General features: G+C 70.9%; 48 protein-coding genes and 1 tRNA gene (1 of these 49 running past the window's edge). 33 read left to right on the top strand and 16 right to left on the bottom strand.

The features are described from left to right. The first annotated feature begins 167 nt into the window (after positions 1–167). The 3 genes from ACHFIV_RS06975 to ACHFIV_RS06985 all read left to right on the top strand — a co-directional run bounded on the left by ACHFIV_RS06975 (position 168) and on the right by ACHFIV_RS06985 (position 1,130). Positions 168–240: transfer RNA gene (locus ACHFIV_RS06975), tRNA-Thr, on the top strand. Positions 241–453: 213 nt separating this feature from the next. Then, positions 454–747, top strand: coding sequence for an ArsR/SmtB family transcription factor (locus ACHFIV_RS06980; protein WP_398964728.1), 294 nt, complete (start codon positions 454–456; stop codon positions 745–747). Then, the gene (locus ACHFIV_RS06985) at positions 744–1,130 is read left to right on the top strand and encodes a VOC family protein (protein WP_398964730.1); all 387 of its coding nucleotides are present in this window, start codon (positions 744–746) and stop codon (positions 1,128–1,130) included. Before ACHFIV_RS06980 ends, ACHFIV_RS06985 begins: the two co-directional genes overlap by 4 nt. Before the next feature lie 113 nt (positions 1,131–1,243). Here ACHFIV_RS06985 and ACHFIV_RS06990 read toward each other — a convergent pair whose 3' ends face one another. Then, complete coding sequence (locus ACHFIV_RS06990) at positions 1,244–3,871, bottom strand: SpoIIE family protein phosphatase (protein ID WP_398964732.1); 2,628 nt, start codon at positions 3,869–3,871, stop codon at positions 1,244–1,246. A gap of 402 nt (positions 3,872–4,273) precedes the next feature. On the opposite strand from ACHFIV_RS06990, the gene ACHFIV_RS06995 reads away from it, so the two are divergent. The 11 genes from ACHFIV_RS06995 (at position 4,274) to ACHFIV_RS07045 (ending at position 19,404) form a co-directional block, all read left to right on the top strand. Further along, positions 4,274–9,703, top strand: a complete 5,430-nt coding sequence (locus ACHFIV_RS06995) for a HAMP domain-containing protein (RefSeq protein WP_398964734.1) — start codon at positions 4,274–4,276, stop codon at positions 9,701–9,703. 244 nt (positions 9,704–9,947) lie between these two features. Next, positions 9,948–10,628, top strand: coding sequence for a two-component system response regulator (locus ACHFIV_RS07000; RefSeq protein ID WP_398964736.1), 681 nt, complete (start codon positions 9,948–9,950; stop codon positions 10,626–10,628). A gap of 110 nt (positions 10,629–10,738) precedes the next feature. Next, positions 10,739–13,513, top strand: a complete 2,775-nt coding sequence (locus tag ACHFIV_RS07005; protein ID WP_398964738.1) for a DNA translocase FtsK — start codon at positions 10,739–10,741, stop codon at positions 13,511–13,513. A gap of 213 nt (positions 13,514–13,726) precedes the next feature. Beyond that, positions 13,727–14,527 (top strand): helix-turn-helix domain-containing protein, encoded by an 801-nt coding sequence (locus ACHFIV_RS07010; RefSeq protein WP_398964740.1) that lies wholly within the window; start codon positions 13,727–13,729, stop codon positions 14,525–14,527. Positions 14,528–14,699: 172 nt separating this feature from the next. Continuing rightward, on the top strand, positions 14,700–16,178 hold the full coding sequence (rimO, locus tag ACHFIV_RS07015; RefSeq protein ID WP_398964742.1) for a 30S ribosomal protein S12 methylthiotransferase RimO: 1,479 nt from the start codon (positions 14,700–14,702) through the stop codon (positions 16,176–16,178). Beyond that, positions 16,175–16,996, top strand: coding sequence for a CDP-diacylglycerol--glycerol-3-phosphate 3-phosphatidyltransferase (gene pgsA, locus ACHFIV_RS07020; RefSeq protein ID WP_398964744.1), 822 nt, complete (start codon positions 16,175–16,177; stop codon positions 16,994–16,996). Before rimO ends, pgsA begins: the two co-directional genes overlap by 4 nt. Then, positions 16,993–17,505: a CinA family protein gene (locus ACHFIV_RS07025; RefSeq protein ID WP_398964746.1), complete on the top strand. Its 513-nt coding sequence runs from the start codon at positions 16,993–16,995 to the stop codon at positions 17,503–17,505. The genes pgsA and ACHFIV_RS07025 overlap by 4 nt, the downstream gene beginning before the upstream one ends. 109 nt (positions 17,506–17,614) lie before the next feature. Next, the gene (locus ACHFIV_RS07030; RefSeq protein ID WP_398964748.1) at positions 17,615–17,998 is read left to right on the top strand and encodes a helix-turn-helix domain-containing protein; all 384 of its coding nucleotides are present in this window, start codon (positions 17,615–17,617) and stop codon (positions 17,996–17,998) included. A 216-nt stretch (positions 17,999–18,214) separates the two neighbouring features. Then, on the top strand, positions 18,215–18,685 hold the full coding sequence (locus ACHFIV_RS07035) for a Dps family protein (RefSeq protein WP_398964749.1): 471 nt from the start codon (positions 18,215–18,217) through the stop codon (positions 18,683–18,685). A 37-nt stretch (positions 18,686–18,722) separates the two neighbouring features. After that, positions 18,723–18,911 carry a CsbD family protein gene (locus tag ACHFIV_RS07040; protein ID WP_398964751.1) on the top strand — a complete coding sequence of 63 codons (189 nt, stop codon included), beginning with the start codon at positions 18,723–18,725 and terminating at the stop codon, positions 18,909–18,911. Between the two features lie 253 nt (positions 18,912–19,164). Then, the gene (locus tag ACHFIV_RS07045; RefSeq protein ID WP_398964752.1) at positions 19,165–19,404 is read left to right on the top strand and encodes a hypothetical protein; all 240 of its coding nucleotides are present in this window, start codon (positions 19,165–19,167) and stop codon (positions 19,402–19,404) included. Between the two features lie 137 nt (positions 19,405–19,541). On the opposite strand, the gene ACHFIV_RS07050 is transcribed toward ACHFIV_RS07045, so the two are convergent. Further along, the gene (locus tag ACHFIV_RS07050) at positions 19,542–20,348 is read right to left on the bottom strand and encodes an Fpg/Nei family DNA glycosylase (RefSeq protein WP_398964754.1); all 807 of its coding nucleotides are present in this window, start codon (positions 20,346–20,348) and stop codon (positions 19,542–19,544) included. Between the two features lie 57 nt (positions 20,349–20,405). After that, entirely contained in the window at positions 20,406–25,109 is a 4,704-nt protein-coding gene (locus ACHFIV_RS07055; protein ID WP_398964756.1) for an Lhr family ATP-dependent helicase, read from the bottom strand. A gap of 102 nt (positions 25,110–25,211) precedes the next feature. Between ACHFIV_RS07055 and ACHFIV_RS07060 the strand changes: the two genes are divergently transcribed. From ACHFIV_RS07060 to ACHFIV_RS07070, 3 genes are read left to right on the top strand one after another with little or no spacing between them, the layout of a single operon-like run. Next, the gene (locus ACHFIV_RS07060; protein ID WP_398964757.1) at positions 25,212–26,075 is read left to right on the top strand and encodes an AraC family transcriptional regulator; all 864 of its coding nucleotides are present in this window, start codon (positions 25,212–25,214) and stop codon (positions 26,073–26,075) included. Between the two features lie 10 nt (positions 26,076–26,085). Continuing rightward, positions 26,086–26,865, top strand: coding sequence for an AzlC family ABC transporter permease (locus ACHFIV_RS07065; protein WP_398964759.1), 780 nt, complete (start codon positions 26,086–26,088; stop codon positions 26,863–26,865). Continuing rightward, the gene (locus ACHFIV_RS07070; protein ID WP_398964761.1) at positions 26,862–27,167 is read left to right on the top strand and encodes an AzlD domain-containing protein; all 306 of its coding nucleotides are present in this window, start codon (positions 26,862–26,864) and stop codon (positions 27,165–27,167) included. The genes ACHFIV_RS07065 and ACHFIV_RS07070 overlap by 4 nt, the downstream gene beginning before the upstream one ends. 12 nt (positions 27,168–27,179) lie before the next feature. Here ACHFIV_RS07070 and ACHFIV_RS07075 read toward each other — a convergent pair whose 3' ends face one another. Continuing rightward, positions 27,180–28,094, bottom strand: a complete 915-nt coding sequence (locus ACHFIV_RS07075) for a hypothetical protein (RefSeq protein ID WP_398964762.1) — start codon at positions 28,092–28,094, stop codon at positions 27,180–27,182. Positions 28,095–28,174: 80 nt separating this feature from the next. Here ACHFIV_RS07075 and ACHFIV_RS07080 point away from each other — a divergent pair, with 80 nt between their 5' ends. The 4 genes from ACHFIV_RS07080 to recX all read left to right on the top strand — a co-directional run bounded on the left by ACHFIV_RS07080 (position 28,175) and on the right by recX (position 32,297). After that, positions 28,175–28,369, top strand: a complete 195-nt coding sequence (locus tag ACHFIV_RS07080; RefSeq protein ID WP_398964763.1) for a DUF3046 domain-containing protein — start codon at positions 28,175–28,177, stop codon at positions 28,367–28,369. 204 nt (positions 28,370–28,573) lie between these two features. After that, entirely contained in the window at positions 28,574–29,719 is a 1,146-nt protein-coding gene (locus ACHFIV_RS07085) for an AI-2E family transporter (RefSeq protein ID WP_398965927.1), read from the top strand. A gap of 751 nt (positions 29,720–30,470) precedes the next feature. Next, the gene (gene recA / locus ACHFIV_RS07090; protein ID WP_398964765.1) at positions 30,471–31,604 is read left to right on the top strand and encodes a recombinase RecA; all 1,134 of its coding nucleotides are present in this window, start codon (positions 30,471–30,473) and stop codon (positions 31,602–31,604) included. 3 nt (positions 31,605–31,607) lie between these two features. Continuing rightward, a complete protein-coding gene (recX, locus tag ACHFIV_RS07095) occupies positions 31,608–32,297 on the top strand; it encodes a recombination regulator RecX (RefSeq protein WP_398964767.1) in 690 nt (229 codons plus the stop codon). 438 nt (positions 32,298–32,735) lie between these two features. Here the strand turns inward: recX and ACHFIV_RS07100 are convergent, their stop codons facing one another. The 9 genes from ACHFIV_RS07100 to ACHFIV_RS07140 form a co-directional block, all read right to left on the bottom strand. After that, positions 32,736–33,476 (bottom strand): DUF6197 family protein, encoded by a 741-nt coding sequence (locus ACHFIV_RS07100; RefSeq protein ID WP_398964769.1) that lies wholly within the window; start codon positions 33,474–33,476, stop codon positions 32,736–32,738. Positions 33,477–33,707: 231 nt separating this feature from the next. After that, positions 33,708–34,109, bottom strand: coding sequence for a rhodanese-like domain-containing protein (locus ACHFIV_RS07105; protein WP_398964771.1), 402 nt, complete (start codon positions 34,107–34,109; stop codon positions 33,708–33,710). Continuing rightward, positions 34,106–34,711 carry a cysteine dioxygenase gene (locus ACHFIV_RS07110; protein ID WP_398964772.1) on the bottom strand — a complete coding sequence of 202 codons (606 nt, stop codon included), beginning with the start codon at positions 34,709–34,711 and terminating at the stop codon, positions 34,106–34,108. The genes ACHFIV_RS07105 and ACHFIV_RS07110 overlap by 4 nt, the downstream gene beginning before the upstream one ends. A 76-nt stretch (positions 34,712–34,787) precedes the next feature. Continuing rightward, a complete protein-coding gene (locus tag ACHFIV_RS07115) occupies positions 34,788–34,874 on the bottom strand; it encodes a putative leader peptide (protein WP_311605579.1) in 87 nt (28 codons plus the stop codon). A gap of 32 nt (positions 34,875–34,906) precedes the next feature. Then, positions 34,907–36,541, bottom strand: a complete 1,635-nt coding sequence (locus ACHFIV_RS07120; RefSeq protein WP_398964773.1) for an FAD-dependent monooxygenase — start codon at positions 36,539–36,541, stop codon at positions 34,907–34,909. 195 nt (positions 36,542–36,736) lie between these two features. Next, complete coding sequence (locus ACHFIV_RS07125) at positions 36,737–37,651, bottom strand: amino acid ABC transporter permease (protein WP_398964775.1); 915 nt, start codon at positions 37,649–37,651, stop codon at positions 36,737–36,739. Beyond that, positions 37,648–38,316, bottom strand: a complete 669-nt coding sequence (locus ACHFIV_RS07130; RefSeq protein WP_398964777.1) for an amino acid ABC transporter permease — start codon at positions 38,314–38,316, stop codon at positions 37,648–37,650. The genes ACHFIV_RS07125 and ACHFIV_RS07130 overlap by 4 nt, the downstream gene beginning before the upstream one ends. Before the next feature lie 98 nt (positions 38,317–38,414). Beyond that, positions 38,415–39,257 (bottom strand): glutamate ABC transporter substrate-binding protein, encoded by an 843-nt coding sequence (locus tag ACHFIV_RS07135; protein WP_398964779.1) that lies wholly within the window; start codon positions 39,255–39,257, stop codon positions 38,415–38,417. Between the two features lie 65 nt (positions 39,258–39,322). Continuing rightward, positions 39,323–40,108, bottom strand: coding sequence for an amino acid ABC transporter ATP-binding protein (locus tag ACHFIV_RS07140; RefSeq protein WP_398964781.1), 786 nt, complete (start codon positions 40,106–40,108; stop codon positions 39,323–39,325). A 355-nt stretch (positions 40,109–40,463) separates the two neighbouring features. Here ACHFIV_RS07140 and ACHFIV_RS07145 point away from each other — a divergent pair, with 355 nt between their 5' ends. Both ACHFIV_RS07145 and ACHFIV_RS07150 read left to right on the top strand, forming a co-directional pair. After that, complete coding sequence (locus ACHFIV_RS07145) at positions 40,464–41,156, top strand: response regulator transcription factor (RefSeq protein WP_398964783.1); 693 nt, start codon at positions 40,464–40,466, stop codon at positions 41,154–41,156. Between the two features lie 9 nt (positions 41,157–41,165). Further along, positions 41,166–42,560, top strand: coding sequence for a sensor histidine kinase (locus tag ACHFIV_RS07150; RefSeq protein WP_398965930.1), 1,395 nt, complete (start codon positions 41,166–41,168; stop codon positions 42,558–42,560). Between the two features lie 16 nt (positions 42,561–42,576). Here ACHFIV_RS07150 and ACHFIV_RS07155 read toward each other — a convergent pair whose 3' ends face one another. Beyond that, the gene (locus tag ACHFIV_RS07155; RefSeq protein WP_398964785.1) at positions 42,577–43,575 is read right to left on the bottom strand and encodes a TAXI family TRAP transporter solute-binding subunit; all 999 of its coding nucleotides are present in this window, start codon (positions 43,573–43,575) and stop codon (positions 42,577–42,579) included. A gap of 99 nt (positions 43,576–43,674) precedes the next feature. Here ACHFIV_RS07155 and miaB point away from each other — a divergent pair, with 99 nt between their 5' ends. Next, a complete protein-coding gene (miaB, locus tag ACHFIV_RS07160) occupies positions 43,675–45,195 on the top strand; it encodes a tRNA (N6-isopentenyl adenosine(37)-C2)-methylthiotransferase MiaB (protein WP_398964787.1) in 1,521 nt (506 codons plus the stop codon). Between the two features lie 14 nt (positions 45,196–45,209). Then, positions 45,210–45,929: a class III extradiol dioxygenase subunit B-like domain-containing protein gene (locus ACHFIV_RS07165; RefSeq protein WP_398964789.1), complete on the top strand. Its 720-nt coding sequence runs from the start codon at positions 45,210–45,212 to the stop codon at positions 45,927–45,929. Between the two features lie 81 nt (positions 45,930–46,010). Here ACHFIV_RS07165 and ACHFIV_RS07170 read toward each other — a convergent pair whose 3' ends face one another. Next, complete coding sequence (locus tag ACHFIV_RS07170) at positions 46,011–46,256, bottom strand: antitoxin (protein WP_398964791.1); 246 nt, start codon at positions 46,254–46,256, stop codon at positions 46,011–46,013. A gap of 172 nt (positions 46,257–46,428) precedes the next feature. Between ACHFIV_RS07170 and miaA the strand changes: the two genes are divergently transcribed. From miaA to hflX, 6 genes are all read left to right on the top strand, one after another. Continuing rightward, complete coding sequence (gene miaA / locus ACHFIV_RS07175; RefSeq protein WP_398964793.1) at positions 46,429–47,367, top strand: tRNA (adenosine(37)-N6)-dimethylallyltransferase MiaA; 939 nt, start codon at positions 46,429–46,431, stop codon at positions 47,365–47,367. A 107-nt stretch (positions 47,368–47,474) separates the two neighbouring features. Further along, positions 47,475–47,912: a hypothetical protein gene (locus ACHFIV_RS07180; RefSeq protein WP_398965932.1), complete on the top strand. Its 438-nt coding sequence runs from the start codon at positions 47,475–47,477 to the stop codon at positions 47,910–47,912. A 73-nt stretch (positions 47,913–47,985) separates the two neighbouring features. Continuing rightward, positions 47,986–48,858: a diaminopimelate epimerase gene (gene dapF, locus ACHFIV_RS07185; RefSeq protein WP_398964795.1), complete on the top strand. Its 873-nt coding sequence runs from the start codon at positions 47,986–47,988 to the stop codon at positions 48,856–48,858. A 140-nt stretch (positions 48,859–48,998) separates the two neighbouring features. Next, positions 48,999–51,143, top strand: a complete 2,145-nt coding sequence (locus ACHFIV_RS07190; RefSeq protein ID WP_398964797.1) for a RelA/SpoT family protein — start codon at positions 48,999–49,001, stop codon at positions 51,141–51,143. Positions 51,144–51,247: 104 nt separating this feature from the next. Continuing rightward, positions 51,248–52,738: a M1 family metallopeptidase gene (locus tag ACHFIV_RS07195; protein ID WP_398964799.1), complete on the top strand. Its 1,491-nt coding sequence runs from the start codon at positions 51,248–51,250 to the stop codon at positions 52,736–52,738. A gap of 132 nt (positions 52,739–52,870) precedes the next feature. Then, positions 52,871–54,391, top strand: coding sequence for a GTPase HflX (hflX, locus tag ACHFIV_RS07200; protein WP_398964801.1), 1,521 nt, complete (start codon positions 52,871–52,873; stop codon positions 54,389–54,391). Positions 54,392–54,679: 288 nt separating this feature from the next. Here the strand turns inward: hflX and ACHFIV_RS07205 are convergent, their stop codons facing one another. Further along, on the bottom strand, positions 54,680–55,888 hold the full coding sequence (locus ACHFIV_RS07205; protein ID WP_398964803.1) for a trypsin-like serine peptidase: 1,209 nt from the start codon (positions 55,886–55,888) through the stop codon (positions 54,680–54,682). Between the two features lie 338 nt (positions 55,889–56,226). Between ACHFIV_RS07205 and ACHFIV_RS07210 the strand changes: the two genes are divergently transcribed. Continuing rightward, positions 56,227–57,618: a diaminobutyrate--2-oxoglutarate transaminase family protein gene (locus ACHFIV_RS07210; RefSeq protein ID WP_398964804.1), complete on the top strand. Its 1,392-nt coding sequence runs from the start codon at positions 56,227–56,229 to the stop codon at positions 57,616–57,618. Positions 57,619–57,646: 28 nt separating this feature from the next. After that, positions 57,647–57,671: the start of an IucA/IucC family protein gene (locus ACHFIV_RS07215; protein ID WP_398964806.1), read on the top strand. The gene runs 1,883 nt beyond the window's last position; 25 of the gene's 1,908 nt are visible here — the first part of the coding sequence; it begins with the start codon at positions 57,647–57,649; its stop codon lies off the right edge, out of view.

The following is a 57,671-nucleotide window of genomic DNA, read 5'->3' on the forward strand; positions in this document are numbered from 1 at the left end:
CCAGGCGCTTCCCCCCCACCCCTGTGCGTCGGCGCTGGAAGGCGGGACGGCCGGGCGGGGGCCGTCGGGCGGAGGCTCGGCCGCATCGGCGCAGCACAACGTGAAACCGGTGGTACTGAGCACCCCCGGATTCGGGTATGCTTTACCTCGTTGCCGCAAGGCAGCAGGCCCCAATAGCTCAGTCGGTAGAGCGTCTCCATGGTAAGGAGAAGGTCTGCGGTTCGATTCCGCATTGGGGCTCAGCTAGAAGAAAGGCCCCCGCCTGTGGCGGGGGCCTTTCTTGTCTCCCGGGGCCGCACTGGACTACCTCAGGGCATCAGTCGGCCGCGCGGACGTTGTCCGGTCGCCGGCTCCTGGACGGCATGACTGCCGAAAGCACAGGCGCAGCGGTGTACGCCGTAGCGGTCAACACCGCCTTGATAGGCAAGTCGATGCTTGCCTATAGTGCCGTTCATGGCGGAGGATGTCTTCAAGGCCCTGGCCGACCCCACCCGTCGGCTCATTCTCGACGAGCTGGTGGACCGGGACGGGCAGACGCTGTTCGAGATCTGCGCACGGCTGGTGACCAAACACGGTCTGGGGCTGTCCCGGCAGGCGATCAGCCAGCACCTGGCCGTTCTGGAAAGCGCGGATCTGGTTCGTTCGCGGCGCCAGGGCCGCTACAAGTTCCATGACCTGAACACCCAGCCCCTCGAGTGCATCGTGACCCGATGGCTCAGGGCCGACCCACCGGAGAGCACCCCATGAAGATCCACCTTTCCAGCGTCTTCGTCGATGACCAGGACAAGGCTCTCGGCTTCTACACGGACGTACTGGGCTTCGTGAAGAAGACCGAGGTTCCGCTGGGGGAGGACCGGTGGCTGACCGTGGTCTCGCCCGAGGACCCCGAGGGGACCGAACTGCTGCTGGAGCCCGACCGTCACCCCGCGGTGCAGCCGTACAAGACGGCCCTCGTCGAGGACGGCATCCCGGCGGCCTCGTTCGCGGTGGACGACGTACCCGCCGAGTACAGCCGGCTGCGCGGGCTCGGCGTGCGGTTCACCCAGGAGCCGCTCGAGATGGGCCCGGTGACCACTGCGGTACTGGACGACACCTGCGGCAATCTGATCCAGATCGTGCACAGCAAGTAGAGGCCCGGCGCACGCGGTGGCCCGGTCGCAGCTGCCGTTCCGTGGGCCCGGGCGGCGGCGGCCCCGGCCACCGGCGGACGGAGCCGGGCACGGCCGGAATGACGCCGCCTGACTCAGAGGCTGTGCGGCTCCGGGACACGCATGGCCAGGATGGCCATGTCGTCGGACGCCGGCTCCGCGGCGAAGCGTTCGACGGCCCGCAGGATGCGGCCCGCGACCGCCCCGGCCGTCAGGCCCGTGCACACGGCCAGGACGTCGGCCAGTCCGTCGTCGCCCAGCATGCGGGTCCCCTCGCGGCGTTCGGTGACTCCGTCGGTCACACACAGGAGCACGTCACCGGGCTCCAGCGTGACCTCCTGCTCGTACAGCTCGAGGTCCTCGATCACACCCAGGAGCGGCTGCGGCTCGGCTGCCGCCTCCACGGAGCCGTCCTGGCGCAGCCGTAGAGGCAGAGGGTGACCCGCGCAGACCACCTTCAGGAGGGCGCTCCCGTCCTCCTGCGGCCACAGCTCCCCGTAGAGCAGGGTGAGGAAGCGGCTGCGCGCGCCCTCGTCCAGGATGGCGGCGTTGAGCCGCTCCAGGACCGCCGGTCCGCCGAACCCCTCGCGGGCCAGCAGACGCAGGGCGTGCCGGGCGAGGCCTGTGACGGCTGCCGCCTCCGGACCCGTGCCGCAGACGTCACCGATGGCGAAACCGTAGGCGCCGTCACGGATGGGGAAGACGTCGTAGAAGTCGCCGCCGACCTCGTTGCCCTCTCCCGCCGCGCGGTAGATGACCTCGATCTCGACGTTGGGCACGTCCGGGAGGCCGGGTGGCAGGAGGCTGCGCTGGAGCGACTGGCTGATGGCCATGCGCTCGGAGTACAGGCGCGCGTTGTCGAGGGCCAGAGCGGCCCGTCGGGACAGGTCCTCGGCCAGTTCCAGGATCTCCTGGCGGAAGTGTTCGTCGGACGGCTTGCCGAGCGTGAGCATGCCGATCACGCGGTTCCTCGCCACCAGCGGCAGGACCACGGTCTCGCCGCCGACGGCGGCCGCGGTCGCCAGCGTGGTGCGGGCAGCAGCCCCCATGCTGAGGGGGGCGTCCCTGCCCAGGGTGCGCCTGGACGTGCGCAGGGCGGCCTGTTGGCCGGCTTCCGTGGGAGCCGGCCAGAGGCGGGCGCCGGGGGCCGGGACGGGGTCCGGCGGATCGATGGAGGAGAGCAGGGCCTTGAGCCCGTCGATGCGCTCCTCGTCCTCGTGGAGCACGTAGGAGAGGTACGGCTCCGATGACTGGTCCGCGATGGTGTAGACGGCGCACCAGGTGGCCAGGGTGGGCACGGTCATCTGAGCCATCAGAGCCAGTGTCTGGTCCCTGTCCAGGGTCCCGGCCAGCAGGTCCGACGCCTCGACGAGGAAGGACAGTGAGCCGCGGCGCAGGCGCTCCAGTTCGCCGAGCCGTGCCGACTCGACGGCCAGGGCGATCCGGTCCGCGGCGAACTGGAGACGCAGGGCCTCCTCGTTGGAATACCGCCCGGCCGCTTCGGCGGCGACCCCCAGGGAGCCCGTGAGACGGCCCTCGACCTTGAGCGGGACCGTCACGACCGAGCGCATCCCGGTGTCGCTGAGCAACGGGACGGCGCCCGGTACGACGGTGAGGTCCTCATGGACGGCGGGCATGCGGGCGGAGCCGTACCGGCCCGTGCCGGCCTCCACGGGGACCCGTGCGAAACGCTGGCGGGCCGACGGGAGCCCGGTGGTCGCTCGGACCTCCAGCTCGGTCTCGTCATCGGTGGCCAGCAGCAGGAACGCGGCGTCGGCGTCCAGCATGTCGCGTGCCCGCTCGACGGTCCGCTGGAGCAGCCCGTCCAGGTCGTCGGGAGCCGGGGAACCGATGAAGATCTCGAACGGGTCCGTGCTGCGGTGGTCGGCCGAGGTGTCGGTGACGGGCGCGCGCACCGGCGTCTGGAGCACGGCGCGTTCGTAGTCGCGCACCAGGAGGCAGACCGTCGAGGGCTCGCCGTCGGCGTCGCGGACCCGGAGGTGCGAGGCGTAGACCGGGATGACCCGGCCGTCGGCGCCGCGGATCCCGTAGCTGCCCTCCCACCGGGAGAGCTGCAGCGCGTCGGCGATGCCGGTGTTGGTGCCCGGTGTGTGCGGCCACGCCACGAAGTCGGTCAGCTGCTTGCCGTCGACCTTCTCCGCGGGGTAGCCGAAGAGGAAGGAGGCGTCGTCGTTCCACGACGCGATGGCGCCGGAGCCGTCGGTCTGGACGACGGCCACCCGTACACGCTGTTCCGCGACGGGCAGCAGAGCGGTGGGCAGGACCGGGCTCGCCGAGCGGATGCCCACGGGGCGCTCCGGAAGGTCGAGCTGGAACCACACGTGTTTGTGCGTCGGGGTGTACTCGACGCCCCAGCGGGAGGCGAGAGCCGCACAGAGCAGCAGACCACGGCCGCCCTCCCGGTCCGGGCTGCCGAAGTCCAGGCCGGAGCTCTGGAGCGGTACCTCCCGCTCGGGGTAGTGGTCGGAGACCTCGACGCGTACGCCGTCCTCCGTGCGCAGACACAGCACGTCGGCGGCCGTCCCCGCGTGCACGACCGCGTTGGTCACGAGTTCACTGGTAAGGACGACGGCGTCGTCGACGACATCCGTGTAGCCCCACCCCTGGAGGGTGTCGCGGACGAAGGCGCGGGCGGTCGCGACCGAGCGTCCGACCGGATCGAAGGTGGCAGCCGCGCGCGCGGTGATCACAGCACTCCCCATTTGGTGTCTCGTCGCTTCCCCGAGTCCTGTGCCCGTATGTCGCCGCTTCGATTCGCCTGCCAGGCTAGACGCTCCCCAGGTGTCGCGGGTACACGAGGGCGGACTTGGGTACGCAGGGGGACCGGCGGTTGTGCGCCGGGCGCACAATTGTGGGTCCCTCGGTGAGGAAAATGGGACGACCATGAGACCTTCCCCGTCCTCCCGTTCCGGCCTGGTACGTTTCAACGATTTGACGACCGCATAGTCACCCGTCGACGGTGTGCTGTGGCGGTGAGCCAAAGTGGAATTGGGCAAGCTTCCGATAACGGCCCGAGCGGTACGGTCAACCCCTGCGGGAGGGACACGGTGGAGTCTGGCGTGGCGGCGCGGGGTTCAGAAACGCGCACAAAAGGCGGGCAGTCCGTGAAAAAGCAGCGCAATGGCACCGTCGAAGTGGACGCGGCAGCTCTGAACAGACTGCTCTCGGCCCTCGTGGCGATGCGTGACGGAAACTTCCGCAGGCGGCTCACCGTCTCCGGCGACGGCGTACTCACGGAGATCGCCGCGGTCTTCAATGAAGTGGCCGACCGCAACCTGCACCTGACGGGCGAGCTCGCCCGTGTGCGTCGCGTGGTGGGGCGCGAGGGGAAGCTCACCGAGCGCCTGGAGACCGGCGCCTGCGAGGGCTCCTGGGCCGCTGCCATCGACGCCTCCAACGAGCTCGTCGACGACCTGGCGCGACCGGTGTCCGAAGTCGGACGGGTACTCTCCGCGGTCGCGGACGGTGACCTCGAGCAGCGCATGGAACTGCGCACCCACACGGCGGACGAGACCGTACGTCCGCTGCGCGGCGAGTTCCTGAAGGTCGCCCGCACGGTCAACAACCTGGTCGACCAGCTGTCGGCCTTCACCGAACAGGTGACGAGGGTCGCGGTCGAGGTCGGCACGGAGGGCAAACTGGGCGGTCAGGCCCAGGTGCGCGGCATGTCCGGGTCCTGGAAGGACCTCACGGACTCCGTGAACACCATGGCCTACCGGCTCACCGCCCAGGTGCGCGACATCGCCCTGGTGACGACGGCTGTGGCCAAGGGGGACCTGTCACGGAAGGTCACCGTCCATGTGGCCGGTGAGATGCTCCAGCTGAAGAACACCGTCAACACGATGGTGGACCAGCTGTCGTCCTTCTCCTCCGAGGTGACCCGGGTCGCCCGAGAGGTGGGGACCGAGGGCGAACTGGGCGGCCAGGCGACGGTTCCGGGGGTGGCGGGGGTCTGGAAGGACCTCACCGACTCCGTGAACACCATGGCCGGCAACCTCACGTCACAGGTGCGCGGCATCGCCGAGGTGACCACGGCCGTCGCCAACGGGGACCTGTCGCAGAAAGTGACCGTGAGCGCCCGGGGTGAGGTCGCGCAGCTCGCCGAGACGATCAACCAGATGACCGAGACGCTGCGTACGTTCGCCGACGAGGTGACGCGCGTGGCGAGCGAGGTCGGAGGCGAGGGCCTGCTCGGTGGCCAGGCCCAGGTGCCGGGTGCCGCGGGCACCTGGAAGGACCTCACCGACTCGGTCAACACGGTCTTCCGCAACCTGACGACGCAGGTGCGTGACATCGCGCAGGTGACCACCGCGGTGGCCAGCGGTGACATGACGCAGAAGGTCACCGTCGACGTGGCCGGGGAGATGCTGGAGCTGAAGAACACCGTCAACACGATGGTGGACCAGCTCCAGGCCTTCGGTTCGGAGGTCACCAGGGTCGCCCGGGAGGTCGGGGTCGAGGGCCGGCTCGGCGGCCAGGCCGAGGTACCGGGGGCGGCGGGGACCTGGAAGGACCTCACCGACTCGGTGAACACCGCGTTCCGCAACCTCACGGGACAGGTACGTGACATCGCGCAGGTGACCACGGCCGTCGCCAACGGCGATCTGTCGCAGAAGGTCACCGTCGACGTAGCCGGCGAGATGCTGGAGCTGAAGAACACCGTCAACACGATGGTCGCTCAGCTGTCCAACTTCGCCGACCAGGTGACGCGCATGGCCAGGGACGTCGGCACGGAGGGCCGTCTGGGCGGTCAGGCCCGCGTCGACGGTGTCTCCGGTACGTGGAAGGAGCTCACCGACTCCGTCAACTTCATGGCCGGAAACCTGACCTCCCAGGTGCGCCAGATCGCCCAGGTGACCACTGCGGTGGCGCGGGGTGACCTGTCGCAGAAGATCGACGTGGACGCCCGGGGCGAGATCCTGGAGCTGAAGAACACCATCAACACGATGGTCGACCAGCTCTCCGCCTTCGCCGACCAGGTGACACGCGTGGCCCGGGAGGTCGGCACCGACGGCCGTCTCGGCGGCCAGGCCCAGGTCCCGGGTGTGGCAGGCGTCTGGCGCGACCTGACCGACTCGGTGAACGGCATGGCGGGCAACCTCACCGCCCAGGTGCGCAACATCGCCCAGGTCGCCACTGCGGTGGCGCGGGGTGACCTGTCGCAGAAGATCGACGTGGACGCCCGGGGCGAGATCCTGGAGCTGAAGAACACCCTCAACACCATGGTCGACCAGCTCTCGAACTTCGCGGAGCAGGTCACCCGGGTGGCCCGTGAGGTGGGCACGGAGGGCATCCTCGGCGGACAGGCCGAGGTGCAGGGGGTCTCCGGTACGTGGAAGGACCTCACCCAGTCCGTCAACGGCATGGCGAACAACCTGACGCTCCAGGTGCGCAACATCGCCGAGGTCACCACCGCGGTCGCCAAGGGCGACCTCTCCAAGAAGATCACCGTCGACGCCAAGGGTGAGATCCTCGAGCTGGTGACGACCGTGAACACGATGGTCGACCAGCTGATGAACTTCGGTGACGAGGTGACCCGGGTGGCCCGCGAGGTGGGCACCGAGGGCATCCTCGGCGGACAGGCCCGGGTGCGCGGTGCGACCGGCATCTGGAAGGACCTCAGCGAGAACGTCAACCTGATGGCCAACAACCTGACGAGTCAGGTGCGGAACATCTCCCGGGTCTCCTCGGCGGTCGCCAACGGTGACCTGACGAAGAAGGTCACGGTCGAGGCACGCGGTGAGGTCGCCGAACTCGCCGACACCGTCAACACGATGGTGACGACGCTGTCCTCGTTCGCCGACGAGGTGACCCGGGTGGCCCGCGAGGTGGGCACCGAGGGGGAGCTGGGCGGCCAGGCACGCGTCCCGGGCGTCTCCGGCACCTGGAAGGACCTCACCGAGTCGGTGAACTCGATGGCGTCCAACCTGACGGGACAGGTGCGCCAGATCGCCACGGTCACCACGGCCATCGCCAAGGGCGATCTCACCAAGAAGATCGACATCGACGCGCGCGGCGAGATCCTCGAGCTGAAGAACACCATCAACACGATGGTCGACCAGCTCTCCTCGTTCGCCGAGCAGGTCACCCGGGTGGCGCGTGAGGTGGGGACCGAGGGTCAGCTGGGCGGGCAGGCACGCGTCCGCGACGTCGACGGGACCTGGCGCGACCTCACCGAGTCGGTGAACGAGATGGCAGGGAACCTGACCCGCCAGGTGCGTGCCATCGCGGCCGTCGCCACCGCGGTGACCCGGGGCGACCTCAACCTCAAGATCGACGTGGACGCCGCAGGCGAGATCCAGGTACTGCAGGACAACATCAACACGATGATCGCCAATCTGCGCGACACCACGCTCGCCAACAAGGAGCAGGACTGGCTCAAGGGCAACCTCGCCAGGATCTCCGGCCTGATGCAGGGCCGTCGCGACCTGGACGACGTCGCCTCGCTGATCATGAGCGAGCTCACGCCGGTCGTCTCCGCCCAGCACGGCGCGTTCTTCCTGGCCATGGCCACGGGCGACGGGGACGAGGTCGGTTCGGACGCCGGCAAGGAGGGCTCGTACGAGCTGCGCATGCGCGGCAGTTACGGCTACTCGGCGGGATCCATGCCGACGTCCTTCCGGCCCGGTGAGACCCTCATCGGCACGGCGGCCGAGGAGAAGCGGACCATCCAGGTGGACAACGTGCCGCCGGGCTACCTGAAGATCTCCTCGGGGCTCGGCGAGGCACCGCCCGCGCACGTGATCGTGCTTCCGGTGCTCTTCGAGGGCCAGGTGCTCGGTGTCATCGAGCTGGCGTCCTTCCAGCCGTTCACCCACATCCAGCGTGACTTCCTCAACCAGCTCGCCGAGATGATCGCCACGAGCGTCAACACCATCAGCGTCAACACCAAGACGGAGAAGCTCCTCGAGCAGTCACAGGAGCTCACCGAGCAGCTGCGTGACCGCTCGCAGGAGCTCGAGAACCGGCAGAAGGCGCTGCAGGCCTCCAACGCCGAACTGGAGGAGAAGGCCGAGCTGCTCGCGCAGCAGAACCGCGACATCGAGGTGAAGAACACCGAGATCGAGGAGGCGCGGCAGGTACTGGAGGAGCGCGCCGAACAGCTCGCCGTGTCGATGCGCTACAAGTCCGAGTTCCTGGCCAACATGTCGCACGAGCTGCGTACGCCGCTCAACTCCCTCCTCATCCTGGCCAAGCTGCTCGCGGACAACGCGGAGGGCAACCTCTCGCCGAAGCAGGTCGAGTTCGCCGAGACGATCCACGGAGCGGGTTCCGACCTGCTCCAGCTGATCAACGACATCCTCGACCTGTCCAAGGTCGAGGCGGGCAAGATGGACGTCAGTCCGACCAGGATCGCCCTGGTGCAGCTGGTCGACTACGTGGAGGCGACGTTCCGGCCGCTCACCGCCGAGAAGGGGCTCGACTTCTCCGTACGGGTGTCCCCGGAGCTTCCCGCCACGCTGCACACGGACGAGCAGCGGCTGCTGCAGGTCCTGCGCAACCTCCTGTCGAACGCCGTGAAGTTCACCGACAGCGGTGCTGTCGAGCTGGTGATCCGGCCGGCCGGCGCCGACGTCCCGAACGCCATCAGGGAGCACCTGCTGGAGGCGGGCTCACTGCGGGACGCCGACGGCGACCTGATCGCCTTCTCGGTCACCGACACCGGGATCGGCATCGCGTCCAGCAAGATGCTGGTGATCTTCGAGGCGTTCAAGCAGGCGGACGGTACGACCAGCCGCAAGTACGGGGGGACCGGCCTCGGCCTCTCCATCAGCCGGGAGATCGCCCGTCTGCTGGGCGGCGAGATCCACGCGGCGAGTGAACCGGGCCGGGGGTCGACCTTCACGCTGTACCTGCCCCTGCACCCGAGCGAGCTGCCTCCGCAGGGCTACCCGCAGATGGGGCCGGGCCCCATCGAGATCCACGCCGGTTCCGCCGAGGGAGCCGCGCACCTGGAGGCTTCGCAGGGCGCGGGCGCCGAGCAGCGCCTGGGCGACCCCGCCAACTCCGCAGGGGTGTTCAGGCGCCGCCGCAAGGCCCTGGGCGGGGCGGCTCAGCGTCCCGCCCTGGCGAACGGCAGGGCCGAGGAGGCCGCGGCGCCCGAGGAGTGGGTGCAGAGCCCGCAGGAGGAGCCGGAACCCCGCCGGACGTTCCGCTTCCACGGGGAGAAGGTGCTGATCGTCGACGACGACATCCGTAACGTCTTCGCCCTCACCAGCGTGCTGGAGCAGCACGGACTGTCGGTGCTGTACGCGGAGAACGGGCGCGAGGGCATCGAAGTCCTCGAGCAGCACGACGATGTGACGATCGTTCTGATGGACATCATGATGCCCGAGATGGACGGCTACGCGACGACGACGGCGATCCGCCGGATGCCGCAGTTCGCGGGACTGCCGATCGTCGCGCTGACCGCCAAGGCCATGAAGGGCGACCGCGAGAAGGCGATCGACTGCGGGGCCTCCGACTACGTGACCAAGCCGGTCGATTCCGACCATCTGCTGTCGGTGATGGAGAACTGGATGCGCGGGGAGTGAGCGGGCCGGGGGCGGCTCTCCGGAGGCCGCCCGTCCGGTGTGCGTGGACGGGTGTGAGGGAGTGGATTCCGGGGAACCTTCTGGTCTTCGACCGCGTTTTCGTTATGTGCACAGTGACATCGCGGTGACAGGGTGTGGTGACGGGCGGGGTGCAGCTACCATGACCGGCACAAGGACGGACGGCGTAAGGGAGTCGTCCCCTGGGGCGGCACCCGGTGCGATTCCGGGGCGAGGAGGACGGGCCATGGTGCAGAAGGCCAAGATCCTCCTGGTCGATGACCGGCCGGAGAATCTGCTGGCGCTGGAGGCCATCCTCTCTGCGCTCGATCAGACACTGGTACGGGCATCGTCAGGGGAGGAAGCGCTCAAGGCGCTGCTCACGGACGATTTCGCGGTCATTCTGCTGGACGTACAGATGCCCGGCATGGACGGATTCGAGACGGCCGCGCACATCAAGCGGCGGGAGCGGACCCGGGACATCCCGATCATCTTCCTGACCGCGATCAACCACGGCCCGCATCACACCTTCCGGGGTTATGCGGCGGGTGCGGTGGACTACATCTCGAAGCCCTTCGACCCATGGGTGCTGCGTGCCAAGGTCTCGGTCTTCGTCGAGCTGTACATGAAGAACTGCCAGTTGCGTGAACAGGCGGCGCTGCTGCGTCTCCAGCTCGAGGGCGGCACCCCGCCGGGCGCCCACGAGAAGGAGCCGGCCGGTCTCCTCGCCGAGCTCTCGGCGCGGCTCGCCGCGGTCGAGGAGCAGGCGGAGGCCCTGTCCAAGCAGCTGGACGACGAATCGGCGGACGCGGCGGCCGTGGCCACCGCCGCCCATCTCGAGCGCAAGCTCACCGGACTGCGCCGGGCCCTCGACGCACTGGAACCCGGTGCGGGCGGCTCCGCGGCCGGCCTGCCTTCGCAAGGCTGACGTGCGACTGCTGAGGGCGCGTCAGTTCAGCACCCTCACAAGGGCGACACGGAAGAGTGAAGCCGTGGGCACACGTGTCCACCGGCGTGAGCACCGGTAACCTCAGTCACATGGCCTCACGTACGTCCGGCAAGGGTTCCCTGGGTACGGCGGGCACCGCGAAGGGTGCCGGCCGTTCCCAGGGACCGGCGAAGAAAGCCGCGCCCGCCAAGAAGGCGGCCGCGAGGAAGACGGTGCCCGCCAAGAGGGGGCCCGCCAAGAAGACCGCGGCGAAGAAACCCGTGCCCAGGCCCGCGCCGTCCCCCACGGGGGGCGTGTACAGGTTCATCCGTGCGCTCTGGCTCGGCACCGCGCACGGCGTGGGAGCCGTGTTCCGTTCCATAGGGCGCGGCGCGAAGGGACTTGACCCGGCGCACCGCAAGGACGGACTGGCGCTGCTGCTCCTGGGCCTCGCGCTGGTCGTGGCGGCGGGTACCTGGTCGCATCTGCAGGGCCCTGTCGGCGACCTCGTCGAGATGCTCGTGACGGGGGCGTTCGGCCGGCTCGACCTGCTGGTGCCGATCCTGCTGGGCGCCGTCGCGGTGCGGCTGATCCTCTACCCGGAGAAGCCCGAGGCCAACGGCCGTATCGTCATCGGGCTCTCCGCACTCGTCATCGGGGTGCTCGGCCAGGTGCACATCGCTTGCGGCTCGCCAGGCCGCGAGGACGGCACGGGCGCCATGCAGGACGCCGGCGGGCTGATCGGATGGGGCGCTTCCCAGCCCCTCGTCTTCATGATGGGCGAGGTCCTCGCGGTCCCGCTGCTCCTGCTGCTGACCGTCTTCGGGCTTCTGGTCGTCACCGCCACCCCGGTGAACGCGATTCCCCGGCGGCTCCGGCAGCTCGGCGTCAGGCTCGGCGTCGTCGAACCGGTGTACGTGCCGGGTGAGGAGGAGGGGAGCGACGACGAGCGGTACGACGAGCAGTGGCGCGAGGCGCTGCCCGGGCGCTCGCGGCGTTCCCCGGCACGACGCGCGGACCCGGACGGGGCATACGGCGTCGATGACGCCGAGGACGAGGTACCGGCCAAGCGGCGCCGGTCCCGCAGGCCGTCCGCCCAGCCTGCGATGAACCGGCCGATGGACGCCGTGGACGTGGCGGCCGCCGCGGCTGCCGCGCTCGACGGTGCCGTGCTCAACGGCATGCCGCCGTCGCCGGTCGTCGCCGATCTGACCCAGGGCGTCTCCACGGAGCGGGAACGGACCGGCACGCCGGTCCCCGGGGCGCGTTCGGCCGAGAAGACACCGTCCGGCGACGGAAGCGCGGGGAGGGGTGCCGCGCCCTCCGGCGGGGTACCGGATCTGACGAAGCCCGTCCCCGAGCGGTCCGGTCCGCTGCCCGCCCGTGCCGAGCAGCTTCAGCTTGCCGGCGACATCACGTACGCGCTGCCCTCGCTCGACCTGCTGGAGCGCGGTGGCCCCGGGAAGACGCGCAGCGCCGCCAACGACGCGGTCGTCGCCTCACTGACCAACGTCTTCACGGAGTTCAAGGTCGACGCGTCGGTCACCGGCTTCACACGCGGTCCGACCGTCACCCGGTACGAGGTGGAGCTCGGCCCGGCCGTCAAGGTCGAACGGATCACCGCCCTCACCAAGAACATCGCCTACGCCGTCGCCAGTCCGGACGTCCGGATCATCTCCCCGATCCCGGGCAAGTCCGCCGTCGGCATCGAGATCCCCAACTCCGACCGGGAGATGGTCAATCTCGGCGACGTCCTGCGCCTCGCGGACGCGGCCGAGGACGACCACCCGATGCTGGTCGCGCTCGGCAAGAACGTCGAGGGCGGCTACGAGATGGCCAACCTGGCGAACATGCCGCACGTCCTGGTGGCCGGTGCGACCGGTTCCGGCAAGTCCTCCTGCATCAACTGTCTGATCACGTCGATCATGGTGCGGGCGACACCGGAGGACGTGCGGATGGTGCTCGTCGACCCGAAGCGTGTCGAGCTCACCGCCTACGAGGGCATTCCGCACCTCATCACGCCGATCATCACCAACCCGAAGAAGGCCGCGGAAGCGCTCCAGTGGGTGGTGCGGGAGATGGATCTGCGCTACGACGACCTCGCGGCCTACGGTTTCCGGCACATCGACGACTTCAACCACGCGGTACGCAGCGGCAAGGCCAAGGCGCCCGAAGGCAGCGAGCGTGAGCTCTCGCCGTACCCCTACCTGCTGGTCATCGTCGACGAGCTGGCGGACCTGATGATGGTGGCCCCGCGAGACGTCGAGGACTCCATCGTCAGGATCACCCAGCTGGCCCGCGCCGCCGGCATCCACCTGGTGCTCGCCACGCAGCGCCCCTCGGTCGATGTCGTGACCGGTCTGATCAAGGCCAACGTGCCCTCGCGGCTCGCCTTCGCGACCTCGTCGCTCGCGGACAGCCGGGTCATCCTCGACCAGCCCGGCGCCGAGAAGCTCATCGGAAAGGGTGACGGTCTGTTCCTGCCGATGGGGGCGAACAAGCCGACCCGTATGCAGGGGGCCTTCGTCACGGAGGGCGAGGTCGCGGCCGTCGTCCAGCACTGCAAGGATCAGATGACGCCGGTCTTCCGCGAGGACGTGGTGGCCGGCACGAAGCAGAAGAAGGAGATCGACGAGGACATCGGCGACGATCTCGACCTGCTCTGTCAGGCGGCCGAACTGGTCGTGTCCACCCAGTTCGGCTCGACGTCGATGCTGCAGCGCAAGCTCCGGGTCGGCTTCGCCAAGGCCGGTCGGCTGATGGATCTGATGGAGTCACGCAACATCGTGGGTCCGAGCGAGGGTTCCAAGGCCCGCGATGTCATGGTGAAGCCGGACGAACTCGACGGTGTGTTGGCCGTCATCCGCGGGGAAACCGCTTCGTAGGAGTTTTGCGGGCAACCGTTTCGCCCGGCCGTACGTCAAGTTGAAGGAAGGAACAGCGGGATGCTCCACCCTGCTCTCCGCCCTGTGCCCTGCCCGAGGGGCTCTCCGGCGAACCCGATGGCGTACAAAGTCGTCGCTCCCGGTTGCCCCACCCTTTCGCACCACCCCTAGACTGAACATCCAGCAGGTGGCTCACGCTCGAAAGGCGCCCCCGTGTCCATCGGCAACTCCCCCGAAGACGACCGGCCTTCGATCGGTCGCGCGCTTCAGCAGGCTCGTATCGCCGCAGGTCTGACGGTCGAGGAAGTCAGCAGCTCCACCCGGGTGCGCATGCCCATCGTGCACGCGATCGAGGAGGACGACTTCTCCCGCTGCGGCGGCGACGTCTACGCCCGCGGCCACATCCGTATGCTCGCCCGCGCCGTCCGTCTCGACCCCGACCCGCTGCTCGCGGAGTTCGAGGCCGAGCACGGCGGTGGACCCGCGCCCACGCCCGCGGCGCCCCTGTTCGAGGCGGAGAGGATCCGCTCCGAACCCCGTCGGCCCAACTGGACCGCGGCCATGGTCGCCGCGATCGTCGTCGTGGTCGGCTTCGTCGGCTTCACGCTGTTCAGCGGCGAGGACGAAGGGTCGGGCTCGGCTCAGGTCGCCGAGGGCTCCACACCTGACAGGACCACTCCCGAACCCACCGCCACCAAGCCCGCCGATCCCAAGCCCGTTCCCTCCGAAAGCGCCATCGCCGCCGCCCCGCAGGACAAGGTGACGGTCAGGCTGAGCGCCACCGAGGGCAAGAGCTGGATCTCCGCCAAGGACCACAACGGGCGGCTGCTCTTCGACGGGCTGCTGGCCCAGGGTGACTCCAAGACCTTCCAGGACAAGGAGCGGGTCGACCTCGTCCTCGGAGACGCCGGAGCGATCGACCTCTTCGTCAACGGCAAGAAGGTCGACGATCAGTTCGAGGCGGGTCAGGTCGAACGACTTTCGTACACCAAGGGTGACCCCGAGGTCGGGTGACCTGCCTTCCGCACCATGCTCGTCCGACGGTGAGTGCCCGGCAGTCCTGCCGGACACTCACCGTCGTCCTTGTCCCCGCGCTCCACCCCCCTCCACCGGCTGTCCGGTCACTCCGTGTAGCGGGGAACCCTGCTCGGCAGGGCGGGTGCCGGGACAAAGTAGTCTTGAGCCCATGCCCGAACGCCGTACCGTCGCCCTTGTCACTCTTGGCTGCGCCCGTAACGAGGTGGACTCGGAGGAGCTCGCAGGCCGCTTGGCAGCGGACGGCTGGGAGCTCGTCGAGAACGCCACGGACGCGGATGTCGCCGTCGTCAACACCTGTGGATTCGTCGAGGCCGCCAAGAAGGACTCCGTCGATGCCCTGCTCGAAGCCAACGATCTGAAGGATCACGGCAGAACCCAGGCCGTCGTGGCCGTCGGCTGCATGGCCGAGCGCTACGGCAAGGACCTCGCCGAGGCGCTGCCCGAAGCGGACGGCGTCCTCGGATTCGACGACTACGCCGACATCTCCGACCGCCTGCAGACCATCCTCAACGGAGGCATCCACGCCTCCCACACCCCCCGCGACCGGCGCAAGCTCCTGCCGATCAGCCCGGCCGAGCGGCAGGACTCCGCCGTCGCGCTGCCCGGACACGCCCAGGAGATCACGCCGGCTCCCGCGGACCTGCCGGAAGGTGTCGCGCCGGTCTCAGGCCCGCGGGCACCGCTGCGCCGCAGGCTGGGCACCAGCCCGGTCGCCTCGGTGAAGCTCGCCTCGGGCTGCGACCGGCGCTGCTCGTTCTGCGCCATCCCCTCCTTCCGCGGCTCGTTCATCTCGCGGCGTCCCTCCGACGTCCTGGGGGAGACCCGCTGGCTCGCCGAGCAGGGCGTCAAGGAGGTCATGCTCGTCTCCGAGAACAACACCTCCTACGGGAAGGACCTCGGGGACATCAGGCTCCTGGAGACCCTGCTGCCGGAGCTCGCCGACGTCGACGGGATCGAGCGGATCCGCGTCAGCTACCTGCAGCCCGCCGAGATGCGGCCGGGGCTGATCGACGTACTCACCTCGACGCCCAAGGTCGCTCCGTACTTCGACCTCTCGTTCCAGCACTCCGCCCCCGGCGTCCTGCGCGCGATGCGGCGGTTCGGGGACACGGACCGCTTTCTCGAGCTCCTGGACACCATTCGGTCGAAGGCGCCGCAGGCCGGTGCGCGCTCGAACTTCATCGTGGGCTTCCCCGGTGAGACGGAGGCCGACCTCGCCGAGCTCGAGCGCTTCCTCACGGGTGCGCGTCTGGACGCCATCGGGGTCTTCGGTTACTCGGACGAGGAGGGCACCGAGGCGGTCGGTTACGAGAACAAGCTGGACGCCGACGTCATCGCGGAGCGTCTCGCGCACATCTCGCAGCTCGCCGAGGAGCTGACCTCGCAGCGGGCCGAGGAGCGGATCGGGGAGACCCTCCAGGTACTCGTCGAGTCGGTGGACTCCGACGAGGACGGGCCCGTGGCGGTGGGCCGTGCCGCCCACCAGGCGCCGGAAACGGACGGCCAGGTCGTCTTCACCGCACGCGAAGGGCTTGTTCCGGGCCGTATGGTCGAAGCGAAGGCAGTGGGCACCGAGGGAGTGGACCTCGTGGCCGAACACCACGAGCTTGCGGAGGCAGCCAGATGACGGGAGCCCCGGCATCCGCGGCAGGCGGTTCCGGCGCGACGCCGGCGGCCCGCGGCGGGAAGCTGGGCGCGGCGGCTGTCAACCAGGCCGGCCTGTGGAACATCGCGAACATCCTCACGATGCTCCGGCTGCTGCTCGTCCCGGGTTTCGTCATGCTGCTCCTGCACGACGGTGGCTACGACCCGGTCTGGCGGTCGTTCGCATGGGCGGCCTTCGCCGTCGCGATGATCACCGACGTCTTCGACGGTCATCTGGCACGCACATACAACCTGGTCACCGATTTCGGGAAGATCGCCGACCCCATCGCCGACAAGGCGATCATGGGCGCCGCGCTGATCTGTCTGTCCGCGCTCGGGGATCTGCCGTGGTGGATCACCGGCGTGATCCTCTTCCGTGAGCTCGGCATCACCCTCATGCGTTTCTGGGTCATCCGGCACTCGGTGATCCCGGCGAGCCGTGGCGGGAAGGTGAAGACCCTGGCCCAGGGCATCGCCGTGGGGATGTACGTCCTGGCGCTCACGGGCCCTCTGGCGACGATGCGCTTCTGGGTGATGATGGCCGCCGTCGTCCTGACGGTCGTCACCGGACTCGACTACGTCCGCCAGGCCGTCGTGCTGCGACGCCGCGGGCTGGCGGCCGAGCGGGCCGCCGCCATGGCGGCGGTCGCGGCTGCCGCGGGCGGGACGGACGTCTCCGGACGGCGGTGCGCCGTGGGCGGGACGGCCGAGGCGGTCGTGGAGCCGATGGTGGAGCCCCTGGGGGAGCCGGTCGGCGAGCGCGTGGCGGGAAGTCGTGGCGCCGCGGAGGCGGAGCGGTGACGACCGCGGCGGCCCAGGTGCTGCGGCGGCTTCAGGAGCGCGGTGAGACGCTCGGGGTCGCCGAGTCCCTCACCGGCGGCCTGGTGGCCGCCGAGCTCACTTCGGTGCCCGGTGCCTCGCGGTGCTTCCGCGGATCCGTCACGGCCTATGCCACGCCCGTGAAGCGGGAACTGCTGGGCGTCGACGGCGCGCTCCTGGCCGAGCGCGGAGCGGTCGACCCGGAGGTGGCCCGTGCGATGGCCCTCGGCGTTCGCCGGGTCCTGGGCGCCGACTGGGGGGCCTCGACGACCGGGGTCGCGGGTCCCGACCCGCAGGACGGGAAGTCCGTGGGAACGGTCTACGTGGCCGTTTCGGGCCCCGGGGGTGTACAGAAAGTCGCCGAGCTGAGGTTGAACGGCGGGCGGGCGGACATCCGTAAGGAGAGCGTACGGAGCCTGCTCGAGCTGCTCTCCAATGAACTCGGCGAAGATGCGAGGGCACAGGATACGGAACAGATCGGGGGGAATTGATGTTTGCAGCCCTGAGTGAACACGACATCGCTCCCCGCACGGCCGCAGCGCGAGGCGGTACGGTGGGGCGTGAAGGATGCGGCTACGCGGTCCGAGGAGGGAGCCACCGATGATTCTGCTCCGTCGCCTGCTTGGTGACGTGCTGCGTCGGCAGCGCCAGCGCCAAGGCCGTACTCTGCGCGAAGTCTCCTCGTCCGCCCGAGTCTCGCTCGGCTATCTCTCCGAGGTGGAGCGGGGGCAGAAGGAGGCATCCTCCGAACTGCTCTCCGCCATTTGCGACGCGCTGGACGTACGGATGTCCGAGCTCATGCGTGAAGTGAGCGATGAACTGTCGCTGGCCGAGCTGGCCGAGTCGGCAGCAGCCAGTGATGCGGTGCCTGTACCAGTACGTCCGATGCTCAATTCCGTCTCCGTCGCGTCGGTCTCCGGCGTGCCGACGGGACGGGTGACCATCAAGGCGCCCGCGGAAGCGGTGGATGTCGTCGCCGCCTGACCGCACGCGTTTCGTGTGACGAAAGCCCCGGCCGGCCCCACAAGGGCCGGCCGGGGCTTTCGTCCGTCGCGGTGTGTGCGGAGCTGTTCGCGGGGCAGGCGCGGAGTGAGGCCGGTGTGGCCATTCTTCGGAACAGCCACCCGAATGACCGTTTCGCTCCATATGTGACATTGTGGACAGATGGTACGTCGAACAGCTACCTGAACGGAGAAGTGCATGTCTGTCGTGAAGAGCGCCCTGTCCGATGGTGACCGCAAGGTCGTGGGAGACGCCCTGCAAGGTGCGCTGGTCGACCTGGTCGACCTCTCCCTGGTGGCCAAGCAGGTCCACTGGAACGTGGTCGGCCCGCGCTTCCGCTCCGTGCACCTTCAGCTCGACGAAGTCGTCGACACGGCACGCCAGCACTCGGACACGGTTGCTGAGAGGGCTTCCGCGGTCGGCGTCAACCCGGACGGCCGGTCCCGGACGCTCGCGAAGACCACGGCGATCGATTCCGTGCCCGACGGCTGGATCAAGGACGTGGACGCGGTGCGCGTACTCGTCGACGCCCTGCGCGTGGTCATCGACCGCATGCGGGAGCGGATCGAGGCGACCGACGAACCGGACCCCATCAGCCAGGACATCCTCATCACGCTCACCGCGGATCTCGAGAAGCACGCGTGGATGTTCCAGGCGGAGCGTGCCTGAACCGAGTGCCTGAACCCGAAACGAGGAGGAGACAGCCGTGACGGACAAGAAGGCGATGGACAAGCTCAAGGGCAAGGCCAAGGAAGCGACCGGCAAGGTCAGCGGGGACCGCCGCAAGGAGGCCGAAGGCAAGTCGGACCAGGCCAAGGCCAAGGCTGAGGACGCGATGGGAGCGACCGGCGAGCGCGCCAAGGGCGTGAAGGACTCCCTCACCGACGACAGGTAGGACAGACGCCCACCGGTGTGCCCCCGCGGATCCTGCGGATCCCGGGGGCACCGGCATGCCCGGGGTCGGCCCCTGCGGGATGCAGCCGACGTCCGTCCGGGGGAAACTGCCGATGGGGCACACTTCTTCTCCCCGCAGCGGTCCCAGGAGAGCGCGCGCCGCTGCTTCGGTCCGCCCCGCGCGCCGCTGACGCGCCGGTGCGCCCTCCCGTCAGGACATCACCCCGTACTAGCGTCGGCCGGAGGAGGCAGCCATGGTGCGGAGACGGGTGCCGGCGCTCGTCCTCGGTGGCGTGTGGTGGTGGGCGGTGCTCCGGCTGCTCCTCGAGCCCGGACACGCCGGACTGGTCGAGGGCGCGGTGGCTGCCGGGGGGTGGGGGCTGAGCCTCCTGCCGGTGCACGTGGCGGCCTCGGTGCGACCGGAGCGGACCGCCGGCGAACCGGCGGCGAAGGGCACCGGTACCCACCCCTGCCGGTCCGACATACCCCCGTAGGCCGTACCGATACCGCAGGCGCCGCGGGGGCACCGCATGCGCGCGGGGGCCACCCGGTGTACCAGCCGGTTGTGTCGCGCCGCAGCGGACGGGGAGGGATCGTCCCCGCCATGCCGGCCGGCGGGACCGGTGACCTCTCAGTCCGTGGGGCCGGACTGGCAGTGCGGACACCAGTAGGTCGGGCGGTCGTCGCGGACCGTCCTGCGGATGGGTGTGCGGCAGCGCAGGCAGGGGCGGCCGGCTCGCCCGTAGACGAAGAGACGTTCCCGTGTGGGCCTGCGGGACATGGCAGCCGTCGCCCTGGTCGTGGTCCGTACCGGGCGGTCGCGGTTGGCTTCCAGGAGTTGCTTGGCCGTACTGACCAGACGTGCGGCGACCGGCAGGGAGAGCTCGCCCACCGGCAGCCATGGCGTCGCACGGGCCATGAAACAGAGCTCACACATGTAGACGTTGCCGATCCCGGCGAGATTGCGCTGGTCGAGCAAGGCGTCCCCGACACGGCGCCCGGGATCGGCGAGCAGATTGCGCAGTGCGGTGTCCGGGTCCCAGCCGGGTCCCAGCAGGTCGGGCCCTAGGTGGCCGACGACCTTCTCCTCGTCCTCCGTGCGGAGCAGTTCGAGGACGGGCAGCCGGTAGCCGACGGCAGTGTGCTCCGCCGTGGCGAGCACCGCGCGGACCTCGTGGGAGGGGCCGCCCCGCCAGCGCTCGTCCGGGGCGTACACACGCCAGGCGCCTTCCATGCGCAGATGACTGTGCAGGGTGAGGCCGTCCTGGAAGCGGGTGAGCAGGTGCTTGCCGCGCGCCGTGGCACCCAGAACCCTGCGACCGGTCAGGTCGGCCGTGGCGAACCGGGGCACCCGCAGGTCCGAGACCGTCAGTACCTGGCCGGCGAGTGCCGCGTCGAGACGGCGGGCGGTCTGCAGGACGGTGTCACCTTCGGGCATGCGTCCATGATGCGCTCACATGCGCGTCCGTGGTGCCGGTCCCCGCCGTGCCCGGCCTCACGCGCGCAGTCGCAGACCGCGCGGTGTGGCGAGGAAACCGGCGGCCTCCAGGGTGCGGCCCAGCGGAGACGTCAAGGAGGAGGCGCCGTTCGTGCGCTCCACCGTGACCGTGCCCAGGCTCCCCGCGCGGGCAGCTGACGCGAGCGCCTCGGCCGCGGCACGGAGGGCGGGGTCGGCGGGGTCCGTGGGCCACGCCAGGAGGGACTTGCCGCCGCGTTCCATGTAGAGCGTGAGCTCGCCGTCCACGAGGACCACCAGGGCACCCGCCTTGCGCCCCGGTTTGTGCCCCGCACCGTCCGGCGACTCCGGCCAGGGCAGAGCGGCGCCGTACGCGTTGGCAGGATCCGCCGCCGCGAGGACCAGCGCCCGGGGAGCCGAGCCCGGGTCCGCGCGGTCGCGTGCGGTGGAGGCCGCCCTGAGCCGGTCGACGGCGCCGTCCATGGCGAACTGGGCCGCCCCCAGACCCTCCACTACATAACCGCGTCGGGCCTGCCCGCTGTCCTCGAACGCGGCAAGGATGCGGTAGACCGCCGAGAAACCGCCCTCGACGCCCTCGGCCTGCACCGCGCCCCGGGTCACCACACCGTGGCGGTCGAGGAGCGTACGGGCCAGGGCGTGCGCGCGATGGGTCGGTTCGGGCTCGGCCGGGGGCAGCAGAGACCAGCGCCCCGAAACGGTCGGCGGACCCGTTCGGGACGCGGGGCGGGCGGCCGCGGTCAGGGACCCGTAACGGCCGCGGGGCACGTTGCGCTTCGCACGGTGCGCGGTGGAGCCCGCCGTGCGCCCCGAGCCCAGGAGCGAACGCAGAGGAGCGAGGGTGTCATTGGTGAGACGCCCGGACCAGACCAGGTCCCAGAGCACGTCGGCCAGCTGGGGATCGGCGCAGTCCGGGTGGGTGGTGGCCCGGACCTGGTCGGCGATCTGCCGGAAGAAGAGCCCGTACCCGCCGGACAGGACAGTGAGAACCGACTCGTGCAGCGCGGTCTCCTCCAGCGGGTGGGGTGCGGGGAGGAGCAGGGGCGCGCTGTCCGCCAGATAGACGGAGAGCCAGCCGTCCTTTCCGGGGAGTGCGCCCGCGCCTGCCCAGACGACCTCGCCGGTGGTGGTGAGTTCGTCGAGCATCGCGGGGGTGTAGCCCGCGACGCGGCTCGGGAGGACGAGCTTCTCCAGGGCGGATGCGGGCACCGGGGAGCCCTGCAGCTGCTCGATGGCGCGGGCCAGCCCGTCGATGCCGCGCAGGCTGTTGTCGCCGATGTGCTGCCACTGGGGGAGGAAGCCGGCCAGGGCGGCGGGCGGAACCGGCTCCAGCTCCTGGCGGAGCGCGGCGAGCGAGCGGCGGCGCAGCCGCCGCAGGACGGTCGCGTCGCACCACTCCTGGCCGATGCCCGCCGGGTGGAACTCACCCTGGACGACACGGCCCGACGCGGCCAGCCGCTGCAGGGCCCCGTCCGTGACCGCTGGACCGAGACCGAAACGGCCGGCCGCCTGAGTGGTGGTGAACGGGCCGTGCGTACGGGCGTACCGCGCGAGGAGGTCGCCGAGCGGATCCTTGACCGGCTCGGTGAACGCCTCGGGAACGCCCACGGGAAGGGCCGTCCCGAGTGCGTCCCGCAGCCGGCCGGCGTCCTCGACGGCTGCCCAGTGGGGGGTTCCGCCGATACGGACCTGGATGGCACGCCGGGACGTCGCCAGCTCCGGTGCCCAGGCCGGTTCCGCGCCGCGCTCCGCCAGTTCGGCGTCGGTGAGGGGGCCGAGGACGCGGAGGAGATCGGCGGCCCCCTCGACGTCCTTGATCTTCCTGTCGTCGGTCAGCCACTGCAGTTCCCGCTCCAGCTCGCCGAGGACGTCGGCGTCGAGCAGCTCGCGCAGCTCCGCCTGGCCGAGCAGCTCGGCCAGGAGATGGGAGTCGAGCGAGAGGGCCGCCGCCCGGCGCTCGGCGAGAGGCGAATCACCCTCGTAGAGGAACTGCGCGACGTAGCCGAAGAGGAGCGAGCGGGCGAACGGCGACGGCTCGGGCGTGGTGACCTCGACCAGACGGATGCGGCGCGCCTCGAGGTCACCCATCAGTTCGGTGAGGCCCGGGACGTCGAACACGTCCTGGAGGCACTCACGGACCGCCTCCAGGACGATGGGGAACGAGCCGAACTCGGAGGCGACCTGGAGCAGCTGGGACGCGCGTTGACGCTGCTGCCACAGGGGGGTGCGCTTACCCGGGGTGCGCCGGGGCAGCAACAGGGCGCGTGCGGCACATTCGCGGAACCGGGAGGCGAACAGGGCCGATCCCCCGACCTGGTCGGTGACGACCTGGCTGATCTCACCCTTGTCGAACACCACGTCGGTGGCTCCGACCGGGGGCTGCTCGCTGTCGTACCCGGCGGCGGGGAAGCCCGGACCGGCACCGGCGCGTCCGGGACCGCCGCCGGCATCGTCCTGGGCCGGATCGAAGTCGAGGAGGTCGAGACCCATCAGATCGGCGTCGGGCAGCCGCAGCACGATGCCGTCGTCGGCGTGCATGACCTGTGCGTCCATCCCGTACCGCTCACCGAGCCTGGCGGACAGAGCGAGAGCCCACGGTGCGTGCACCTGGGCACCGAACGGCGAATGCACCACGACCCGCCAGTCACCCAGCTCGTCCCGGAACCTCTCGACGAGGACGGTCCGGTCGTCCGGCACGTGACCGCAGGCGCGGCGCTGCTCGTCGAGGTAGGACAGGAGGTTCTCCGCAGCCCAGGCGTCGAGTCCGGCGGAGAGCAGCCGGAGCCTGGCGTCCTCCCCGGACAGGCCCCCGATCTCCCGGAGGAACGCGCCCAGCGCACGGCCCAGTTCCAGCGGGCGCCCCAGCTGGTCGCCCTTCCAGAACGGCAGCCGGCCCGGGACCCCGGGGGCGGGCGAGACCAGGACCCTGTCCCTGGTGATGTCCTCGATCCGCCAGGACGTGGTGCCCAGTGTGAAGACGTCACCGACCCGCGACTCGTAGACCATCTCCTCGTCCAGCTCGCCGACGCGCCCGCCGCCCTTCTTCGGATCGGCGCCGGCCAGGAAGACGCCGAACAGCCCGCGGTCGGGAATGGTGCCGCCCGAGGTGACCGCGAGCCGCTGGGCACCGGGGCGTCCCGTGACCGTGCCGGTGACGCGGTCCCACACCACGCGTGGCCGCAACTCCGCGAAGGCGTCGGACGGGTAACGCCCGGCGAGCATGTCGAGCACGGCGGTGAACGCGGATTCGGGGAGCGAGGCGAAGGGGGCCGCCCGGCGGGCGAGGGCGAGCAGGTCGTCGGCCTGCCAGCTGTCGAGCGCCACCATGGCGACGATCTGCTGGGCGAGCACGTCCAGCGGGTTGGACGGGATCCGCAGCGCCTCGATGGCGCCCTCGCGCATCCGCTCGGTGACGACGGCCGCCTGCACCAGGTCGCCGCGGTACTTCGGGAAGACCACGCCTGTGGACACCGCGCCGACCTGGTGACCGGCACGCCCCACACGCTGCAGCCCGGAGGCCACGGACGGAGGTGACTCGACCTGGATCACCAGGTCGACCGCGCCCATGTCGATCCCCAGCTCAAGGCTGGAGGTGGCGACGACGGCGGGCAGCCTGCCCGCCTTGAGGTCCTCCTCGACCTGGGAGCGCTGCTCCTTCGACACCGAGCCGTGATGCGCGCGGGCGAGGACGGCCGGTGCTCCCTTCGCGGCTCCCGACTGGGCCATGATCTCGGCGGGGGAGTGGGCCTCGGGCAGGGGGACCCCGGCCTCCCGCCCCTCGTCGGAAGCGGTGCCGGTCGCGCGCTCGTGGGCGATCTCGTTCAGCCGGTTGCACAGGCGCTCCGCCAGCCGCCGGGAGTTGGCGAAGACGATCGTGGAACGGTGGGACTGCACGAGATCGGCGATCCGCTCCTCGACATGGGGCCAGATCGACGGCTTCTCCGCCTGGCCGCCCTCGTCCCCGGTGGCGGGGGAGCCGCTCAGCTCGCCGAGATCCTCCACCGGTACCACCACGGACAGGTCGAACTCCTTGGTGGACGGGGGCTGGACGATCTCCACCCTCCGCCGGGGCGAGAGGAACCGCGCGACCTCGTCCACCGGACGGACCGTCGCCGACAGCCCGATACGCCGCGCGGGGGCGGGCAACAGCTCGTCCAGACGCTCCAGGGACACGGCGAGGTGGGCGCCGCGCTTGGTGCCCGCGACGGCGTGCACCTCGTCCACGATCACCGTCTCCACCCCGGCCAGTGCGTCCCGGGCCGACGAGGTGAGCATCAGGAACAGCGATTCGGGAGTGGTGATCAGGATGTCCGGAGGCTTCGTCGCCATCGAACGGCGCTCGGCCGCGGGAGTGTCGCCGGAGCGGATCCCCACCCGCACCTCCGGTTCCGGCAGGCCGAGGCGCACCGACTCCTGGCGGATCCCCGTCAACGGCGAACGCAGATTCCGCTCCACGTCGACGGCGAGCGCCTTCATCGGTGACACGTACAGCACCCGGCAGCGCTTCTTCGCCTCGGCCGGCGGCGGGACGGCCGCCAGCCGGTCCAGGGAAGCGAGGAACGCGGCGAGCGTCTTACCCGATCCGGTCGGCGCGACGACCAGTACGTCCGAGCCCTCGCCGATGGCACGCCAGGCACCCTCCTGCGCCGCGGTGGGCGCGTCGAACGCGCCCGCGAACCAGCCGCGGGTCGCGGGCGCGAACGAATCGAGTGCTGAACCGGCCATGCCCTCCATCGTGCACCCCGCCACTGACAACGGCCGGTGGACGTGGCCGCCGTCCGGATCCCAGGACCCCGGCCACCCGCCCGGACCTGCGACAATTCCGGTATGGCGGAGGTGGACCCGGCACGGGAGTGGGCGAGGCACTGGCAGTACGCCGAGCTGCCCGACCTCGATCTGCTGCGTGCCCGGTACGTCCGCCACACCTTTCCGCGCCACAGTCACGAGGGATACGTCCTCGCCACGATCACCGGCGGCGTCGAGCAGGTAGGTCTTCCCGGGGGCAGTGTGCGGGCCGGGCCGGGCACCGTCGTCATGATCAACCCGGAGGTCCCGCACACCGCCCGCGCCGGAGTGCCCGAGGGCTGGGCCTACGCCACCCTCTACCCGTCCACCCGGGTGATCGACGACGTAGCGGCCGACCTGACACGGCCGCGCGGCACCGTCGGGTTCACCGAGACCGGAGTGGGGGACCCTTACGCCGCCCGGCTGATCACCGACGTCCACCGTGCGGCCGAGGAGGGTAACGCCCTGGCCGCCGACAGCGTCCTTCGCGTCCTCGTCGCCCGGCTGCTCGACCGCCACGGCAGCGTGCTGCCGGCCAGGGTGCCGCATTCCGCCGGTGCCCGCGACGCCGCCCGCGCGCGGGCGGCACTGGAGGAGCGGATGCGGCGGCCGCCCACCCTGGAGGCGCTCGCCGCCGAGCTGGGGACCAGCCCCTTCGCGCTGCTGCGGGCCTTCAGGAAGCAGTACGGGATGCCGCCGCACACATGGCTCACCGATGCCCGGGTGCGGCGGGCCCGGCGCATGCTCGACGGGGGGACCGCACCCGCCGAAGCGGCCGTCGCCGTCGGATTCACCGACCAGCCCCATCTCAACCGCCACTTCACCCGGATCGTCGGAGTGCCTCCGGGGGCCTACCGGCGCGAGCGCGCAAGAACGTACAAGACCGGTACGGGGCTCTCCCCGTAGCGTCCCGGGCGTGGCAGAACAGACAGCACCCCCTCAGAACCCCTGCGACCCCGCCGTGCGGGACGCGGGTCCGCACCGACCGGACTCCGCGGTCGTCCGGGACGCACTCGGCGTCGGCATAGCCGTGGGCCTCTCCGGATTCGCCTTCGGCGTGACCTCGGCAGGCTCCGGACTGACCCTCCTCCAGACCTGCGCGTTGAGCCTCCTCGTCTTCACCGGCGCCTCCCAGTTCGCCCTCGTGGGCGCCCTGGCGGCAGGGGGCAACCCCTACACCGCCGCGGCGGGAGCGTTCTTCCTGGGCATCCGCAACGCCTTCTACGGGCTGCGGCTGTCACAGCTCCTGGCCCTGCCGCGCGCACTGCGCCCCCTCGCCGCCCAGTGGGTCATCGACGAGACGACCGCCGTCACCCTGCCCCAGCCCACCAGGCGTGCCGCGCGCATCGGATTCACCGTCACCGGGCTCACCCTCTACGTCCTGTGGAACCTGACCACGCTGATCGGCGCCCTCGGGGCGGAGGCCCTCGGTGACACCGACGCCTGGGGACTGGACGCGGCAAGCCCCGCCGTGTTCCTCGCCCTGCTCGCGCCGATGCTGAAGAGCACCACGGAGCGTGTCACAGCGGGAGTCGCCGTCCTCCTGGTCCTCGGCCTCCTGCCGGTGCTGCCGGCGGGTGCGCCCGTCCTCGTGTCGGCTCTGGCGGCGCCGGTCGTCCTCTTCCTGAAGGGCCGTGGCAGGAGAACCCCGGACGCGACCACCACCGGGAAGACCACGCCCGGGGAGGGCCGATGAACATCTGGACCGCCATCGCCCTGACCGCAGTCGGCTGCTATCTCGCCAAGCTCGTGGGGCTCCTGGTCCCCGCCGGTGTGCTGGAACGCCCCCTCGTGCAACGACTCGCAGCGCTCCTGCCGGTGGCACTGCTCGCCGCTCTCACCGCCCAGCAGACCTTCGCCGACGGACAGCACCTGGTACCGGACGCCCGGGCCGCGGGACTCGCCGCGGCGGCGCTGGCACTCGTCCTGCGCGCCCCGTTCCTGGTCGTCGTCGGAGCCGCCGTCGCGGTCACCGCCGTGGTGCGCGCCGTGCTCTGAGGACCGGACGGATCAGCGCGGACCGCGACCGTACGCCCTGAGGGTCCCCAGAGCTCTGAGTGTGACGATCGGACGGCCCTCCAGGGCCGTTCCGGGGGCCCACTGCCGCCAGTTGACCGGCCAGCCGCCGTCCTCCTGCTGCAGGGCCTCCAGATGATCGAGGGAACGCTCCAGTTCGCTGTCGCTGAACCAGCGGCGGGCGAGCGACGCGGGCGTGCGGGCGTAGTCGTAGGGGAAGTGGTGTTCCCCCGGGGCGTAACCGGGTGCCACCGGGTACTCCGCGTGGCGCCGCGGATCGAGCACCACCAACCGCTGGTCGCGCACGAGCCGTCCGAGCCTGTCGGCGGCCGACTCGGCGCGCGCACGGTCGGGTACACCGTCCAGGAAGGCTACGGCCGCCTCGATCTCGTACGGGTGGGACCGCTCCAGAGCGTCGACGGCCGCCCAGCAGAAGTCGGTGGCCCGGAACAGCCACGCGTGCCACACCTGATTGCGGTGCAGCAGTCCGACCACAGGGCCCGTCGCCAGGAGCTCGGCGGGCGGGTCGTCGACGACGGGGACGAAGGGCGCCGCGGGGTACCCGCGCTGGGAGGGGTGGAGCGCGGGCAGCGCGCCCTCCTTGGTCGACACGTCCGTCAGGTACCGGCAGATCCGCTCCACGCGCATGCCGCCGCACCGGCCGATCGAATCGAGGACGCTCAGTGCGTGAGCGGTGTGCAGCGGCTGACTGACGGGCCCGCGAAGATCGGGTTCGAGCGCGTGGCCGTAGCCACCGTCCTCGTTCCGGTAGGCGTCCAGCGCGGTTTCGACGGTGTCCGCGCTTCCCCCCAGGAAGAGATGGGCGAACCGCCGCTGTTCGAGGACGCGTGCGGTGAGCCAGACGAACTGCTCGGCGCGGGCGAGGGCGTTTGCTCCGGTTCCAGCCATGGTCCGACCGTAGACGGCGAGAGGCGGCCCGCAGGGCCCTCCCGGCCCGGCTGCACTCTCAGGAGCGGGATACTGGGGGCATGCGGTTGACGATTTTCTGGGAACGGATGGCAGATCACTTCGGCGAGACGTACGCCGACTCCTTCGCCCGCGATCACGTGATGGCGGAACTCGGCGGCCGTACCGTGCACGAGGCCCTGGCCGCGGGCTGGGAGGCCAAGGACGTCTGGCGGGCGGTCTGCGCCGCGGTCGGCGTGCCCCCGGACAAGCGCTGAGCGAAGTACCGCCTTGGGCCGGGCCGCGTCACCACGTCTCCCGCGCCCCGTCGCCACCGGGTCGCGGGACCGGCTGTCACCGCGGTGAGCGAGACTTGTGCCGTGGCACCGACAGACGAGACCGCCCAGACCCCGCCGCCCGCCTCGCCGCCCGTTCCTCCGGCCGCACCACCGCAACCGCCGCCCGGCACGGGCCCCGTCCGTATGCCCGGCTGGCTGCCGCGCGCGATGGTCATGGCGCTGGCGCTCTACGGGTGCTTCCAGCTGGGCAGCTGGGCCTTCCACCAGCTCATCGGGCTGCTGACCAACATCCTCATCGCCTTCTTCCTGGCGCTGGCCATCGAGCCGGCCGTCAGCAGGATGGCCGGCCGGGGGATGCGCCGGGGACTCGCCACGTTCCTGGTGTTCCTCGGCGTGCTGGTCGCAGGGCTCGGCTTCGTCGTCCTGCTCGGCTCGATGCTCGCGGGCCAGATCGTCGACATGGTGGAGGAGTTCCCCAAGTACCTCGACTCGGTGATCAACTGGGTCAACCAGACCTTCCGCACGGAACTCTCCCGGGTCGAGGTGCAGGACAGCCTGCTGCACTCCGACTGGCTCCAGCGGTACGTCCAGAACAGCGCGACCGGCGTGCTCGACGTGTCCACCACGGTGCTGGGCGGACTGTTCCGGCTGCTGATGATCTTCCTGTTCTCGTTCTACTTCGCCGCCGACGGCCCCCGTCTGCGGCGCGCGCTGTGCTCGGTGCTGCCCCCCTCCCGCCAGACCGAGGTGCTGCGCGCCTGGGAGATCGCGGTCGACAAGACCGGTGGATACATCTACTCCCGCGGACTGATGGCACTGATCTCCGGGGCGGCGCACTACATCCTGCTCCTGGCCCTCGGCGTGCCCTACGCGCCTGCGCTCGCGGTGTGGGTCGGCCTCGTCTCGCAGTTCATCCCCACGATCGGCACGTACCTCGCCGGCGCGCTGCCCATGCTGATCGCCTTCACCGTCGACCCGTGGTACGCGCTGTGGGTGCTCGGGTTCGTCGTGGTCTACCAGCAGTTCGAGAACTACGTGCTGCAGCCGAAACTCACGTCCAAGACGGTCGACATCCACCCCGCGGTGGCCTTCGGCTCCGTGGTCGCGGGCACCGCGCTGATGGGCGCCGTCGGGGCCCTGATCGCCATTCCCGCCATCGCGACGCTGCAGGCCTTCCTGGGCGCGTACGTGAAGCGCTACGACGTGACGGACGACCCGCGGGTGCAGGGCGGCCACCGCTGGCGCCGGGGCGAGCCGGCGCTCTCGAGGATCCGCCGCGCGGTGCGGCACGGGCGGGACGGCCCGGGCCCGGCCGGCGGCAGCCGGTGACATCGGCGGGCGGGCTCGGGTCCTGGACCTCCACGAGGCGTCGCCGGGCGTCGGGGCCCGGTCGTAGGGACCGGTCAAGCCGTAGACCTTCGTGAGCTGTCCGCCCGGCACCGGTCCGCCGGCCCACGGCGGACCGCCCACGAGCGCGGCTGCGGCGCGGCCGGCGTACGCCGGTGCCCCGGGGCGGGGGAGTGGGGCGGGTGGGTGACGGCGTCACGCCGGTCCGCCCCGGTGGACCCTGGTGGCCCGCATGTCGTCGACCAGGAGGGGAGCGACCCCTGCCCTCCCGCCCCTGGTACGGGCGAGCAGGCACTGCCTCGTGACGGGACGCGACGGCCGGGCCGGACGGGACGCCGTGGCCGCCCGACTGCTCCCGCCGCGCCCGACCGGACGGCGATTCCTCGGCCGGCACTGCGGGCTCCACGGCGACATGAGCGGCTTTTCACGACAGGCTTGGATGAGATGTCGCCCTGTCGCCCTGTCGACCGAACCCGGAACGGGCACGTCACTGCTCGTTCCACCGACGTGCCGGATACACGTTGTCGCCGGCCGCCGCGCTCAGCCGTGCGCGGTCGGCGTGTGCGCTTGACACCTAAATCGAACATCCATTCTCATGGGATTCCGGCCGGGTTTTGCCGGACCCGGCCATGGAGTTGTCCACAGGCCGGGAGGACGTCGAGGCCCATTGTCAGTGGCAGGGGTTAGCGTCTGTGACGTGAAGCGATCGACTCAAGCAAATCGGGTGGAACCCATGGCAGGAACCGACCGCGAGAAGGCGCTGGACGCCGCACTCGCACAGATTGAACGGCAATTCGGCAAGGGCGCGGTGATGCGCCTCGGTGAGCGGCCGAACGAGCCGATCGAGGTGATCCCCACCGGGTCCACCGCACTCGACGTCGCGCTCGGCGTCGGCGGCCTCCCGCGCGGCCGCGTGGTCGAGGTGTACGGCCCGGAGTCCTCCGGCAAGACGACGCTGACGCTGCACGCCGTGGCGAACGCCCAGAAGCTCGGCGGCTCGGTGGCGTTCATCGACGCGGAGCACGCTCTGGACCCGGAGTACGCGAAGAAGCTCGGTGTCGACATCGACAGCCTCATCCTCTCGCAGCCGGACAACGGCGAGCAGGCGCTGGAGATCGTCGACATGCTCGTCCGCTCCGGCGCGCTCGACCTGATCGTCATCGACTCCGTCGCGGCCCTGGTGCCCCGTGCGGAGATCGAGGGCGAGATGGGCGACTCCCACGTGGGACTGCAGGCCCGCCTGATGAGCCAGGCGCTCCGTAAGATCACCAGCGCGCTCAACCAGTCGAAGACGACCGCGATCTTCATCAACCAGCTGCGCGAGAAGATCGGCGTGATGTTCGGCTCCCCGGAGACCACGACCGGTGGCCGGGCGCTGAAGTTCTACGCCTCGGTGCGTCTGGACATCCGCCGGATCGAGACGCTGAAGGACGGTACCGACGCCGTGGGCAACCGCACCCGCGTCAAGGTCGTCAAGAACAAGGTGGCGCCTCCGTTCAAGCAGGCGGAGTTCGACATCCTCTACGGCCAGGGCATCAGCCGCGAGGGCGGTCTGATCGACATGGGCGTCGAGCACGGCTTCGTCCGCAAGGCCGGCGCCTGGTACACGTACGAGGGCGACCAGCTGGGCCAGGGCAAGGAGAACTCCCGCAACTTCCTCAAGGACAACCCCGACCTGGCCAACGAGATCGAGAAGAAGATCCTCGACAAGCTCGGTGTCGGCGTCCGTCCGGACGACGCCGCGGCGGAGCCCGCAGCCGATGCGGCGGTCACCGCGGGCGCCCCGGCCGACGGAGCGGCGGCCAAGTCGGTGCCGGCTCCCGCGACGAAGGCCAAGCCTGCCAAGACCGCGGCGGCCAAGAGCTAGGCCATGACGCGTCGCACGGAGTGGCCGGGCACCGGCGCCGCCGATACCGGCCCTGGCCACGAGTACGCCGCAGGGCCGTCCGAAGGCCCCCCGGAGCCCGGCCGGGGGGCCGGGTCCGGCGAGGGGACGGGCCGTCGTTCCCGCTCCAGAAGCAGCGGTTCCCCCTCCTCGTCGAGGGCCGAGCAGGGGGAACCGCGAGATCCGCTCGAGCAGGCGCGCAACATCTGTCTCAGGCTGCTGACAGGAACCCCGCGCACCCGTAAACAGCTGGCCGACGCCCTGCGCAAGCGGGAGATCCCCGACGAGGCGGCGGAGGAAGTGCTCTCGCGGTTCGAAGACGTGGGACTGATCGACGACGCGGCGTTCGCGGACGCCTGGGTGGAGTCCCGGCACCACGGCAGGGGGCTTGCCCGCCGCGCCCTCGTGCGGGAGCTGCGCACCAAGGGGGTGGACCCGGCGGTGATCGACGAGGCGGTCGGCCAGCTCGACCACGAACAGGAAGAGGAGACCGCCAGGGAGCTCGTCGCGCGCAAGCTCCGCTCGACCCGGGGACTGGACCGGGACAAGCGCCTGCGCCGGCTCGCGGGCATGCTGGCGCGCAAGGGCTACGGGGAAGGCATGGCTCTGCGCGTGGTGCGCCAGGCGCTCGAGGCGGAGGGGGAAGACACGGAAGGGCTGGACGAGCCTTTCTGAGGGGTGCCGGCACCCGCGGGGGAGCGGGGGAGGCTTCGGCCGGCGAGCCCGGGGGATGCGCCGGCCGACGCGAACGGGTCGGGACGGGTCGGCCGGGGCCCAGGCGCCGCCAGGAGCACCTGCCGGCTCCTGTGGACGGGACCGGGGGGCGTGGCAGCCGAGCGGCAGGCGCTGAGGCGCGTCGGCCGGGTGCGCACGGGGGAACAGCTCCGCACTCGGCGTGGAGCAGGACTCAGGGAGCAGCGCACAGGCCCCGAGGGGGTCGTCCGGCGGCGGTGGCGGAGGGGGCCACCGCCGCCGGGCCGCGCCCGGGGCCATGGGGAAGGCGATGGGTGCTTCGGCCGATCTGCGGGTCCGTGAGGAGACCGAGGCGCTCGTGGACGGGAGTGCTGGTCGGCCGCCCGCGTCCGGGCCGGACGGACGCCGGCACGGCCGTGCTCAGTGGCCCGCCAGGGACGCCCGCTCGATCGTGGCGTCGAGCAACGCCAGAGCCTCGGCGGCCGTGCGGCCGGGCTGCCGGTTCCAGGGGCCGATCAGGCCCGTCCAGCCCTGCGAGCGCAGCTCGGTGACGAGCCAGGCGCCGGCGTGGTCGACGGTCTCCAGTGATCCGTAGCCGAGCCGGTGGGCGGTCAGCATGGCCCCGCAGAGACAGCGGGCGCCGCGGGCGTTGCGCAGGCGGTAAGGCGTGTTCTGCCAGCCCCATTCGGTCAGGATCTGCCGGGCGTAGCCGAGATGGGCCGACGGACGCACATCGGGCTGCCCGATGCGACGCCACGCGTGCACGCGCTCGGGCAGCACGGCGCCCAGGCGTCCGGGGAGCGGCCGCTCACGGGGGCGTCGCGCGGGCATGGTCCGCAGCGAGTCCTCGATCAGCCGGTCGACGGGAACGGACAGCAGGTCCCGCCAGTCGGCCGGGTGTACGGGCGGTGCCTCGTCGACCCGTACGCACGCGGGAGACGCGGGCTCCGGGGCGGTGCCCCCCGGGGCCGGGTGCTCCGAGGCGGTGCCTGCCGGGACCGAAGGCTCCGAGGCTGAGGGCTCTGCGGCTGAGAGCTCCGCGGCCGGGTGCTCCGGCGCGGTGCGTTCCCAGTCCCTGACGATGCGCTGCCAGGCGTCCGTGTCATGGAGCCGGGAGGCCTGTGCGTCGAGCTGGTCCGGGGTGAGCTGAGCGATCTCCATCGGCACGACATCTCCGTACATTCCGGTCCTCGGTGATGAGGTGAATGTCCGTCGCGTGCGGCGATTGCTCCACCGGGGAGCGGCGTTCGAGTGGCCCGCGGCTCATTCGGGCCTGTCCGCAGCCGAAACGGCCGGTGACAGGGTCACCGGCCGTTTCGGCTCCCCGTCCGGGAGGTGTGCCGTGGGGAGGAGAAGCCGGTCACGGAGGAAGGGTGAGCCGGGTGCTCCAGGTCAGAGGGCGACCGGGAGCCCGGCCGCGCGCCACGCCTGGAAGCCGCCGGTCAGATCGGTGGCCCGGTGCAGTCCCAGCTGACGCAGGGAGGCGACCGCGAGACTCGACGCGTAGCCCTCGTTGCAGATCACCACGATCCGTAGATCGTGGCTCACCGCCTGCGGCAGGCGGTGGCTCCCCTGCGGATCGAGCCGCCACTCCAGCTCGTTGCGCTCGACGACCAGGGCCCCGGGGATGAGGCCGTCCTTCTCGCGCAGCGCCGCGTACCGGATGTCGACCAGCAGTGCGCCTTCGGCAGCCGCGGCCTCCTCGGGGCCGATCCGCTCGTAGGCCGACCGCACCCGCTCGAGCAGTTCGTCGATTCCCGCCTGCTCCCGGCGGCCCTGGCTGCCGCTGCTCACTGCCAGTCCTCCGGGCGCTCGGTCTGCTCCAGGCGCAGGACCGCTCCTGTGCGGCTGTAGCGGCGGATCCGTGGCAGGGGCGGATAGTAGGCGTGCACCGACACGGCGTGCTCCTCGCCGGACTCGTTGAGCACCTCGTGGACATGATGACGGCCGAACGCCCTGCCCTGGCCGGCGGCCAGGAGCCGGTCCCGGTCGATGCCCTCGCTCAGTTCGAGTGTCCTCCAGCCGTCGGTGGGCAGGCGGGCGGCCAGCGAGTGCTCCCTGAGGGCGCCCGCGGCGACGGTGAAGGCGCCCGTCGACTCGGCGTGGTCGTGCCAGCCGGTGCCGGTACCCGGAGGCCAGCTGATCAGCCAGGCCTCGCTGCCGCCGGGGCCGTCGAGCCGGAGCCAGGTGCGCCCTTCGGGATCGAGCGGAAGCGAGGCGACGAGCGCCTCGTCCTTCGCGGTCCGGCGGACGAAGTCGAGCAGCTCCGTGGCGGTCGGGGGCGGACCGCCCGCGCTCACGGCCGGAGCGGCCTCCGGGCCGACGGCGGCCGGGACCGGCGGGTCCGTGTCGACGGTGGACACGGACGTGGGCGTGGAGGAAGAGGATGCAGACACAGAGACCGTCCTGAGAAGAAGTCGCGTGGAGGCACGGCCGCGCGCGACACAGCGCGGCTCGCCGGATGGGTGCGATTCAGCAGGACGGGCGACACACGCAGCCCGCGTAGCGGACGAGGTCCATATGGACCCTCCGCCACAGGCGCACGTCGGTGTCGGTCATGGTCTGGAGTACACCATGTGCGCCCGTGGCGGTCAATTGACGTCGGCGGTCCGGCCGGAACCCGACGGAGTGTGCGCGTCGTCCTCGCGCGCCGTGTCCGCGCCGCCCCCGCGTGCCGCGTCGGCCGCCGCGAAGAGCTCTGCGGGCCGCACCCCGTTGAAGGCCGCGACGAGGTGTCCGTCCGGCCTGACCAGCAGCACCGTATGGGCCGTCGCCCCCGGGTAGCCCTCGGTCACCAGGAGTTCGGCCTTCAGGGGAAGTGCGTCCACCGCGTCGACGAGCCGGGGCATGACGCCCGCTGTCAGCCAGTGCCGTCTGTCCCACACCCCGGTGCCCGGTGCGACCAGGATCACCAGCAGGTGGCCGAGGCCCAGCCGCTCGCGCAGCCGTACCGTCCTCCCGTCGGGCGCGGTCACCCGCACGTCGGCTGCCGGCGCGCCGGGGGCCGTTCCCACGGGGGCGTGCGCCTCGGAGTGCTGAGGCGAAAGGGGGGAGTGCGCGTACGAGGGGGGCGCGCCCAGAGGCCCGCACCCGAGATGGCCGTCGGCGAGCAAGGTGTCGTGCCCGCGCGAGGTCCCGGGCACGAGCGTCCGGAGGCCCGCGCCGCCCCGCAGTATCGGCAGTGACTGGTCGGCGGCCCGCAACCGGGAGGCGACGGCGGCCCTGCGCTCGGCCTGGTAGCTGTCCAGCAGGAGCTCGGAGGCGCTTCGGTGCCAGGCCTGGGCCAGCTTCCAGGCCAGGTTCTCGGCGTCCCGCAGCCCTTCGTCGAGGCCCTGGGTGCCGAGCGCGCCCAGCAGGTGCGCCGCGTCCCCGGCGAGGAAGGCGCGCTTGACGCGCCAGCGCCTGGCCAGTCGGTGATGCAGCGTGTACACGCCCGTGTCCAGCAGGTCGTAGGCCGGCGTCTCACCGCACCAGCCCTCGAGGGTGTCGCGGATGCGGGTGATCAGGGCGTCCGGGGTGACGAGTTCACCACGCGGCGGAAGGAGCCAGTCCAGCCGCCAGACGCCGTCGGGGAGGGGCCGCGCGGTGACCTCGGAACCGCCGGTGCGCCAGGGCGGAGCCCGGTGCAGCACGGCCTCGCCCGGCCAGGGCAGTTCGGCCCGGAGCGCCGCTACCGCGTGCCGCTCGACCGCCGTACGGCCCGGGAACCCGATGTCCAGCAGCTTGCGCACGGTGGACCGCGCACCGTCGCAGCCCACCAGGTAACTGCCGCGCCACCAGGTCGGTTCCGGCTCCCGGGTGTGCACCGTGACGCCGTGCGCGTCCTGCTCCAGGGTGTCGATCCTGCTGAACGGGACCATGGTGACCAGGTCCCGCGCGGCGACCGCGGTCCGCAACCCTCCCGCGAGCGCGTGCTGCGGGAGATGGACGGGCGAGGGCAGCGGGACGGTGCCCTGCTCCTCGCCCAGCGGTACGGCCCGTACCAGTTGCTTGCGCCGCACCGACCGCCAGCCCGCCCACCGCAGTCCCTCCTGACGGAGCGTCGGGCAGCCGAGCCGTTCCACCAGGTCCGCGGTGTCCTCGCGCAGCACGACGGTGCGCGCGGGACGCGGTTCGTCCTTGCCGGGCCCTTCGTCGAGCAGGACGGAAGGGACGCCCTGCGCGGCGAGGGCGAGCGACAGCGCCAGCCCGACCGGCCCGGCGCCGACGACGATCACCGGGTCCACGGTGTGATCCTTCCGGCGCCGATCGTCGAGGTCGTGGGAGAGGGAGGGGGAGAGGAGGAGGCGGGGGTGGTTCGGGACGGGATCACAGAACGTATGCAACCGACTGGCGATGCGTGCGTCAAGTGACCCGGGAACGTGGCGGGGGGCGCCGCGGAAACGCCGGCGCCCCCCGTAGGTGCAATCGTCGACGGCCCGTCAGGTGGCGCGCCCGTCGTCGGTCACGAGCTTCGGTGTGCCGATGGTCTTGAGACCCCCGTCGGGGCCGCCGCCCACCACCACGCCCGTGCTCTTCTTGCCGCGCCGCAGCCTGCCTTCGAGCCAGCTCGCGAACGAGGTGATGGCGAAGTTCAGCGCGATGAAGATCAGAGCGATGATGGTGAAGCACGCGATGGTGTTCGCCCCGTAGTTCGCACTCATCGGACGGACCGAAGCGAGCAGCTCGGGGAAGGTGAGGACCGCACCGCCGAGCGCGGTGTCCTTCACGATGACCACGATCTGACTGACGATCGCGGGCAGCATGGCGGTCACGGACTGCGGCAGCAGGACGAACCGCATCGTCTGGCCCTTGCGCATGCCGATCGCCTTCGCGGCGTCGGTCTGTCCCTGCGGGAGGGACAGGATTCCGGCCCGCACGATCTCGGCGAGGACCGAGGCGTTGTACAGCACCAGACCCGTGACGACCGCGTACAGCGGGCGCACGTCGCTGGCGATGTCGGTGAACTCGGAGTACGCGGCGTTCGCCGTGATCATGAGGATCAGGACGGGGATGGCGCGGAAGAACTCCACGACGACACCGGAGGGCATGCGCACCCAACGGTGGTCGGACAACCGCCCGATACCGAAGAGCGCTCCGAGCGGCAGCGCGATCAGGAGGGCGAAGAACGCGGCCTTGAGCGTGTTCTGGAGCCCCGGCCAGAGGTACGTCTCCCAGGGCTGGGAGCTCGTGAAGAAGGGCTCCCACTTGACCCAGTCGAGCTGGTGCTTCTCGTCGAGACTGGTGTAGAGCCACCACCCCACGACCGCGAGAGCCGCTACGAAGATGACGGTGTACAGGACGTTGCGCCGCTTGGCGCGGGGTCCCTGCGCATCGAAGAGAACGGACGTCGTCATCGCTTCACCGCCACCTTCTTGCTCACCCAGCCGAGGAGGAGCCCGGTCGGAAGGGTGAGGCAGATGAATCCGAACGCGAAGATGGCGGAGATCAGGATCAGTTGTGCCTCGGCCTCGATCATGTCCTTCATCAGGTACGCCGCCTCGACCACGCCGATCGCCGCGGCGACGGTGGTGTTCTTGGTCAGGGCGATCAACACGTTGGCCAGGGGGTTCACGACCGAGCGGAAGGCCTGCGGGAGGATGATCAGCCGCAGTACCTGGGTGAAGCTCAGCCCGAGCGCTCGGGCCGCCTCTGCCTGGCCCGCGGGCACCGTGTTGATGCCGGAGCGCAGCGCCTCGCAGACGAAGGCGGCCGTGTAGAGGCTGAGCGCCAGTACCGCGAGCCGGAAGTTGATGACCTCGAAGTCGTCCCCGCCCCCGAGGGTGACCTGCAGGGTCTGGAAAAGGCCCAGGGACGCGAAGACGATGATGACGGTCAGAGGGATGTTGCGGACAATATTCACGTAAGCGGTGCCGAACCCGCGCATCAGGGGGACCGGGCCGACCCGCATACCGGCCAGCAGTGTTCCCCATATGAGGGAACCGAGGGCGGAGTAGACGGTGAGTTTCACCGTCACCCAGAAGGCCCCCAGTAGGTCGTAACCTTCAAGAAAGTCGAACACGATCTCCCGTGCTTCCACGTGTGGGGAGGGCTCGGTACGCCGCCTCGCCGGCGGCGTACCTCATCAGCCCGGCTTCGGACCGCCCGGCGATGGGAGTCCTACTTGACGATGTTGCCGATCTCCGGCGCCTTCTCGTTCTTGTAGTCGGCGGGGCCGAAGTTGGCCTCGACCGCCTTGTCCCAGGAACCGTCCGAGACCATCTTGGTCAGCGCGGCGTCGATCTTCTTCTTGAGGTCGGCGTCGCCCTTCTTGAGACCGATGCCGTAGTTCTCGTTGGTCATCTTGAAGCCGGCCAGCTTGAACTTGCCCTTGTGGGCGTCCTGCGCCGCGTACCCGGCCAGGATGGAGTCGTCCGTGGTCAGCGCGTCGACAGCCTTGTTCTCCAGGCCGGTGAGGCACTCGGAGTAACCGCCGTAGTTCTGCAGCTGAGCCTTGGGCGCCAGCTTCTCCTTGACGTTCTTCGCGGAGGTCGAGCCGGTGACGGAGCAGAGCTTCTTGTTGTTGAGGTCCTCGGGCGACTTGATGGTCTTTTCGTCGGCCCGGATGAGGACGTCCTGGTGGGCCAGCAGGTACGGGCCCGCGAAGTCGACCTTCTGCAGACGCTCGTCGTTGATGGAGTACGTCGCCGCGATGAACTTCACGTCGCCGCGCTCGATGGCCGTCTCGCGGTCGGCGCTCTTCGTCTCGACGAACTCGATGTTCTTGGCGTCGTAACCGAGCTCCTTGGCGACGTACGTGGCGACGTCGACGTCGAAGCCGGTGAACTTGCCGTCGGGCGTCTTCAGGCCGAGACCGGGCTGGTCGATCTTGATGCCGATCGTGATCTTCTTACCGCCGCCCGAGCCGGCGTCGTCGTCCTTGTCTCCGGACCCGCAGGCGGTGGCGGTGAGGGCGAGGGCGAGCACGGCGGCCGAGGCGGCGGTGACCTTACGAAGCTGCATGGTGGAATTCCCTGGGGTTGACGCGATGTGGGTGATCAGCTGGTCCTGCGGACAGCTGTCCGGGATCAGTGGTGAAGGATCTTCGAGAGGAAGTCCTTGGCCCGGTCGCTGCGCGGGTTGCTGAAGAACTGGTCGGGCGTCGCCTCTTCGACGATCTTGCCGTCCGCCATGAAGACGACCCGGTTGGCCGCCGACCTGGCGAAGCCCATCTCGTGTGTGACGACGACCATCGTCATCCCGTCCCGGGCGAGCTGCTGCATGACCTCCAGCACCTCGTTGATCATTTCCGGGTCGAGCGCGGACGTCGGCTCGTCGAACAGCATGACCTTGGGGTCCATCGCCAACGCGCGTGCGATAGCGACACGTTGCTGCTGGCCGCCGGACAGCTGCGACGGGTACTTGTCGGCCTGCGTGCCCACGCCCACCCGGTCGAGCAGCGAACGCGCCTTGTTCTCCGCGGCGGACTTGTCCATCTTCCGGACCTTGACCTGGCCCAGCATCACGTTCTCGAGCACCGTCTTGTGCGCGAAGAGATTGAACGACTGGAAGACCATGCCGACATCGGCACGCAGCCTGGCCAGCTCCTTGCCCTCCTGGGGCAGAGGCTTGCCGTCGATCGTGATCGCGCCCGAGTCGATCGTCTCCAAGCGGTTGATCGTGCGGCACAGCGTGGACTTCCCGGACCCGGAGGGCCCGATGACTACGACGACCTCGCCACGGGCGATGGTCAGATCGATGTCCTGGAGCACATGCAGCGCGCCGAAGTGCTTGTTGACGTTGCTCAGTACGACAAGGTCGTCTCCCGCAGGTGCGGCATCCTCGGCGGCCTTGGTCACTGAAACTCCGCTCATCGGCTTCTTGCTCCGTCCTCCTCGGTTAGGCAAGGACCCTAGTGACGCAGTGCTACCAGCGTCATTACATCTGAGCGGAAATTGAGCATAACGATCCGGCCGCAACCGGACACACCGTGTGAACGGGACGACACGGCGTGCTCGGGGGCGTACCGGGTGGGTAACGGAAACCCGGTGGCAACGGGCGGGGACTTGACTGGCACACCCGTCATCAGCGTGGATGCCCTGATACGCGGACGACGTGAATCGCTGCCGTACGGAGAGGTTCGCCGGCCGGAACACCGGTGGACGTCACCCACGGTTCCCGGCCATCGTGAAGGACCATGAGACAAGAGATGAGACGGAGAGGGGGGTCATGAGACTGCTGCTCGTCGAGGACGACGACCATGTCGCGGCCGCCCTGTCCGCGGTGCTCGCGCGGCACGGCTTCCAGGTCGTGCACGCCCGCAGCGGTGAGGAGGCGCTGCAGGCGCTGCTGCCGGCGGAGAAGGAACCCTTCGGGGTCGTGCTCCTCGACCTCGGGCTGCCCGACCAGGACGGCTACGAGGTGTGCGGAAAGATCCGCAAGCGCTCCGCGATCCCGGTGATCATGGTGACCGCGCGCTCCGACGTCCGCTCCCGCATCCACGGCCTCAACCTCGGTGCCGACGACTACGTCGTGAAGCCGTACGACACGGGTGAGCTCCTCGCGCGGATCCACGCCGTGGCCCGGCGCAGGACGTCCGGGGAGGACACCGGCCCGACCCCGCTCGCCGCCCTGCGGATGGGGCCGGTCCGCATCGAGCTTCCCACCCGCAGGGTCAGCGTCGACGGCCAGGAGGTCCAGCTCACCCGCAAGGAGTTCGACCTGCTCGCACTGCTCGCCCAGCGCCCCGGAGTGGTCTTCCGCCGGGAGCAGATCATCAGCGAGGTGTGGCGGACGAGCTGGGAGGGGACGGGACGCACCCTGGAGGTGCACGTCGCGTCGCTGCGCTCCAAGCTGCGGCTTCCCGCACTGATCGAGACCGTACGAGGCGTCGGTTACCGGCTCGTCCCACCGTCGGCCTGAGGACGTACGCTGCGCACCCGCCTGCTCCCCCTGCTCATCATCCTGATGGCCGCCGTGCTGCTCGCCCTCGGCTTCCCGCTCGCCGTGCGGGTGGCCGCCGCCGAACAGCAGCGGGTCGTCATCGACCGGATCGACGACACCGCGCGCTTCGGCGCGCTGGCCCAGTTCGTCAGCGAACCCGTCGGCGGCGCCGGGGAACGTCAGCGGATCCTGCAGACCGAGCTCGAGGCGTACGACTCCGTGTACGGGATCCGGGCCGGGGTCTTCTACCGGGACGACAGGGCTCTCGCCAAGGCTCCCTCCTCCTGGGCACTGCCGGCCGAGGGCGAAGGCCGGGAGGCCTTCAAGGAGGCTCTCCTCGGCCGCCGCTCCCACGACCCGCCGCAGGTCTGGCCGTGGCAGGACAACCGGATCGTCGTCGCCTCCCCGGTCGTGCGCGACGGAGACGTGGTCGCCGTCGTCGTGACCGACTCGCCCACCGGTGACATGCGTTCCCGGACACTGCGCGGCTGGCTGCTCATCGCCCTCGGGGAGGCCGCGGCCATGCTGGTGGCGGTCGGTGCCGCCTTCCGCCTCACCGGATGGGTGCTGCTGCCCGTACGGGTGCTGGACGGGGCCGCCCACGACATCGCGAGCGGCAGGATGAGGTCGCGGGTCGTCACGTCCGGCGGGCCCCCCGAGCTCCGGCGCCTGGCCCGCTCGTTCAACGAGATGGCCGACAACGTCGAGGACGTGCTGGAGCAGCAGCGCGCCTTCGTCGCCGACGCCTCGCACCAGCTGCGCAACCCGCTGGCCGCTCTGCTGCTCCGGATCGAGCTCCTGGCGCTGGAACTCCCCGAGGGCAACGAGGAGATCGCCTCGGTCCGCACGGAGGGCAAACGGCTCGCCCAGGTGCTCGACGACCTGCTCGGCCTGGCCCTGGCCGAGCACACGGCGGCGGATCTCCAGCTCACGGACATCGCCGCGCTCACCGGAGAGCGGATCGCGTCGTGGCGTCCGCTGGCCGAGGACAAGGGCGTACGGCTCACCCTCGACGGGGCGCCCGCGGTGACCGGCTGGGCCGACCCCATCGCCCTCTCCAGCGCGCTGGACGCCGTCATCGACAACGCGCTGAAGTTCACCCCCCAGGGCGAGGAGGTCCGGGTCACGGCGGGATCGGACGGTGAGGGCGCCACGGTCGTCGTCGCGGACCACGGACCCGGCCTGACCGAGCAGGAGCTGGAGCGCGTCGGCGACCGCTTCTGGCGAAGCGGGCGGCACCAGAACGTCAAGGGATCCGGTCTCGGACTCTCCATCTCGCACGCCCTGCTCGCCGCGGGCGGCGGATCGATCCGCTACGACAGGAACGAGCCCCACGGCCTGCGGGTGACGGTCACCGTGCCGCGCCACCCTCCGCACGCGTGAGCCCCGCTCCGTGCCGTCAGGGCTTGGCCGAGCGGTAGTAGCGCCTGGCGCCCTCGTGCAGCGGCAGCGGATCGGTGTAGATCGCCGTCCGCAGGTCCACGAGCTGCGCCGAGTGCACCTCGCGGCCGATCCGGTCCCGGCTGTCGATCACCGCCCGGGTGAACGCCTCGGTCATCAGCGGGTCCGTGCGGTCCGTGGTGATCAGCAGATTGGAGACCGCGACCGTCGGCAGGGCCTGACCCTGCTGAGCGTTCGGATAGGCGTCCGCCGGCATCACGGCCGAGCGGTAGTAGCGCGTGGACCCGCCGGCCGCCTGGAGCTCGGTGACCAGTGGTTCCTCCAGCGGCACCAGCCGGATCGCGAACTTCTCGGAGAGATCCTGCACCGCGCCGGTCGGCAGCCCGCCGGACCAGAAGAAGGCGTCCAGCCGGTCGTCCACCAGCCGGGCGGGCATCGTGTCGATCCCCGCCTGGACGGGAGTGATGTCCGCGGCCGGGTCGAGGCCCGCCGCCTTCATCAGCCGGTCCGCGACGAGGAGCACCCCGGACCCCGGCTGCCCCACCCCCACGCGCTTGCCCCGCAGATCGGCGACCTCGCGGATTCCGGAGTCCCTGGGCACGATCAGCTGGACGTAGTCGTCGTACAGCCGGACGCAGCCGCGCAGTCGCCCGGCGCCCGGCTTGCCGCTGTGCAGGTAGGTGGCGACGGCGTCGGCGGTGGCGATGGTGAAGTCCGCCTTCCCCGTCGCGACCCGCTCGATGTTCTGCTGGGAGCCCTCGCTGGTCCGGAGCCGTATCGACACCTTGGGCATCCCCTTGGCCAGCGCACCCTCCAGGCGTTGCCCGTAGCGCTGGTAGACCCCGCTCCGCACACCGGTGGAGAACGTGAGCGACCCGCTCGGCTCCTCCTTGCCGATGGGCAGCACCCACCACAGCAGCAGCCCGAGCACGACCACCGCGGCGGCGCCCCCCTGAAGGGTGCGGCGCCGGCCGAACCGGGACAGTGCGTGCTGCATGGCGCGATCCTGCCAGGCCGTGCCCCGTCCTGGCCAGGGCGGACCCGGGGGACGGGCTCCGGCGGCGGGAGACGCGCCGCCAGCGCCTACCCTTGTCCCATGACCAGCGGCAACCGGAGCGAAGCAGTGGACGTCCAGAAGAGCTACGAGGTACGCACCTACGGGTGCCAGATGAACGTCCACGACTCCGAACGCCTGTCGGGGCTCCTGGAGGGCGCCGGATACGTGCGCGCCCCTGAGGGCTCCGACGGCGACGCCGACGTCGTCGTCTTCAACACGTGCGCGGTGCGCGAGAACGCCGACAACAAGCTCTACGGCAACCTCGGCCGCCTCGCCCCGATGAAGACGAAGCGCCCGGGGATGCAGATCGCCGTCGGGGGCTGTCTGGCACAGAAGGACCGCGACACCATCGTGCGGCGCGCCCCCTGGGTGGACGTGGTCTTCGGCACGCACAACATCGGCAAGCTGCCGGTGCTCCTGGAGCGCGCCCGGGTCCAGGAGGAGGCGCAGGTCGAGATCGCCGAGTCCCTGGAGGCCTTCCCCTCGACGCTGCCCACCCGCCGTGAGTCCGCGTACGCCGCGTGGGTGTCGATCTCCGTGGGCTGCAACAACACCTGCACCTTCTGCATCGTCCCCGCACTGCGGGGCAAGGAGAAGGACCGCCGGACCGGTGACATCCTGGCCGAGATCGAGGCGCTCGTGGCCGAGGGAGTCAGCGAGATCACGCTGCTCGGACAGAACGTGAACGCCTACGGCTCCGACATCGGCGACCGTGAGGCCTTCTCCAAGCTCCTGAGGGCCTGCGGCACGATCGACGGTCTGGAGCGCGTCCGCTTCACCTCACCGCACCCGCGCGACTTCACCGACGACGTGATCGCGGCGATGGCCGAGACGCCGAACGTGATGCCCCAGCTCCACATGCCGATGCAGTCGGGCTCGGACACGATCCTCAAGGCCATGCGCCGCTCGTACCGCCAGGAGCGTTTCCTCGGAATCATCGAGAAGGTGCGCGCCGCCATGCCGGACGCCGCCATCTCCACCGACATCATCGTCGGCTTCCCCGGTGAGACCGAGGAGGACTTCGAGCAGACCCTGCACGCCGTGCGTGAGGCCCGCTTCGCGAACGCCTTCACCTTCCAGTACTCCAAGCGTCCCGGGACCCCCGCGGCCGACATGGAGGGACAGGTCCCCAAGCACGTCGTCCAGGAGCGCTACATGCGTCTGTCCGCCCTCCAGGAGGAGATCTCCTGGGAGGAGAACAAGAAGCAGGTCGGCCGCACCCTGGAGGTCATGGTCGCGGAGGGTGAGGGCCGCAAGGACGGGGCCACGCACCGGCTCTCCGGCCGTGCCCCCGACAACCGCCTGGTTCACTTCACCAAGCCCTCCGAGGACGTACGGCCCGGGGACGTGGTGACGGTGGACATCACCTACGCGGCCCCGCACCACCTGCTCGCCGAAGGAGCGCCCCTGGGCGTCCGGCGCACCCGTTCCGGTGATGCCTGGGAGAAGCGCAACGCGGCTCCCGCCGAGCGGCCCGCCGGGGTCATGCTCGGCCTGCCCGGCATCGGCGCCCCCGCCCCGCTGCCCGTGGCCGCCACCCCGGGGTGCGGCCTCGACTGAGTACGCTGACCGGCATGCTTGTCGCCGCCGCCGTATGCCCCTGCCCGCCGCTCCTGGTCCCCGAGGTGGCCGCGGGAGCCGGGCCCGAGCTCGACACCGCGAGGAAGGCGTGTCTCGACGCGCTCGACGTCCTCGCCGCCGCGGAGCCGGATCTGCTGATCGTGACCGGGCCCGCCGGGCCGGACGGCCACGGACCCTTCCCCCCGGGTTCGGCCGGCTCCATGGCCGGATTCGGCGTCGGTCTGACCGTGCGGCTGGGGGAGGTGCCCGCCGGATCCGTGGCACCGCGACGCCCGCTCCCGGCCTCCCTCACCGTCGGCGCCTGGCTGCTGGGACGTGCCCGCTGGGACGGCGCCCCGGTCGAAGGCCTGGGTGTGGGGGAACAGCTCCCGACCGACCGCTGCCTGCGGGCCGGCGCGGATCTGGCTGCCAGGGCGGAACGGGTCGCCCTGCTGGTCATGGGGGACGGCAGTGCCTGCCGCACGGTCAAGGCCCCCGGCTACCTGGACGAGCGTGCGGCGGACTTCGACGCGGCGGTGGCCCGCGCGCTGGACCTTGCGGACGTGGCCGCGCTGAGCGCCCTGGACGAGTCGCTCGCGTACGACCTGAAGGCCGGGGGCCGGGCGCCCTGGCAGGTGCTCGCGGGCGCCGCCCAGGACGCCGGCCTCGGCGGCCGGCTGTTGTACGAGGACGCCCCGTACGGCGTGGGCTACGCCGTCGCGGCGTGGTCCTGAGCCGCCCCGGCCTCGCACCGGCACGGATGAGGGCCGTGGGGCGACCTCGCTCCACGGCCCTCGGTTCCGCCGATCCCCGGGTCAGGGTGCGGGCGGTGGCGGCGGTGTACCGCCCTCGTTCTTGTTGCCCAGGCGGTCGACCGCGTCCTTTGCCTTCTGCGTACCGGACACGATCTTGTCGCTGTACTTGCCCTTGGTCCTTTGGTCGACCGTGCGGGCCGCCCTGTCGAGGCCCTGGTCGATCTTGCCCCCGTGCTGCTGCGCGAGGTCGCCGACCTTCTCCTTGGCCGGGGCCAGCTTGGCCTTCAGGTTGTCCAGGAAACCCATGGGTCACCTTCCGTGCTGGGGGACTGTGGTCACATTTTACCCGTCCAGGGGCAAACCCGCGTGACTCACCGTGCCCGTCCGGGACGGATGAGTGGGCGCCCGCGCAGGCGGCGGCGGACGGGATCAGCGCCTCCCGGTCGGGACGGGTCCGGATGTTTGGGACACTGTCCCGGTGAGATCACCAGCTCCCACCCCCCGAGTCATCACCGTCGTCGGTCCCACGGCGGCCGGCAAGTCCGATCTGGGAGTGTTCCTCGCCCAGCAGCTCGGTGGTGAGGTGGTCAACGCCGACTCCATGCAGCTCTACCGGGGCATGGACATCGGCACCGCCAAGCTGACGCCCGCCGAGCGCGCCGGTGTCCCGCACCACCTGCTGGACATCTGGGACGTGACCGAGGCGGCGAGCGTCGCGGAGTACCAGCGGCTCGCCCGCGCCGAGATCGACCGGCTGCTCGCCGAAGGGCGCACTCCCGTCCTGGTGGGGGGCTCGGGGCTCTACGTGAAGGGCGCGATCGACGCCCTGGAGTTCCCGGGGACGGACCCGGACGTGCGCGCCGGACTCGAACAGGAACTGGCCCAGCACGGCTCCGCCTCCCTGCACGCCAGGCTCGCGGACGCGGACCCCGAGGCCGCCCGCGCCATCCTGGCCAGCAACGGCCGCCGTATCGTCCGCGCCCTGGAGGTCATCGAGATCACCGGCAAGCCCTTCACGGCCAACCTCCCGGGCGACGAAGCCGTCTACGACGCCCTCCAGATCGGTGTGGACGTCGAGCGCCCCGAACTCGACGAACGGATCCGTACCCGAGTGGACCGGATGTGGGACGCCGGGCTCGTGGACGAGGTGCGCGACCTGGAGGCCCGAGGGCTGCGCGAGGGCCTCACCGCGTCACGGGCGCTCGGCTACCAGCAGGTGCTCGCGGCGCTCGCGGGGGAGTGCACCGAGGAACAGGCGCGCGCGGAGACCGTGCGCGCCACCAAACGCTTCGCGCGTCGCCAGGACTCGTGGTTCAGGCGCGACCCGCGCGTCCGGTGGCTGAGCGGTGCCGAGGAACACCGGGAAGAACTCCCGCACCGGGCGCTGGCGTTGGTCGAACGAGCGGTTACAGCCTGATCACGTGATGGCATCGGGACGCTCCGCCCGTCATTTCGGCAGCCGGGGCCGTGCCATCATCGAGCATCGATCGACCAGTGGAGTCCGAGTTGGGAGGGCGCGTGGCGATGGAGGCCGGCCCTCGCGACACAGACCGAGAAGCACCGGACGCGCGGCACGAGGCCGGGCGTCTGAGCCCTGACGGGCCCGACGAGCACGACGTGACCCCCGAGGTCGAGGTCGAGCTCCGTCCCGCCCGCCGTATGCGCATCTGGCAGCTCGCGCCGATCGTGGCGCTGGCCGCGGTCGGCTCCCTGATGTTCGCCTTCCCGCTCGCCTTCGAGTTCGGCGGCGGCGGTGCCGTCGTGGCGATGCTGGGACTGCTGATCAGCTGCTGCGCCGCGGGCTGGGGCATGATGGCCGCGCGCCGCGTCGGGCACACCTGGCCCGGTCTGCCGGCCAGGGGATCGAAGGAGAGCCCCGACTGGCGGGTGATCACGCTCTACGTCGCCGTCTGCGCCGTACTGGTGGCCCTGGCCGTCTGGCGCGTGGCACGGCTCCGCTGACCGTCCCGCTCCCTGCCGTCAGCGAGTGGGCCCGGCTCCGCCGTCCACGGGCGGAGCCTCGTACAGTTGCTTCGTGAGCACTTCGCAGATCCCCTTCCTCAAGGGCCACGGCACCGAGAACGACTTCGTGATCGTTCCCGACCCTGACAACGCACTCGACCTGCCGGTCTCCGTCGTCGCCCGGCTCTGCGACCGCCGGGCGGGCATCGGTGGCGACGGGCTGCTGCACGTCGTGCGGTCCGCGGCGCATCCCGAGGCGCGCGGCATGGCCGAGCAGGCCGAGTGGTTCATGGACTACCGCAACGCGGACGGTTCGGTCGCCGAGATGTGCGGCAACGGGGTACGGGTCTTCGCTCGCTTCCTGCAGCGCGCCGGGTTCGTCACGGAAGGCGACCTGTCCGTCGCGACCCGGGGCGGGGTCAAGCTCGTGCACATCGCCAAGGACGGCGACGTCACCGTCTCCATGGGGCGGGCCGTACTGCCGGACGACGGTGTCACGGTCACCGTGGACGGCCGCAGCTGGGAGGCCCGCAACGTGAACATGGGCAACCCGCACGCCGTCGCGTTCGTCGAGGACCTGGCCCACGCCGGAGAGCTCCGCTCCGTACCGCCGTTCGGCCCGCAGTCCGTCTACCCCGACGGGGTCAACATCGAGTTCGTCGCCGACCGCGGGCCCCGGCACGTCGCGATGCGCGTCCACGAGCGCGGTTCGGGCGAGACCCGCTCCTGCGGCACCGGTGCCTGCGCGGTGGCGGTCGCCGCCGCCCGCAGGGACGGTGTGGACCCGGCGCGGACCGGCGCCCCCGCCACGTACACGGTGGACCTGCCCGGCGGCACCCTGGTGATCACCGAGTATCCGGACGGCGGGATCGACATGACAGGACCCGCCGTGATCGTCGCGGAGGGCTTCATCGACCGCGACTGGCTCGAAACGGTGATCGGTTAGAGCTTCGCTCGAATGGGTGATCCGTTTCACGCTGAGCGAGAGCTGGACTGCGCCACGTGGTGGGGTCGATAGCATCAAGCACCGGCCCGGGGGTGTATCCGCACCTCTCCACCGCCGGTCGACGTTGCCGGAGGTGCCCCATGAGCGCAGAGGCCACCAATCCAGGTGCTCCCCTTCGCAAGCGCGGTCGTCCACGGATCGACCTGCGCAGACTGGGCCGTGTCGCCCTGCTCGGGCCGGTCTCCCGTGACCGGCTGCCCGACGCCATCGGGCATGTCGCGGAGGCCCACCGCGCGCACTACCCGGACGCCGACCTCGGCATTCTGCGCGAGGCCTACGTCCTGGCCGAGTCCTCCCACCGCGGCCAGATGCGCAAGAGCGGCGAGCCGTACATCACCCATCCGCTGGCCGTCACCCTGATCCTCGCCGAACTGGGCGCTGAGACGACGACCCTGACGGCCTCGCTCCTCCACGACACCGTCGAGGACACCGACGTGACCCTCGACCAGGTGAGGGAGGAGTTCGGCGACGAGGTCTGCTACCTGGTCGACGGCGTGACCAAGCTGGAGAAGGTCGACTACGGAGCCGCGGCCGAGCCCGAGACGTTCCGCAAGATGCTCGTCGCCACGGGGAACGACGTCCGGGTCATGTCGATCAAACTGGCCGACCGGCTGCACAACATGCGGACCCTCGGTGTCATGCGGCCCGAGAAGCAGGCCAGGATCGCCAAGGTCACGCGGGACGTACTCATCCCGCTCGCCGAACGCCTCGGCGTACAGGCCCTCAAGACGGAGCTCGAGGACCTCGTCTTCGCGATCCTGCATCCCGAGGAGTACGCGAGCACCCAGGCCCTGATCTCCGCCTGGGGCGGCGCGCAGGACCCGCTCACGGAGATCGCCGACAGCGTCAGGGTCACTCTGCGGGAAGCCGGCATCAGCGCCGAAGTGCTCATCAGGCCACGGCACTTCGTGTCCGTGCACCGGGTGAGGATCAAACGCGGCGAGATGCGGGGCACCGACTTCGGACGGCTGCTGGTGCTGGTCGGGGAGGACGCCGACTGCTATGCGGTCCTGGGCGAACTGCACACCTGCTTCACGCCGGTGATCTCCGAGTTCAAGGACTTCATCGCGGCCCCCAAGTTCAACCTCTACCAGTCGCTGCACACGGCGGTCGTCGGCCCGGAGGGCGCGGTCGCCGAAGTCCTCATCCGCACGCACAAGATGCACAAGGTCGCCGAAGCGGGCGTCGTCGCGCTCGGCAACCCCTACACCCAGGACGGCCCCACCGCGGCGCAGCAGGCCGAACCCGCCGACGAGCGCGCCGACCCGACCAGGCCCGGCTGGCTCTCCCGCCTGCTGGACTGGCAGGAGGCAGCGACCGACTCGGACACGTTCTGGGCCACGCTGCGCGCCGACCTCGCACAGGACCGGGAGATCACGGTGTTCCGCACCGACGGCGGGACACTCGGGCTGCCGGCGGGTGCCAGTTGCGTCGACGCCGCCTACGCGCAGTACGGCGACGACGCCCACGGCTGTATCGGGGCCCGTGTCAACGGCCGGCTGGCCACGCTCAGCACCGTACTGAACGACGGTGACACCGTGCAGTTGCTGCTCGCCCAGGACGCCTCGTCGGGGCCCTCCCCGGAGTGGCTCGACCACGCGCGTACCCCCACCGCCCGGATCGCGATCACAGCCTGGCTCGAGGCCCATCCGGACGCCGCGCAGGGACCGCACAGAGGCGGGCCCGAGGCGCCGAGGCCGCAGCTCCAGCCCGCCGAGGACGCCTCCGCCGGCCGGGGGAGGGCGGCGGACCGGACCCCGAGCGTGGTCGTCGACACGCCGGGGGCCCCGGTCAGGCTGGCCGGCTGCTGCACCCCGGTCCCTCCCGACGCCATCCTCGGTTTCACGGTGCGTGGCGGAGCCGTCACCGTGCACCGCGAGGAGTGCCCGGCGGTGACCCGCATGCGGGCGGCCGGCCGGGCGGCCGTCGGGGCACGCTGGAGCGACCCGGGCGACTGGAACGGCACGGCCGACTACCGGGTCACCCTCGTCGCCGAGTCGTTCGGACGCCCCCGGCTCCTCGCCGACCTCACGGAGGCCATCGCGACCGCGGACGCGGCCGTCGTCTCGGCGACCGTCGAGCCGCCCAGCGAACAGCGTGTCCGGCACACCTACACGTTGCAGCTGCCGGACGCGGCGGGACTGCCGGGTCTGATGCGGGCGATGCGCGACGTACCCGGCGTCTACGACGTGAGCCGCGCCCAGCAGCCGGCCGCCACCGGCTGACCGCGCCTCCGCCGGGCTTCTCCTGCCGCTCCACGCAGACCCCGTTCGGGTGGTGCGGCGCGCGGCACCTCCGTGCGGACGGTGCGCGCTGGTAGCGGTAGTCCATGCCGCTCACCTCCCGCCGACTGCGTGCCGCCCTGCTGGCCACCGCGTCGGTCACCCTCGTCGCCGCCACCCTGCCCGCACCGGAACCGCTCGGCATCGGCGACCGCCTGTTCCCCCACCTCGGCAACCCGGGCTACGACGTCCTCGCGTACGACATCTCGCTCACCTACAAGGGCGGCAACACCGAGCCGCTGGACGCCGTCACCACGATCGACGCACGGACCACCGGCCCCCTGGAAAGGATCAACCTCGACTTCGCCCGGGGCACCGTCCGGTCCGTCGAGGTCAACGGGACCGGCTCGGAGTTCGCCGCGGCGGGCGAGGACCTCGTCGTCGACGCCCCCTCTCCGCTCCCGGCCGGGGCGCCCGTGCGGATCACCGTCCGGCACACCAGCGATCCCTCGGGTGACCAGGCCAACGGCGGATGGGTCCGGACCGCCGACGGTCTGGCGATGGCCAACCAGGCGGACGCCGCACACCGGGTGTTCCCCGGCAACGACCACCCAGCCGACAAGGCGTACTTCACCTTCCGGGTCACCGCGCCGAGGGCACTCACCGTCGTGGCGGGCGGCCTCCCCGCAGGGAAGCGTGACCACGCCGGCGCCACCACGTGGACCTACCGCACCGAGCACCCGATGGCCACGGAACTGGCCCAGGTGTCCATCGGCCGCTCCGCCGTCCTGCACCGCACCGGCCCGCACGGGCTGCCGGTACGCGACGTGGTGCCCGCGGCCGACCGCGACGAGCTGGAGCCCTGGCTGGAGAAGACCCCGTCGCAGCTGGCCTGGATGGAGGAACAGGTCGGCCCGTACCCGTTCGAGACGTACGGGCTCCTCGTCGCGGACACCGAGACGGGCTTCGAGCTGGAGACCCAGACGCTCTCGCTCTTCGAACGCTCCCTCTTCACCGGGACCGGATACCCGGAGTGGTACGTCGACTCGGTCATGGTGCACGAGCTCGCCCACCAGTGGTTCGGCAACAGCGTCTCGCCCCGGTCCTGGTCCGATCTCTGGCTCAACGAGGGACACGCGACCTGGTACGAGGCCCGCTACGCCGAGGAGCACGCACAGAAGTCACTGGAACGCCGGATGCGTGAGGCCTACGCCCGCTCCGACACCTGGCGCGCCGCGGGCGGCCCACCCGCCCACCCCGACGTCCCCACCCCCGACCACAAGATCAGCCTGTTCAGGCCGGTCGTGTACGACGGGAGCGCACTCATCCTGTACGCCCTGCGCGAGGAGATCGGTGAGGCGGCGTTCGACCGTCTGGAGCGGACCTGGGTGCGGGTCCACCGGAACCGCTCGGCGACCACGGAGCAGTTCACGGCCCTGGCCTCGGGCATCGCGGGACGTGACCTGACGGCGTTCTTCGACGGGTGGCTGTACGGGAAGAAGACACCGCCGATGCCCGGGCACCCCGACTGGCGCACCGAGGCGCCCCGGAACGCCGCATCCGCGCAGAGCCCCACGCGGGCACCGAAACCCGAGTGACGAGCCGAGCGGGGACATGCCACTATCGACGCGTCGGCACGGCAGCCGGCCGGTGTGTCCCCTTCGGGGAATCTTCCGGCGGGATCACGCGTTGTGACTGACGTAACGGACTTCTATCGACGTAAGGATCCAATGACCTCCTCTTCTTCCCTTCCCCAGGACGCGCAGGACGCGCAGAGCGCCACGGAAGCCGACTCCGAGAGCCTCACCGAGAGCCTTCGGGCCGACGCCCTGATGGAAGAGGACGTCGCCTGGAGCCATGAGATCGACGGAGAGCGCGACGGCGACCAGCTCGACCGCTCCGACCGTGCGGCACTGCGCCGCGTGGCCGGACTCTCCACGGAGCTCGAGGACGTCACCGAGGTCGAGTACCGGCAGCTGCGTCTGGAGCGCGTGGTACTCGTCGGCGTCTGGACATCGGGGACCGTCCACGACGCGGAGATCTCGCTCGCGGAGCTCGCCGCACTCGCCGAGACGGCGGGCGCGCAGGTTCTCGACGCCGTGTTCCAGCGGCGCGACAAGCCCGACCCGGCCACCTACATCGGTTCGGGCAAGGCGCTGGAGCTGCGCGACATCGTTCTCGAGTCGGGGGCGGACACCGTCGTGTGCGACGGAGAACTCAGCCCCGGCCAGCTCATCCACCTGGAAGACGTCGTCAAGGTCAAGGTGGTCGACAGGACCGCCCTGATCCTCGACATCTTCGCCCAGCACGCCAAGTCCCGTGAGGGCAAGGCGCAGGTCTCGCTGGCGCAGATGCAGTACATGCTGCCGCGCCTGCGCGGCTGGGGCCAGTCGCTCTCCCGGCAGATGGGCGGTGGCGGTTCCAGCGGCGGTGGCGGCATGGCCACCCGTGGTCCCGGTGAGACCAAGATCGAGACGGACCGGCGACGGATCCGCGAGAAGATGGCGAAGATGCGCCGAGAGATCGCGGAGATGAAGACCGGCCGCGAGATCAAGCGCCAGGAACGCCGGCGCAACCAGGTCCCCTCGGTGGCCATCGCCGGATACACGAACGCGGGGAAGTCCTCGCTGCTCAACCGGCTCACGGGCGCGGGTGTCCTGGTGGAGAACGCCCTGTTCGCGACCCTCGACCCGACCGTGCGCCGGGCCGAGACCCCGAGCGGCCGGACGTACACCCTGGCCGACACCGTCGGCTTCGTGCGGCACCTTCCCCACCACCTGGTCGAGGCGTTCCGCTCCACGATGGAGGAGGTCGGCGACTCCGACCTGATCCTGCATGTCGTGGACGGCTCCCACCCGGTGCCGGAGGAGCAGCTCGCCGCCGTACGCCAGGTGATCCGGGAGGTCGGCGCGGTCGACGTGCCCGAGATCGTCGTGATCAACAAGGCGGACGCGGCCGACCCGCTGGTCCTGCAGCGTCTGCTGCGGACCGAGAAGCACGCGATCGCGGTGTCGGCGCGGACCGGCGCGGGCATCGACGAGCTGCTCGCGCTCATCGACGCCGAGCTGCCGCGCCCGTCGGTGGAGGTCGAGGTGCTCGTGCCCTACACCCAGGGCGGGATCGTCTCGCGGGTACACGCCGAGGGCGAGGTGATCTCCGAGGAGCACACGCCGGAGGGCACGCTGCTCAAGGCGCGGGTCCACGAGCGGCTCGGAGCCGAACTGGCCGCCTTCGCGCCGGTGACACACTGACGCGTTGACCGGCACGCGTCGACCGCGTGCCGAACCTCGCGACGCCGGCACGCGCGAGTCGCGCGCCGGCGTCGCGCATGAGGCCGGGCTCCCCGCACGCGGGGAGCCCGGCCTCATGCGCGTGCTGCCTGGCCCGGCGAAGTTCCCACGCGTCCCCGTGGAGACGCCCGCACGCCGTGGGCACGCCCGGCAGCGGTGTGGCGGCGGGGCCGCCCGGCGAGCTCCGGAGGCCTTACGCCACCGCGTTCCCCGGCCGGCCCGTGCTCTGCCGGGGAACGCGCCCCGGGGTCACCGTCCCGCGTACTTCTTGCTGACGGCCTCGTAGATGCCCTTCGCCTCCGCACCCAGACGGGGACCGGCCAGCCAGCCAGCCGTCACCGGCCCGATCGAGGTGTTGGAGACCAGCGCGGGCTTGCCGTCCTGACCGTCCGCGACCCAGCCGCCACCGGAGGACCCGCCGGTCATCGTGCATCCGATGCGGTACATCGTGGGCTGCTGTTCGAAGACGGCGAGCCGGCCCGGCTCGTCGGTGCACCGGAGCGCCTTCTGGCCGTCGAACGGCGGGGCCGCCGGATAGCCGGTCGCAGTCATGCTCTCGATCTCCGGGACGGCGGGGGCGTCGAATTCGACCGGCAGTGCCGAACCGACGGTCTCCTCGAGGGACTTGCCCGTCGAGCCCTTCTCCGGAGCGACCTGCAGCACCGCGAAGTCGTACGGGGCGCCCTGGCCACCGGTCGAGGCGCCCTGGTCGATCCACTGCTCCGAGGTCTGCGCCCACTGACCCCACCACACGCCGTACGGAGCCACCTCCTCGATGGACGCGTTCTCCAGCTCGGCCGTCGACATACCGCTGTCGTTGTAGGAGGGCACGAAGGCGATGTTGCGGTACCAGCCGCCGTTCTTACCCGCGTGCACGCAATGCCCGGCGGTCCACACCATGTTGGACTTGCCGGGGTGGGCCGGGTCCTTCACCACGGTCGCCGAGCAGACCATCGAACCGTCCGGGCCGTCGAAGAGGAGCTTTCCGGACTCCGGCGCGCTGTCGTGGTACGGCGTCTGCACGTTCGCCGCCTCGACCGGCGCGGGGGTCGGATCCGTCACTCCCTCGTCGCCGGAGATGTCGTTGTCGACGGGGTTCTCCGGGGGCTTGTCCGCCTCCCGCATGCGGTCCGGGTCCCAGAGGTCCTCGATGATCGGGTTGACGTAGTCCTTGGCCTCACGCAGCCACTTGTCCTTGTCCCAGTTCTTCCACTCGCCGCCCCTCCACTGGTCGAGGTCGATCCCGTGCTCCTTGAGCCGGTCCTTGAGGTCGTCCGGGATCGTGACCTTTCCGTCGGACGACCCGGTGGAACTGCTCGGCTCGCTGATCGCGCCGTCCTCCTCCGGTCCGCAGGCGGTGGCGGTGAGCGTCAGGACAGCGGCGAGGGCGGCTGCGGCGAACACCCGAGGGGTGCGCCGGCCGCTCCCCCCGCGGTGTGCGGTATCGATCGGGCGCATGGGTCGCATCTGGTGATCCCCCTGGGACTTCGTCACTGACTTCGGTACCGCACTGCGGACTCGGGGTGCGCGGCCCGGTCCTGCGGGGCCGTGCACACCCCGCGGAGCGGCGGCTCCGTCCCGAGTGCGGCCCCTACTATGCCGGTGCCGATGGGGACGGCGTGCGGCAGGGCCACGGTTCCGCCCGCACGAGGATCTTCCGATTTACCCGTGATCCCCCGCGCCCCGCGTCGTTGGTACGTACGGGGGAGCCCCGGACCGCGTTCATCGGCGCAGTCATCTTCGGAGAGCCGCACCGATGCGCGACGCAACTGTGACAGCAGGAGGACCGAAGAGCCGTGGCCGTGACCGAACCAGCTCCGGTGGCGCCTCCGTCCGCGCACGAGGGGATCCTGCGGCGGCAGGCGCTCCGCGAATCCGCGGCCCGCACCTACGCGCGCTCCCTGCCGATCGTGCCGGTGCGCGCACGGGGTATGACCATCGAGGGTGCCGACGGCCGCCGCTATCTCGACTGCCTGTCAGGGGCGGGCACACTAGCCCTCGGCCACAACCACCCCGTGGTGCTCGAGGCCATCAGGAAAGTGATCGACTCCGGTGCACCGTTGCATGTGCTCGATCTCGCCACCCCGGTCAAGGACGCCTTCACGACCGAGCTGTTCGCGACCCTGCCCCGGGAACTGGCCGACAACGCCCGGATCCAGTTCTGCGGTCCGGCGGGCACGGACGCCGTCGAGGCGGCGTTCAAGCTGGTCCGGGCAGCGAGCGGACGCAGCGGACTCCTCGCCTTCACCGGCGCGTACCACGGGATGACCGCGGGCGCGCTGGCCGCCTCGGGCGGAGCCCCGGACGTACGGGTGACGAGGCTTCCCTTCCCGCAGGACTACCGCTGCCCCTTCGGAGCCGGCGGGGAGCGGGGAGCGGACATCGCCGCCCACTGGACGCAGTACCTCCTGGACGATCCGAAGGGCGGTGTGGCCGCACCGGCAGCCATGATCGTGGAACCCGTCCAGGGCGAGGGCGGGGTGAACCCCGCCCCGGACGGCTGGATGCGCCGGATGCGGCAGATCACCCGGGAGCGCTCCATCGCCCTGATCGCGGACGAGGTGCAGACCGGAGTCGGCAGGACCGGCACCTTCTGGGCGGTCGAGCACAGCGGTATCGTGCCCGACGTGATGGTGCTCTCGAAAGCCATCGGCGGCTCGCTGCCGCTCGCGGTGATCGTCTACCACGCCGAACTCGACCTCTGGCAGCCGGGCGCCCACGCCGGCACCTTCCGGGGCAACCAGCTCGCGATGGCGGCAGGCGCCGCCACCCTCGCGTACGTACGGGAGAACCGGCTCGCCGAACGCGCGGGGACGCTGGGCGCGCGCATGACCGCCGCACTCCAGGCGCTCAGCGCGCACCATCCGAGCATCGGTGACGTCCGGGGCCGCGGCCTGATGATCGGCATCGAGCTCGTCGACCCCGAGGCCGCGCCGCTGACCGTCACCGCCGGCCACGGCTCCGCACCGCCGCCGGATCCGGCACTCGCCGCAGCGGTGCAGCAGGAGTGCCTGCGCCGCGGCCTCATCGTCGAACTCGGCGGACGCCACGACGCCGTGGTCCGACTGCTCCCTCCCCTCACCCTCACCGACGAACAGGCGACGGCGGTCGTCGACCGCCTCGCCGACGCGCTGGGAGCGGCCGAGCGCTCTCCGTACCGCCGGGCCGTTGCCGGGCCGACCCGCTGACCCCGGACCCCTCACAAGGAAGACCGCCGTGAACCCCACCCCCGCGCCCGAGG

It is taken from the genome of Streptomyces sp. ALB3, from assembly GCF_044385685.1.
Lineage (GTDB): Bacteria > Actinomycetota > Actinomycetes > Streptomycetales > Streptomycetaceae > Streptomyces.

Excerpts from the sequence above, each read along its gene's own strand:
- ACHFIV_RS06980 (WP_398964728.1), top strand. The coding sequence starts at position 454 with ATGGCGGAGGATGTCTTCAAGGCCCTGGCCGACCCCACCCGTCGGCTC.
- ACHFIV_RS06985 (WP_398964730.1), top strand. The coding sequence starts at position 744 with ATGAAGATCCACCTTTCCAGCGTCTTCGTCGATGACCAGGACAAGGCT.
- ACHFIV_RS06990 (WP_398964732.1), bottom strand. The coding sequence starts at position 3,871 with ATGGGGAGTGCTGTGATCACCGCGCGCGCGGCTGCCACCTTCGATCCG.
- ACHFIV_RS07000 (WP_398964736.1), top strand. The coding sequence starts at position 9,948 with ATGGTGCAGAAGGCCAAGATCCTCCTGGTCGATGACCGGCCGGAGAAT.
- ACHFIV_RS07005 (WP_398964738.1), top strand. The coding sequence starts at position 10,739 with ATGGCCTCACGTACGTCCGGCAAGGGTTCCCTGGGTACGGCGGGCACC.
- rimO (WP_398964742.1), top strand. The coding sequence starts at position 14,700 with ATGCCCGAACGCCGTACCGTCGCCCTTGTCACTCTTGGCTGCGCCCGT.
- pgsA (WP_398964744.1), top strand. The coding sequence starts at position 16,175 with ATGACGGGAGCCCCGGCATCCGCGGCAGGCGGTTCCGGCGCGACGCCG.
- ACHFIV_RS07030 (WP_398964748.1), top strand. The coding sequence starts at position 17,615 with ATGATTCTGCTCCGTCGCCTGCTTGGTGACGTGCTGCGTCGGCAGCGC.
- ACHFIV_RS07035 (WP_398964749.1), top strand. The coding sequence starts at position 18,215 with ATGTCTGTCGTGAAGAGCGCCCTGTCCGATGGTGACCGCAAGGTCGTG.
- ACHFIV_RS07045 (WP_398964752.1), top strand. The coding sequence starts at position 19,165 with ATGGTGCGGAGACGGGTGCCGGCGCTCGTCCTCGGTGGCGTGTGGTGG.
- ACHFIV_RS07050 (WP_398964754.1), bottom strand. The coding sequence starts at position 20,348 with ATGCCCGAAGGTGACACCGTCCTGCAGACCGCCCGCCGTCTCGACGCG.
- ACHFIV_RS07055 (WP_398964756.1), bottom strand. The coding sequence starts at position 25,109 with ATGGCCGGTTCAGCACTCGATTCGTTCGCGCCCGCGACCCGCGGCTGG.
- ACHFIV_RS07060 (WP_398964757.1), top strand. The coding sequence starts at position 25,212 with ATGGCGGAGGTGGACCCGGCACGGGAGTGGGCGAGGCACTGGCAGTAC.
- ACHFIV_RS07070 (WP_398964761.1), top strand. The coding sequence starts at position 26,862 with ATGAACATCTGGACCGCCATCGCCCTGACCGCAGTCGGCTGCTATCTC.
- ACHFIV_RS07075 (WP_398964762.1), bottom strand. The coding sequence starts at position 28,094 with ATGGCTGGAACCGGAGCAAACGCCCTCGCCCGCGCCGAGCAGTTCGTC.
- ACHFIV_RS07080 (WP_398964763.1), top strand. The coding sequence starts at position 28,175 with ATGCGGTTGACGATTTTCTGGGAACGGATGGCAGATCACTTCGGCGAG.
- ACHFIV_RS07085 (WP_398965927.1), top strand. The coding sequence starts at position 28,574 with ATGCCCGGCTGGCTGCCGCGCGCGATGGTCATGGCGCTGGCGCTCTAC.
- recA (WP_398964765.1), top strand. The coding sequence starts at position 30,471 with ATGGCAGGAACCGACCGCGAGAAGGCGCTGGACGCCGCACTCGCACAG.
- recX (WP_398964767.1), top strand. The coding sequence starts at position 31,608 with ATGACGCGTCGCACGGAGTGGCCGGGCACCGGCGCCGCCGATACCGGC.
- ACHFIV_RS07100 (WP_398964769.1), bottom strand. The coding sequence starts at position 33,476 with ATGGAGATCGCTCAGCTCACCCCGGACCAGCTCGACGCACAGGCCTCC.
- ACHFIV_RS07115 (WP_311605579.1), bottom strand. The coding sequence starts at position 34,874 with ATGACCGACACCGACGTGCGCCTGTGGCGGAGGGTCCATATGGACCTC.
- ACHFIV_RS07125 (WP_398964775.1), bottom strand. The coding sequence starts at position 37,651 with ATGACGACGTCCGTTCTCTTCGATGCGCAGGGACCCCGCGCCAAGCGG.
- ACHFIV_RS07135 (WP_398964779.1), bottom strand. The coding sequence starts at position 39,257 with ATGCAGCTTCGTAAGGTCACCGCCGCCTCGGCCGCCGTGCTCGCCCTC.
- ACHFIV_RS07140 (WP_398964781.1), bottom strand. The coding sequence starts at position 40,108 with ATGAGCGGAGTTTCAGTGACCAAGGCCGCCGAGGATGCCGCACCTGCG.
- ACHFIV_RS07145 (WP_398964783.1), top strand. The coding sequence starts at position 40,464 with ATGAGACTGCTGCTCGTCGAGGACGACGACCATGTCGCGGCCGCCCTG.
- ACHFIV_RS07155 (WP_398964785.1), bottom strand. The coding sequence starts at position 43,575 with ATGCAGCACGCACTGTCCCGGTTCGGCCGGCGCCGCACCCTTCAGGGG.
- miaB (WP_398964787.1), top strand. The coding sequence starts at position 43,675 with ATGACCAGCGGCAACCGGAGCGAAGCAGTGGACGTCCAGAAGAGCTAC.
- ACHFIV_RS07165 (WP_398964789.1), top strand. The coding sequence starts at position 45,210 with ATGCTTGTCGCCGCCGCCGTATGCCCCTGCCCGCCGCTCCTGGTCCCC.
- ACHFIV_RS07170 (WP_398964791.1), bottom strand. The coding sequence starts at position 46,256 with ATGGGTTTCCTGGACAACCTGAAGGCCAAGCTGGCCCCGGCCAAGGAG.
- ACHFIV_RS07180 (WP_398965932.1), top strand. The coding sequence starts at position 47,475 with ATGGAGGCCGGCCCTCGCGACACAGACCGAGAAGCACCGGACGCGCGG.
- ACHFIV_RS07190 (WP_398964797.1), top strand. The coding sequence starts at position 48,999 with ATGAGCGCAGAGGCCACCAATCCAGGTGCTCCCCTTCGCAAGCGCGGT.
- ACHFIV_RS07195 (WP_398964799.1), top strand. The coding sequence starts at position 51,248 with ATGCCGCTCACCTCCCGCCGACTGCGTGCCGCCCTGCTGGCCACCGCG.
- hflX (WP_398964801.1), top strand. The coding sequence starts at position 52,871 with ATGACCTCCTCTTCTTCCCTTCCCCAGGACGCGCAGGACGCGCAGAGC.
- ACHFIV_RS07205 (WP_398964803.1), bottom strand. The coding sequence starts at position 55,888 with ATGCGCCCGATCGATACCGCACACCGCGGGGGGAGCGGCCGGCGCACC.